The 57,671-nt window shown below is 33.5% G+C and carries 54 protein-coding genes and 2 tRNA genes (1 of these 56 running past the window's edge); 13 read left to right on the top strand and 43 right to left on the bottom strand.

Annotation, left to right across the window (positions count from 1 at the left end; genetic code table 11):
- On the top strand, positions 1-1,657 hold a 1,657-nt coding region (locus ACQ0RB_RS04220), incomplete at its 5' end, for a glycoside hydrolase family 9 protein (protein ID WP_430496694.1).
- Between the two features lies 1 nt (position 1,658).
- On the opposite strand, the gene bglX is transcribed toward ACQ0RB_RS04220, so the two are convergent.
- The 18 genes from bglX to mraZ all read right to left on the bottom strand — a co-directional run bounded on the left by bglX (position 1,659) and on the right by mraZ (position 22,710).
- Positions 1,659-3,944, bottom strand: coding sequence for a beta-glucosidase BglX (bglX, locus tag ACQ0RB_RS04225; RefSeq protein ID WP_430496696.1), 2,286 nt, complete (start codon positions 3,942-3,944; stop codon positions 1,659-1,661).
- 5 nt (positions 3,945-3,949) lie between these two features.
- Entirely contained in the window at positions 3,950-5,335 is a 1,386-nt protein-coding gene (locus ACQ0RB_RS04230) for a sialate O-acetylesterase (protein ID WP_430496697.1), read from the bottom strand.
- Positions 5,336-5,347: 12 nt separating this feature from the next.
- Positions 5,348-6,409: a GDSL-type esterase/lipase family protein gene (locus ACQ0RB_RS04235; protein WP_430496699.1), complete on the bottom strand. Its 1,062-nt coding sequence runs from the start codon at positions 6,407-6,409 to the stop codon at positions 5,348-5,350.
- Positions 6,410-6,611: 202 nt separating this feature from the next.
- Positions 6,612-6,685: transfer RNA gene (locus ACQ0RB_RS04240), tRNA-Arg, on the bottom strand.
- 7 nt (positions 6,686-6,692) lie between these two features.
- Positions 6,693-7,142, bottom strand: coding sequence for a GatB/YqeY domain-containing protein (locus ACQ0RB_RS04245; protein ID WP_134198606.1), 450 nt, complete (start codon positions 7,140-7,142; stop codon positions 6,693-6,695).
- Positions 7,143-7,262: 120 nt separating this feature from the next.
- Positions 7,263-9,191, bottom strand: a complete 1,929-nt coding sequence (gene ftsZ / locus ACQ0RB_RS04250) for a cell division protein FtsZ (protein WP_430496701.1) — start codon at positions 9,189-9,191, stop codon at positions 7,263-7,265.
- Between the two features lie 29 nt (positions 9,192-9,220).
- On the bottom strand, positions 9,221-10,552 hold the full coding sequence (ftsA, locus tag ACQ0RB_RS04255; RefSeq protein WP_129759321.1) for a cell division protein FtsA: 1,332 nt from the start codon (positions 10,550-10,552) through the stop codon (positions 9,221-9,223).
- A gap of 3 nt (positions 10,553-10,555) precedes the next feature.
- Positions 10,556-11,245, bottom strand: a complete 690-nt coding sequence (locus ACQ0RB_RS04260; RefSeq protein WP_430497007.1) for a cell division protein FtsQ/DivIB — start codon at positions 11,243-11,245, stop codon at positions 10,556-10,558.
- A gap of 22 nt (positions 11,246-11,267) precedes the next feature.
- Entirely contained in the window at positions 11,268-12,620 is a 1,353-nt protein-coding gene (gene murC / locus ACQ0RB_RS04265; protein WP_430496703.1) for a UDP-N-acetylmuramate--L-alanine ligase, read from the bottom strand.
- Entirely contained in the window at positions 12,617-13,714 is a 1,098-nt protein-coding gene (gene murG, locus ACQ0RB_RS04270) for an undecaprenyldiphospho-muramoylpentapeptide beta-N-acetylglucosaminyltransferase (protein ID WP_430496705.1), read from the bottom strand. The genes murC and murG overlap by 4 nt, the downstream gene beginning before the upstream one ends.
- Entirely contained in the window at positions 13,714-14,907 is a 1,194-nt protein-coding gene (locus ACQ0RB_RS04275; RefSeq protein ID WP_430496707.1) for an FtsW/RodA/SpoVE family cell cycle protein, read from the bottom strand. Before ACQ0RB_RS04275 ends, murG begins: the two co-directional genes overlap by 1 nt.
- Positions 14,908-14,919: 12 nt before the next feature.
- Positions 14,920-16,302: a UDP-N-acetylmuramoyl-L-alanine--D-glutamate ligase gene (murD, locus tag ACQ0RB_RS04280; RefSeq protein ID WP_335973722.1), complete on the bottom strand. Its 1,383-nt coding sequence runs from the start codon at positions 16,300-16,302 to the stop codon at positions 14,920-14,922.
- A 21-nt stretch (positions 16,303-16,323) separates the two neighbouring features.
- On the bottom strand, positions 16,324-17,565 hold the full coding sequence (gene mraY / locus ACQ0RB_RS04285) for a phospho-N-acetylmuramoyl-pentapeptide-transferase (RefSeq protein WP_430496709.1): 1,242 nt from the start codon (positions 17,563-17,565) through the stop codon (positions 16,324-16,326).
- Position 17,566: 1 nt separating this feature from the next.
- Positions 17,567-19,030, bottom strand: a complete 1,464-nt coding sequence (locus ACQ0RB_RS04290; protein WP_335973720.1) for a UDP-N-acetylmuramoyl-L-alanyl-D-glutamate--2,6-diaminopimelate ligase — start codon at positions 19,028-19,030, stop codon at positions 17,567-17,569.
- Positions 19,027-20,985, bottom strand: coding sequence for a penicillin-binding protein (locus ACQ0RB_RS04295; protein WP_430497009.1), 1,959 nt, complete (start codon positions 20,983-20,985; stop codon positions 19,027-19,029). The genes ACQ0RB_RS04290 and ACQ0RB_RS04295 overlap by 4 nt, the downstream gene beginning before the upstream one ends.
- Before the next feature lie 57 nt (positions 20,986-21,042).
- The gene (locus ACQ0RB_RS04300; RefSeq protein WP_129759329.1) at positions 21,043-21,360 is read right to left on the bottom strand and encodes an FtsL-like putative cell division protein; all 318 of its coding nucleotides are present in this window, start codon (positions 21,358-21,360) and stop codon (positions 21,043-21,045) included.
- On the bottom strand, positions 21,357-22,262 hold the full coding sequence (gene rsmH, locus ACQ0RB_RS04305) for a 16S rRNA (cytosine(1402)-N(4))-methyltransferase RsmH (RefSeq protein WP_430496711.1): 906 nt from the start codon (positions 22,260-22,262) through the stop codon (positions 21,357-21,359). Before rsmH ends, ACQ0RB_RS04300 begins: the two co-directional genes overlap by 4 nt.
- Entirely contained in the window at positions 22,240-22,710 is a 471-nt protein-coding gene (mraZ, locus tag ACQ0RB_RS04310) for a division/cell wall cluster transcriptional repressor MraZ (RefSeq protein WP_131506023.1), read from the bottom strand. The genes rsmH and mraZ overlap by 23 nt, the downstream gene beginning before the upstream one ends.
- Positions 22,711-22,996: 286 nt before the next feature.
- On the opposite strand from mraZ, the gene ACQ0RB_RS04315 reads away from it, so the two are divergent.
- Together ACQ0RB_RS04315 and yihA are read left to right on the top strand one after the other, a co-directional pair.
- On the top strand, positions 22,997-23,761 hold the full coding sequence (locus ACQ0RB_RS04315; protein ID WP_129759332.1) for an alpha/beta fold hydrolase: 765 nt from the start codon (positions 22,997-22,999) through the stop codon (positions 23,759-23,761).
- Between the two features lie 3 nt (positions 23,762-23,764).
- Entirely contained in the window at positions 23,765-24,379 is a 615-nt protein-coding gene (gene yihA, locus ACQ0RB_RS04320) for a ribosome biogenesis GTP-binding protein YihA/YsxC (RefSeq protein WP_129759333.1), read from the top strand.
- A 2-nt stretch (positions 24,380-24,381) separates the two neighbouring features.
- Here the strand turns inward: yihA and ACQ0RB_RS04325 are convergent, their stop codons facing one another.
- Both ACQ0RB_RS04325 and ACQ0RB_RS04330 read right to left on the bottom strand, forming a co-directional pair.
- Complete coding sequence (locus tag ACQ0RB_RS04325) at positions 24,382-25,476, bottom strand: ABC transporter permease (RefSeq protein WP_430496714.1); 1,095 nt, start codon at positions 25,474-25,476, stop codon at positions 24,382-24,384.
- Positions 25,477-25,481: 5 nt separating this feature from the next.
- Positions 25,482-27,647: a carboxy terminal-processing peptidase gene (locus ACQ0RB_RS04330; protein WP_430497011.1), complete on the bottom strand. Its 2,166-nt coding sequence runs from the start codon at positions 27,645-27,647 to the stop codon at positions 25,482-25,484.
- 184 nt (positions 27,648-27,831) lie between these two features.
- Here ACQ0RB_RS04330 and surE point away from each other — a divergent pair, with 184 nt between their 5' ends.
- The 5 genes from surE to ACQ0RB_RS04355 all read left to right on the top strand — a co-directional run bounded on the left by surE (position 27,832) and on the right by ACQ0RB_RS04355 (position 32,695).
- The gene (gene surE, locus ACQ0RB_RS04335; RefSeq protein WP_129759336.1) at positions 27,832-28,608 is read left to right on the top strand and encodes a 5'/3'-nucleotidase SurE; all 777 of its coding nucleotides are present in this window, start codon (positions 27,832-27,834) and stop codon (positions 28,606-28,608) included.
- Entirely contained in the window at positions 28,601-28,885 is a 285-nt protein-coding gene (locus ACQ0RB_RS04340) for a hypothetical protein (protein ID WP_430496716.1), read from the top strand. The genes surE and ACQ0RB_RS04340 overlap by 8 nt, the downstream gene beginning before the upstream one ends.
- Entirely contained in the window at positions 28,886-30,001 is a 1,116-nt protein-coding gene (gene lpxB, locus ACQ0RB_RS04345) for a lipid-A-disaccharide synthase (RefSeq protein WP_430496718.1), read from the top strand.
- A 109-nt stretch (positions 30,002-30,110) separates the two neighbouring features.
- Entirely contained in the window at positions 30,111-30,632 is a 522-nt protein-coding gene (locus ACQ0RB_RS04350; RefSeq protein WP_430496720.1) for a C40 family peptidase, read from the top strand.
- Between the two features lie 26 nt (positions 30,633-30,658).
- Positions 30,659-32,695 (top strand): ComEC/Rec2 family competence protein, encoded by a 2,037-nt coding sequence (locus ACQ0RB_RS04355; protein ID WP_430496722.1) that lies wholly within the window; start codon positions 30,659-30,661, stop codon positions 32,693-32,695.
- Between the two features lie 5 nt (positions 32,696-32,700).
- On the opposite strand, the gene ACQ0RB_RS04360 is transcribed toward ACQ0RB_RS04355, so the two are convergent.
- The 3 genes from ACQ0RB_RS04360 to ACQ0RB_RS04370 all read right to left on the bottom strand — a co-directional run bounded on the left by ACQ0RB_RS04360 (position 32,701) and on the right by ACQ0RB_RS04370 (position 37,097).
- Positions 32,701-33,249 carry a thioredoxin family protein gene (locus ACQ0RB_RS04360; RefSeq protein WP_187347835.1) on the bottom strand — a complete coding sequence of 183 codons (549 nt, stop codon included), beginning with the start codon at positions 33,247-33,249 and terminating at the stop codon, positions 32,701-32,703.
- An 87-nt stretch (positions 33,250-33,336) separates the two neighbouring features.
- Positions 33,337-35,454 carry a peptide MFS transporter gene (locus ACQ0RB_RS04365; RefSeq protein WP_430496724.1) on the bottom strand — a complete coding sequence of 706 codons (2,118 nt, stop codon included), beginning with the start codon at positions 35,452-35,454 and terminating at the stop codon, positions 33,337-33,339.
- Positions 35,455-35,528: 74 nt separating this feature from the next.
- Positions 35,529-37,097, bottom strand: coding sequence for a peptide MFS transporter (locus ACQ0RB_RS04370; RefSeq protein WP_129759342.1), 1,569 nt, complete (start codon positions 37,095-37,097; stop codon positions 35,529-35,531).
- Between the two features lie 218 nt (positions 37,098-37,315).
- On the opposite strand from ACQ0RB_RS04370, the gene ACQ0RB_RS04375 reads away from it, so the two are divergent.
- Together ACQ0RB_RS04375 and ACQ0RB_RS04380 are read left to right on the top strand one after the other, a co-directional pair.
- Entirely contained in the window at positions 37,316-38,617 is a 1,302-nt protein-coding gene (locus tag ACQ0RB_RS04375; protein WP_430496727.1) for a hydroxymethylglutaryl-CoA reductase, degradative, read from the top strand.
- Positions 38,617-39,522: a GYDIA family GHMP kinase gene (locus tag ACQ0RB_RS04380; RefSeq protein WP_430496729.1), complete on the top strand. Its 906-nt coding sequence runs from the start codon at positions 38,617-38,619 to the stop codon at positions 39,520-39,522. Before ACQ0RB_RS04375 ends, ACQ0RB_RS04380 begins: the two co-directional genes overlap by 1 nt.
- A gap of 58 nt (positions 39,523-39,580) precedes the next feature.
- Here ACQ0RB_RS04380 and ACQ0RB_RS04385 read toward each other — a convergent pair whose 3' ends face one another.
- The 7 genes from ACQ0RB_RS04385 to ACQ0RB_RS04415 form a co-directional block, all read right to left on the bottom strand.
- The gene (locus ACQ0RB_RS04385; RefSeq protein WP_430496731.1) at positions 39,581-41,737 is read right to left on the bottom strand and encodes a SurA N-terminal domain-containing protein; all 2,157 of its coding nucleotides are present in this window, start codon (positions 41,735-41,737) and stop codon (positions 39,581-39,583) included.
- Between the two features lie 96 nt (positions 41,738-41,833).
- A complete protein-coding gene (locus ACQ0RB_RS04390; RefSeq protein WP_262732171.1) occupies positions 41,834-43,126 on the bottom strand; it encodes a hemolysin family protein in 1,293 nt (430 codons plus the stop codon).
- A gap of 3 nt (positions 43,127-43,129) precedes the next feature.
- Positions 43,130-43,321, bottom strand: a complete 192-nt coding sequence (locus tag ACQ0RB_RS04395) for a hypothetical protein (RefSeq protein ID WP_129759347.1) — start codon at positions 43,319-43,321, stop codon at positions 43,130-43,132.
- Positions 43,322-43,356: 35 nt separating this feature from the next.
- A complete protein-coding gene (lptC, locus tag ACQ0RB_RS04400; RefSeq protein WP_134198586.1) occupies positions 43,357-43,923 on the bottom strand; it encodes an LPS export ABC transporter periplasmic protein LptC in 567 nt (188 codons plus the stop codon).
- Positions 43,923-45,305 (bottom strand): tetratricopeptide repeat protein, encoded by a 1,383-nt coding sequence (locus ACQ0RB_RS04405; RefSeq protein ID WP_430496734.1) that lies wholly within the window; start codon positions 45,303-45,305, stop codon positions 43,923-43,925. The genes lptC and ACQ0RB_RS04405 overlap by 1 nt, the downstream gene beginning before the upstream one ends.
- A gap of 18 nt (positions 45,306-45,323) precedes the next feature.
- Entirely contained in the window at positions 45,324-46,598 is a 1,275-nt protein-coding gene (locus ACQ0RB_RS04410) for a hypothetical protein (protein WP_430496736.1), read from the bottom strand.
- The gene (locus ACQ0RB_RS04415; protein ID WP_131506037.1) at positions 46,598-47,326 is read right to left on the bottom strand and encodes a type III pantothenate kinase; all 729 of its coding nucleotides are present in this window, start codon (positions 47,324-47,326) and stop codon (positions 46,598-46,600) included. Before ACQ0RB_RS04415 ends, ACQ0RB_RS04410 begins: the two co-directional genes overlap by 1 nt.
- A 101-nt stretch (positions 47,327-47,427) precedes the next feature.
- Between ACQ0RB_RS04415 and ACQ0RB_RS04420 the strand changes: the two genes are divergently transcribed.
- The 3 genes from ACQ0RB_RS04420 to ACQ0RB_RS04430 all read left to right on the top strand — a co-directional run bounded on the left by ACQ0RB_RS04420 (position 47,428) and on the right by ACQ0RB_RS04430 (position 49,173).
- A tRNA-Phe gene (locus ACQ0RB_RS04420) sits at positions 47,428-47,503 on the top strand.
- A gap of 100 nt (positions 47,504-47,603) precedes the next feature.
- A complete protein-coding gene (locus ACQ0RB_RS04425; protein WP_430496739.1) occupies positions 47,604-48,803 on the top strand; it encodes a tyrosine-type recombinase/integrase in 1,200 nt (399 codons plus the stop codon).
- 82 nt (positions 48,804-48,885) lie between these two features.
- Positions 48,886-49,173 carry a hypothetical protein gene (locus tag ACQ0RB_RS04430; protein ID WP_430496741.1) on the top strand — a complete coding sequence of 96 codons (288 nt, stop codon included), beginning with the start codon at positions 48,886-48,888 and terminating at the stop codon, positions 49,171-49,173.
- On the opposite strand, the gene ACQ0RB_RS04435 is transcribed toward ACQ0RB_RS04430, so the two are convergent.
- From ACQ0RB_RS04435 to ACQ0RB_RS04495, 13 genes are all read right to left on the bottom strand, one after another.
- Positions 49,165-49,596 (bottom strand): hypothetical protein, encoded by a 432-nt coding sequence (locus tag ACQ0RB_RS04435; protein ID WP_430496743.1) that lies wholly within the window; start codon positions 49,594-49,596, stop codon positions 49,165-49,167. The two genes, ACQ0RB_RS04430 and ACQ0RB_RS04435, sit on opposite strands and share 9 nt — an antisense overlap.
- Positions 49,508-49,882, bottom strand: a complete 375-nt coding sequence (locus tag ACQ0RB_RS04440) for a hypothetical protein (protein ID WP_430496744.1) — start codon at positions 49,880-49,882, stop codon at positions 49,508-49,510. Before ACQ0RB_RS04440 ends, ACQ0RB_RS04435 begins: the two co-directional genes overlap by 89 nt.
- Before the next feature lie 2 nt (positions 49,883-49,884).
- On the bottom strand, positions 49,885-50,073 hold the full coding sequence (locus tag ACQ0RB_RS04445) for a DUF551 domain-containing protein (RefSeq protein ID WP_430496746.1): 189 nt from the start codon (positions 50,071-50,073) through the stop codon (positions 49,885-49,887).
- A gap of 182 nt (positions 50,074-50,255) precedes the next feature.
- Positions 50,256-50,540 carry a hypothetical protein gene (locus ACQ0RB_RS04450; protein ID WP_430496747.1) on the bottom strand — a complete coding sequence of 95 codons (285 nt, stop codon included), beginning with the start codon at positions 50,538-50,540 and terminating at the stop codon, positions 50,256-50,258.
- Between the two features lie 17 nt (positions 50,541-50,557).
- Entirely contained in the window at positions 50,558-51,112 is a 555-nt protein-coding gene (locus ACQ0RB_RS04455) for a glycoside hydrolase family 19 protein (protein ID WP_430496749.1), read from the bottom strand.
- Positions 51,113-51,114: 2 nt separating this feature from the next.
- Entirely contained in the window at positions 51,115-51,618 is a 504-nt protein-coding gene (locus ACQ0RB_RS04460; protein ID WP_430496751.1) for a cupin domain-containing protein, read from the bottom strand.
- 2 nt (positions 51,619-51,620) lie between these two features.
- Positions 51,621-51,866, bottom strand: coding sequence for a hypothetical protein (locus ACQ0RB_RS04465; protein ID WP_430496753.1), 246 nt, complete (start codon positions 51,864-51,866; stop codon positions 51,621-51,623).
- 47 nt (positions 51,867-51,913) lie between these two features.
- Complete coding sequence (locus tag ACQ0RB_RS04470; protein WP_430496754.1) at positions 51,914-52,390, bottom strand: RNA polymerase sigma factor; 477 nt, start codon at positions 52,388-52,390, stop codon at positions 51,914-51,916.
- A gap of 40 nt (positions 52,391-52,430) precedes the next feature.
- The gene (locus ACQ0RB_RS04475; RefSeq protein ID WP_430496756.1) at positions 52,431-52,784 is read right to left on the bottom strand and encodes a hypothetical protein; all 354 of its coding nucleotides are present in this window, start codon (positions 52,782-52,784) and stop codon (positions 52,431-52,433) included.
- The gene (locus ACQ0RB_RS04480) at positions 52,781-53,482 is read right to left on the bottom strand and encodes a hypothetical protein (protein WP_430496758.1); all 702 of its coding nucleotides are present in this window, start codon (positions 53,480-53,482) and stop codon (positions 52,781-52,783) included. Before ACQ0RB_RS04480 ends, ACQ0RB_RS04475 begins: the two co-directional genes overlap by 4 nt.
- The gene (locus ACQ0RB_RS04485) at positions 53,479-55,881 is read right to left on the bottom strand and encodes a hypothetical protein (RefSeq protein ID WP_430496760.1); all 2,403 of its coding nucleotides are present in this window, start codon (positions 55,879-55,881) and stop codon (positions 53,479-53,481) included. Before ACQ0RB_RS04485 ends, ACQ0RB_RS04480 begins: the two co-directional genes overlap by 4 nt.
- 21 nt (positions 55,882-55,902) lie before the next feature.
- Positions 55,903-56,505: a hypothetical protein gene (locus ACQ0RB_RS04490; RefSeq protein ID WP_430496762.1), complete on the bottom strand. Its 603-nt coding sequence runs from the start codon at positions 56,503-56,505 to the stop codon at positions 55,903-55,905.
- A 162-nt stretch (positions 56,506-56,667) separates the two neighbouring features.
- On the bottom strand, positions 56,668-57,671 hold the 3' portion of the coding sequence (locus ACQ0RB_RS04495) for a hypothetical protein (protein ID WP_430496764.1). Its footprint extends 121 nt past the window's final position; the window shows 1,004 of its 1,125 coding nt (coding positions 122-1,125); its start codon lies beyond the right edge, outside the window — the gene reads right to left on this strand; the stop codon is at positions 56,668-56,670.

Raw genomic sequence — 57,671 nt, forward strand, 5'->3', positions numbered from 1 at the left:
TTTGCAAGATACTGAGTGTAGAAAATGGGATTCACCAAATGATGCTTCAACTGAAAAAGATTTGAGTGGTGGATGGTATGATGCAGGCGATTACAACAAATACACACATTGGACTGCAAACTATGTGTTTGATTTGCTAAAAGCCTATATCGAAAATCCAAATGCTTGGAGCGATGATTATGATTTACCATATTCCAACAACGGAACTCCTGATATTATCGATGAAATTATTTGGGGAATGGATCACTTGCTAAGACTACAAGAAACCAATGGTTCCATGATTAGTATAGTGGATTTGGACCATGCGTCTCCACCTTCATCAGCAACAGGACAAAGTCTTTATGGAGGCGTCAACACAACTGCTACACTATCTTCTGCAGGAGCATTTGCATTAGGATCTAAAGTTTTTGAAGGATTAGGAATGTCGGCTTATGCAAATACGTTAAGACAAAGTGCTTTAAGTGCATGGAATTGGGCAGATGCCAACCCAAATGTTATTTGGGAAAACAACAGTTCTTCTTATAGTTCAGTTGGTATCGGAGCAGGACAGCAAGAAACGGATGATTATGGCAGGTTTGCCTTAAAAATGAGAGCAGCTATTCATCTTTATGACTTAACTAATACAAGTTTGCCTGAAGACGCTAGCATCAATTCTACAATGAAAACTTTTGTAGAAAACAACTATCAAGATATTCATCTCATTCTTTGGAATTATGCTTTCCCTTTTGAACAAGGCAATCAGGATAACTTGTTATACTATTCCAGTCTTGAAAATGTAGACGCTACAGTAGCAAATGAAATAAAAACAGTGTATCAAAACAGCATGAATTCTGCTAGTAATTTTGAAGGATTAACTAATGAAACCGATCCATATTTAGCACATCTTGAAGATTATGTTTGGGGAAGTAATGGTATCAAATCCAGAAAAGGATTAATGTTTACTAACTATGCATTACACGACGTTAACAGCTCTAATAGTGCAGATGCTATGCGAGCTGCTGAACGTTACATTCATTATTTACACGGTGTAAATCCATTAAACTTTTGTTACTTATCTAACATGTACGATTATGGTGCTGACCATGGCGTTAATGAATTTTATCATACCTGGTTTGGAGATGGAACTGATTGGGATAACGTACTAAACGACCCTTACGGACCTGCTCCTGGTTTTTTAACAGGTGGACCAAACCCTTCCTATAATTGGGATGGATGCTGTCCTTCTGGTTGTTCTGGTTTAACATGTGATGCACCTCAAGTTGCAAGAATTCAAGGTCAGCCAAAACAAAAAGCCTATGACGATTTTAATACAAGTTGGCCCATGAACTCTTGGGAAGTCACCGAAAACAGTAATGGTTATCAAGTGGCTTACATTAGATTGTTATCACACTTTGTGAGTGGCTCAAGTTCACTTTCTGTAAAGGATAATGTTTTTAACGACGTTGCGTTTTCACCAAACCCTTTTACAGATAGTTTGACTGTTCAAGCTTCAAAACCATTCAACTATATCATTTATGATTTAAAAGGTGTAGCAATTGAAAAAGGGCATTGCAACCAAAATTGTAGTATTGGTAAAACGATCAAAACATCAGGTGTTTATTTGGCTAAACTATTTAACAATCAAAGCAGTAAAACCATCAAACTGATTAAAAAGTAGTTTACTCCAAAGTAAAGTCTTGTTCTAATTCAGCATTAGAATCACCACCAACAAACACCTTAAAATCACCTGATTCTACCACAAATTCTCCTTGGTTCGTATAGAAACCAAGTTCCTTTTTAGTAAGCACAAATTCAACCGTTTTAGATGCACCTGCTTCTAACTCAATTAACTCAAAACCTTTTAGTTCTTTAAGCGGTCGTATAACACTTCCAACCAAATCTCTTATATATAATTGCGCTACTTCCTTGCCTTTTAAAGTTCCAGTATTTTTAAGCGTAAAAGACACTTTTACTTCCTGATTTTCTTTGTAAGTATTGGTTACTTTTAAATTTGAATATTCAAAAGTGGTGTAACTTAAACCATAACCAAAAGGATACAAAGGCGTTTTTTCAACATCAGTATAATGCGACCAAAATACGTTTCCATCTTTATCGGTTGGTCTTCCTGTTGGGTAATTATTGTAATAAATTGGTGCTTGACCTACATTTCTAGGAAAAGACATGGGCAGTTTACCACTTGGGTTATAGTCTCCATATAATACGTTAGCAATCGCATTTCCAGATTCAGTTCCTAAATGCCACGCTTCAACAATAGCAGGAATATGTTCGCTTGCCCATTCAATGGCTAGTGGTCTTCCGTTGTTTAAAACTAACACCACATTAGGGTTTACTTTATAAACTTCCTCTAAAAGTTCTTGCTGAAGACCTGGTAAATCTAAATTGGTACGACTTCTACCTTCACCACTTTGAAAACCATGTTCGCCTAACACCATAACCACAACATCAGCTGTCTTCGCTGTTGCAATAGCTTCATCAAAACCTGAGGTATCAGTAGTGTTAATCTTTACTTCTTGTAAAAAGGTTGAAGTGCCTTCAAAAACTTCAGGACCTCTAGAGAAGTTTAATGTGTTGCCTTTGTAAGACGACATACCTTCCAATACAGAAATCGCAGTATCATCATCTGAAGCGATTCTCCAGCTACCTAGAGGACTTGACTTATCATCAGCCAAATCACCAATTAAAGCGATGGTTTGACCATTCTTTTTAAGCGGTAGCAAATTGTTATCGTTCTTTAAAAGCACGATAGACTTTTTTGCCATATCCAAAACAGCTTCTCTATAACTTTCATGGTAGGTCCATTCTTTTTCCCTATCGTCATCACAATATCTGTAAGGGTCTTCAAAAAGCCCTAACTCAAACTTCACCTTTAAAATACGTCTAACAGCATCATCTAAAATCGATTCTTTTACCACACCATCTTTAACCAATTGTGCTAATTCCTGAATATAAACATAGCCTTCCATATCCATATCAGAACCAGCATTTGCAGCAATTTGAGCCGCTTGACGTTTATCTTTTGCGTGTCCCCAAGGAATCATTTCATTTATAGAAGCCCAATCTGAAACCACGAAACCATCAAAATTCCAATCTCTTTTAAGAATGTCTCTTTGCAAAAACGAACTTCCTGTAACAGGAACACCATTTAAGGTGTTAAAGGAGTTCATAAATGTTTTTACACCAGCCTCTGAAGCTGCTTTAAAAGGAGGCAGTACTGTGTTGTAAAGTGTACCATTTCCTATATCAGCAACGTTATAATCCCTTCCTGCTTCAGCAAAACCATAAGCGGCAAAATGTTTAGCACAAGCAGCAATAGTATTATGAGCAGAAAGATCATCACCTTGAAATCCGTTTACTCGTGCTTTGGCTATTAAACTTCCCAAATAAGGATCTTCACCAGCACCTTCCATAACACGTCCCCAACGTGCATCTCTTGAGATATCAACCATTGGAGCAAAAGTCCAGTTAATTCCAGAAGCAGAAGCCTCAGTAGCTGCAACTCGTGCGGATTTTTCAATAGCTTGCAAATCCCAACTAGCCGATTCAGCCAACGGAATTGGACTTAAAGTTTTATAACCATGAATCACATCAAACCCAATTAGTAACGGAATACCTAGTCTAGATTCTTCAACTGCAATTCTTTGAACATTTCTTACCTCTTCAGCTCCTCTCACGGTTAACATCGCTCCAACCCATCCTTTCTTAAGGTGATCATATTTTAAGGCAGCATTTCCCTCTTCAGGCGCTGGTCCTGTAACGTCCCAAAACCCATTATAAAGATTCATTTGTCCTACTTTCTCTTCAATGGTCATTTGTGATAATAACGACTCTACTTTCTGATTTATATCAACCTTTGTTTCTTCCATTTGAGCATGTGTTTTTGTGTTCACAAGACAAAGCAAAATAACTGCTACTGCACAAACTCTTGTGATTTTTATTGTTTTCATGATTGTTATTTAATTAGTTGTGTGGTAAAGCTAGACATTGGCAATCCTACTTTATTGAATATATTGGCTTCTATAGTATTTCCCCAAGCATACCTTACATACATAGGTTCCTTTACTTGTTTTGAAAACACTTCTATTTGATTTCCTTTTATTTTGAATTTCGCCGAATGAAATACCTCATCAGTTCCTGCTACTTCAAACTGACTGGTCCTTGATGTAGCATATAATCCGTCAGCATGATTAAATGTTAATAGAAGATTGTTATTTATTACCTCAGAAGATGCATACAACGGACTTTCAACAACAGCATCTATTGTATTATAATGCTTCTTAAGTGCTAATTGAGCAAACCTGAGTCCTACATCCTTTTTATTACGTGGATGAATGTCTTTAAGGTCTCCTATATCTGAAGTGACAACCATTGCAGTTTTTGGCAATTCTAATGTGCGTCTTTGCGCATCCCTAACTTCTACACCTGCAAACTCATGGTAAGAAAAAGGCGCTATTTGAGCAAAGTAAAAAGGAATTTCTTTATTAAATGCTTGTCTCCAAGATTTAATCAATTCAGAAAAAATTAAATGATAAGACTTTGAATTTGCTGTATTATTTTCACCTTGATACCAAATCACTCCTGAAACATTAAGTTTAGTTAGTGGATGAATCATAGCATTATATATACGACCAGGTTCATAAGGAGCCCATTCAACAGGGTTAATTTTTTCAGATGCTTTTTTTAATTCATCATTCGTTTTAAAAACTGATTCTGGCATCCAAGTTTCGGCATAGCTTCCTCCCCAACTAGAATTAATCAATCCTATTGGAATGTCGAGTTCTTGATATAGTTTTTTTCCGAAGAAATAAGCAACTGCACTAAAATACTGCATGGTTTCTGGTGAACACGTTTGCCACTGACCATCCAGATTATCTTGAGGTGTTTCGGAAGAATGTTTTGACACTGTAAACAATCTAATATTAGGGAAATTTGCAGCAGCTATTGCTGTTTCAGCATCATCAATTCCTGCTGAGGCAGTCCACTCCATATTGGACTGACCAGAACACACCCAAACCTCGCCAATTAAAACATTATTCAGTTTAATTTCATTATATCCTTTGATTGTTATTGTATATGGACCACCTGCTTTTGGAGTTTTTAAAACTGCTTCCCATTTTGCATAATTAGTGCCTTTGGTTGTAATAGTATCATTACTCCAACTTGTTGTAATGGTTATGGGTTCGTGAGGATTACTCCATCCCCAAATTTTAACATTATCTTGCTGTTGCAACACCATATGATCACTAAAAAAAGATGGGATAGTGACATTAGCAAAGGAGCTCATTATAAAAGACAAGCTACCTATACAACACAAAATATATTTATTGTAAATCTTCATTAAATTAAATGTTTAGTTAGCCAATGCCTTTTTGAAGAACGGAATTAGTTTTTCGGCCATTACTTTATTATCTGCTATACTTGGATGGTAACTGCAACCATTAGCATACACATCATTGAATTGAAATATAGGAATTATTCTATTAGAGTCCTTTTCAAAATGTGCTTTTACTTGCGTTAAGCAATCTATAAGCACGTCGTTTTTGTCTCCCTGAATCATTGGACTATTTAAAAGCACCACTTGAGTATTTGGGTAGTGTTTATATACTTTACCAACTAATTCTATATAACGTGTTATATAAGCTTCAGGATTGAAAGGCAAACGGTCTTTGATGCCATCGCCTTCGGACATATCATTGGTTCCTAAACAGATGCTCACTAGATTTGGCTTAACCTTAAAATCGTATAGTACATCATCATTAGTGTTTAGGAATAAATTTTCATAAACCTCAGGCATAATAGGCTCGTCTTTATGCTCGTCGTTCCAATTACGATAGATTCCCATACCAGAAACCGAACTCAAAATATAATCAGCGTTTAAAGCTCTTGCTACTATTGATCCATATGCTAAATAGGCATTATGCTGGTCTATGTATTCACCTTTGGCATCACAAGGAACATCAGTAGGATCCATTAAAGCACCACAGGTTATAGAATCGCCAATAAACTCTATAGTAAATGCAGTATCTCTTTCAACTTTAGAAATAGCTTCAGCTTCTACACCATGAAAAAGCACCATACCACTTGCCGCTTCAGTTGCCTTAAAAATTCCAACCTTATTTTGCGTTTCTGTTTTAGGTAAAGCTATTTTAATGGAATTGATGGTGTCTCCAGAAATTGTATATCGTTTTTGATACTCATCATTTATTGTAAGTACAAAGTAATTTCTTGGTTTGTATTCTGACTGGATATTGATTGTTAATGAATCTCCTGTCACATTGAATTCAACCGATGAAGCAGAACTTATCAACCCAACTGAATGCTCTTTTGTTATAGTTCTTCCTGAATATTTAAAAACCTCATTATTAGACTGAAAAACATCTAATTGTTTACTTTCTGGATTCTTACAACACATAAAAGCAAGCGTTAATAAGAGGTATGTAGTTTTAATGCGCACGCTAAAGTTTATTACAGAATAAAACTAGCAAAAAGTGTTTGATTTTAATTATTAAAAAATTTCAAAAACTTGTACTATTTTTAAAGTGCTCCTCTAAAAAAACAAGCCCTAAATCGAATCCATTTTATATGAACTCACTTTAGGACTTTGCATCTATTTGTGACCTCGAGAGGATTCGAACCTCCAACCCTCAGAGCCGAAATCTGATATTCTATCCAGTTGAACTACGAGGCCAAAAGCCTTACGCCAATTGTTGTCTTACAATTGTAGAAATGGTTTTACCATCAGCTTTTCCTGCCAATTGTTGTGTTACTACTCCCATTACTTTTCCCATGTCTTTCATCCCTTCTGCACCAACTTTAGCAATTACCTCTTTTACAACATTGGTTATTTCTTCTTCAGTTAACTGTTCAGGTAAAAATTGACTTATAACTTTTGCTTGTGCCAATTCAGGTTCTGCTAAATCAGCTCTATTTTGTTCAGCAAAAATTGCTGCACTATCTTTACGTTGCTTAACTAGTTTTGAAAGAATTTTTATCTCTTCTTCACTTGTTAATTCCTCTTTTGTACCTGTTTGGGTTTGTGCTAATAATATTTCAGATTTTACTGCTCTTAATGCTGCTAAAGCCAATTGATCTTTTTCTTTCATTGCTGTTTTCATAGCAGCCATTACGTCTTGTTGTAAGCTCATACTAGTTTGAATTAATTAGAATTGCGAAGATACTAAGAAAAAACACAAAAAGTAAACCCGGAAACTACCATAAAGCTTCCGGGTTTGACACAAGTGTGAAACACTAAACTAAATTTGCTATTAATCTACGTTGTCGTGTAAAAATGAATTGTTACTTCTTAATTGAATATCGTCATTGTCGTCAGTGCCAACAGACATTCTTGAAGCATTCGTATCAGAAGAATGTTGCGATTCTTCTAAATTCACCCCTTGTCTTTTATATGCAGGTTCTTTTTCAATTTCATCTATTTTAGCATTGTTGAATTTGTAATTGAAGTCTTTCATTTTACGTCTTCTTTCATCTGCTCTTTCTTTGATTAAAGCAGAAATTGGACTGTTCATTGGGTCGACTTCTTCGTTTTCAACTTCTTCAACCTCTTCAGATGTAATTACTTTTTTCTCAAAAACAATTTCCTCTTCTACTTCAGGTTCTTTTGCCTTTGTAGTATTTATTGAAGATTCAAACGTTGAATATTCATCTAACGCATATCTAACTTCTCCTGTTTCATTAGCTTCTGTAACAGGAATAATCTCAACATGGTCGTTAACGTTAAGATCTTTAACTTCATCATCTAAATCGAAAAGAATCTTTTCTTCTTTTTCTTGAATTTCTTCTTCTTCAATTTTTTGATTAGGAAGTGGTAAATCAAACGTTAATGTAAACTGCTCCTCTTCTTCTACTTGAATTTCTTCTTCTTTTACTTCTTGAACAGGAGTAATAATGAAATCTTCTTCACTAGGCACTTTATGGTCTAAAACCTCGTCGTAAACAACGTTTATTCCTTTAAGAAAATCTGTAGTTGGAATTAAATCCATCTTTTCATCCTGAGCCTGAACTTCATTATCATCTTCTTCATCTAATAATGTATGACGAACTACTTCAGGTGCTTTCTTTTCTTCCTTTTCTAATACAATATCTGGAGTTATGATAGCAGGATCTTGCTCTTTTACATTCATATCATCAGCATCATCTTCAAGAGCGTGTACTACTTTTTTAACTTCAGTATTAGAAATTTCATGCTGTTGATCAATATCGAAACCCGTTGCAATAATTGTAACTGAGATTGATTCTTCTAAAGATTCGTCTTCACCAACACCCATAATAATGTTTGCTCCATGACCTGCTTCATTTTGAATATGGTCGTTGATTTCACCAATTTCATCAATTGTGATTTCATGTGAACCAGACACGATAAGCAATAACACATTTTTAGCTCCAGTAATTTTGTTATCGTTTAATAGCGGAGAATCTAACGCTTTCATGATCGCTTCTTGCGCTCTGGTTTTTCCTGAAGCAGTAGCAGAACCCATTATTGCAGTTCCACTATTACTTAATACAGTTTTAGCATCACGTAAATCGATGTTTTGTGTATAGTGATGTGTGATAACTTCAGCAATTCCTCTTGAGGCTGTTGATAAAACCTCATCAGCTTTGGAGAATCCAGCTTTAAACCCAAGGTTTCCATAAACTTCACGAAGTTTATTATTATTGATTACCACTAAAGAGTCTACATGACCACGAAGGTTTTCAATTCCTTTTTGCGCTTGTTCGTTTCTTGTTTTTCCTTCAAACTGAAATGGCATTGTTACAATACCTACAGTAAGGATATCCATTTCTTTTGCCATTTTAGCAATTATAGGAGCAGCTCCAGTACCTGTTCCTCCACCCATTCCAGCGGTAATGAATATCATTTTAGTGTTGGTATCCAACATTCTACGAATGTCTTCTAAACTTTCAAGTGCTGCTTGCTCACCAACATCTGGATTTGCTCCTGCACCTAAACCTTCGGTTAAGTTAACTCCTAATTGAATCTTGTTTGGGACACCACTGTTTTGTAGTGCTTGGGAATCTGTATTGCATATTACAAAGTCAACACCTTTAATACCTTGCTGGAACATGTGGTTAATGGCGTTGCTACCTCCTCCTCCAACTCCAATCACTTTAATGACGTTAGATTGGTTTTTTGGCAAATCGAAAGCAATGTTTCCTAATTCACTATTATTACTCATATAATTAGTTTTACTGGATTTATAATTAATTATTCTGCGTTATCTAAAAAATCTTTTACTCTTTCTGTTAATTTATCTAAGAACGATTTACGCTCTTTTTTAGGTTGACTTACAACCTCTTCATCAGCACTTTGTGCTTCCTCACTTACTTCATTTAAGCTTTCCTCTACTTCTGGTTCTTTTTCTATTCGTTTTCTTTCTTGACGTTTTAGTCCGTCCATCACTAAACCTACAGCTGTAGCAAATAAAGGACTTGCAATATCATCATCACTATCTCCTGCAAGATGCTCATTAGGATAACCAATTCTGGTATCCATTCCTGTGATATATTCAACCAACTGCTTTAAGTGTTTTAACTGAGCTCCACCTCCTGTTAAAACAATACCTGCAATTAGTTTTTTCTTTTGCTCTTCGTGTCCATAGTTTTTTATCTCAACATAAACTTGCTCAATAATTTCTACTACACGAGCATGTATAATTTTTGAGAGGTTTTTAAGCGTAATCTCTTTTGGCTCTCTTCCTCTCAGTCCAGGAATTGATACAATTTCGTTATCCTTATTTTCCCCAGGCCATGCAGAACCAAATTTTATTTTTAAAAGTTCAGCTTGCTTTTCAATGATTGAACAACCTTCTTTTATGTCTTCGGTAATAACATTTCCACCAAATGGTATTACTGCTGTATGACGAATAATACCATCTTTAAAGACTGCTAAATCTGTTGTACCACCACCTATATCAATAAGCGCAACTCCTGCTTCTTTCTCTTCTTGACTCAAAACAGCATTTGCTGAAGCTAATGGCTCCAAAGTGATACCTTCAAGTCCTAAACCAGAACTTTTTACGCATCTTCCTATATTTCGTATTGATGACACTTGGCCAACTACAACATGGAAATTAGCCTCTAAGCGTCCTCCATACATCCCAATTGGTTCTTTTATTTCTCCTTGTCCATCAACTTTATATTCTTGTGGTAATACATGAATAATTTCTTCACCTGGTAACATTACCAATTTGTGAACTTGATTGATAAGTTTATCTATATCTTCTTCATCGATTACCAATTCAGAATTTGGTCTTGTAATGTAATCGCTGTGTTGTAAACTTCTAATGTGTTGTCCAGCGATACCTACAGTTACTTCTTCAATTTTTAAACCTGCTTCTGCTTCTGCTTCTTGAACAGCTTGCTGAATAGACTGAATAGTTTGCGTAATATTATTTACAACACCTCTATGCACACCTAAACTCTTGGATTTACCAATACCAAGAATTTCAGCTTTCCCATATTCATTTTTACGACCAATCATAGCCACAATTTTTGTGGTACCTATATCTAATCCTACAGAAATTTTATTATTCTCCATTACTTACTTTTTGGTGCAAATGACTTGATTATCAAATTTTAAGTTCACTATGCTATAGCTATCCAATGTTTTATCTTTAAACGCTTTTTGGTAAAACGCTTTAAGATTATTTATTTTCTTGTCTAACATTTTTAAAGCGCCTAATTGTATTTTGAAATCGTTCAATCTAAATTTTAAATCAATTGATTTATTTTCATTTTGATGAATCTCAATGACGTGTTGCTTTAAGAATTTATCTTCGCTGACTTTTTTTGCAATTTTGTATACATTTTCCAAGTCATTTTTTAAAACAGTTCCTGTAACCAGTGGTACTCTTGCTGTATAATTGTCGGACAAAGGCATAAACAACCCTTGACTATCAATATAATAAGATGCATTTGTACTAACTCTTGCTATAGGTTGCTTTTGCTCTATCTCAGCTGTAATTGAGCCATCAATACTCATATACACCTGAGCCTCTTTGATCATGGCATTAGAATTTAGGGCAGTTTCTAAAACATTCAAATCTATAATTTCTTTAGGCTTGTTCGTAACTCCCTCTTGATTTTGTATTAACAATTTACTAACAGTCTCTTGGGTTATAAACAAATCTTGACTACCAATAAATTTCACATCAGGAGCTGCAACTTTTCGACCTGAATTTCTTGCTGACGAAAACGCATAAAGAAACACTACTAACACTAGCAACAACACGATTTTTATGTAATTTATTTTACTAACTCGCGACACTTAACGCTTCTTTTACATGTTTAACTTCTTCTCCTATATCTCCTGCTCCAATCATTAAAATAACTTGAGCATTACTTTTCTTTATTTCTGAAATAATTTCAGGCTTTTCAACCAGCTTTTTGTGGTTATGTTTCATCTTATCCAATAACCAATTAGAAGTTATACCTTCAATTGGCAATTCTCTAGCTGGATAAATATCAAGCAATAAGACCTCATCAAATTGCGACAAGGCTTCAGCAAATTCATCAGCAAAATCTCTTGTTCTACTGAATAAATGTGGCTGAAAAACTGCCATAACTTTTTGATTTGGATACATTTCTCGCACTGCTTGATGCACTGCATTTATTTCTTGCGGATGATGTGCATAATCATCAATTAGCACTAAATTTTCGGTTTTAATAGGATAACTAAACCTGCGTTTAACACCTTTGTAAGATGCTAAAGCTTTGGCGAGCTGTTTGGGAGGGCAACCATACTCCACAGCCATCGCCAAGGCTATTAATGCATTCGACAGGTTATGTCTACCAGGTAGGTTAAATTTGAAATTGTCAAGGGTAGTACTTGGTGTTTTTACATCAAACACATAAGTACCATCTATAATTTTTATATTTTTTACTGAATAGTCTGAATCATCTTCTATTCCGTAGGTAATTCCTTTTAATGGCAGTCCGTTTTTTACGAAGAGTTTTCCGTTTGGTTTTAGTTTTTTAGAAAAATCGGCAAACGAGTCTTTAAGCGCTTCGGCTTCTCCATAAATATCTAAATGATCAGCATCCATTGAAGTAATACATGCCAAATCTGGAGACAGGGTTAAAAACGAACGATCAAACTCATCAGCTTCAACAACTGTTACCTTTGTTCCGTTAAGGATTAAATTAGAATTATAATTCTCACTAATTCCTCCCAAGAAAGCAGTGACTTCCACTCCACACTCATTAAGTAAATGACCTAAAATACTGGTCGTAGTAGTTTTTCCGTGAGTACCTGCAACAGCAAGACAAAACGTGTGCTTTGTAATCTCACCCAAAACCACTGAACGCTTTAACACCTTATAACCATTATCAATAAAATAATTAAGTTCTTGATGTGCTTTTGGTATTGCTGGCGTATAAACTACCAACGTAGATTCAATATCTAAAAAGCGAGTAGGAATATTATCAATAGAATCATTGAAATGCACTTTAACACCAAGATTTTCCAAACCGTCAGTAATCTCAGTCTTGGTTTTATCATAACCCATAACTTGCTTATTGTTGGCTTTAAAATATCGTGCTAAAGCACTCATACCAATACCACCAATTCCTATAAAATAGACGTTATGTATGTTGTTATAATTCATTTATGATTCAATAATTTTTCAACCTCATCGGCTATATCTTTAGTTGCATTCACTAAAGCTAGCTTTTTTATATTAGTTCCGAGTTCATTTTGTCTTTCAACTGAATTCACTAGTTGCGAAAACCTGTTTTCAAAATCAACATCCAAATCGGATTCCTTAATTAAAATTGCAGCATCTTTTTCAACAACTGCCATTGCATTTTTTGTTTGATGGTCCTCAGCTACATTAGGCGATGGAATAAAAATTACAGGTTTACCCACAACACACAGCTCAGAAACCGAACTTGCTCCAGCTCTCGAAATAATAACATCTGAAGCCGCATAAGCCATATCCATATTGTTTAAAAAGGGATACACTTGTACATCTTCCATGTTGTTGTATCTTTTATAAGCATCGTAGTACAGTTTACCACATTGCCATATCACTTGAACGTTTTGAGTTTGTATAAACTCCAATTCTTTTTCAATAAGTTCATTAATGCGTTTTGAACCTAAACTTCCTCCTAAAACCAATAAGGTATGTTTTCCATGACGTAACTTAAAAGTATCTTTAGCTTCAATAGCTTTTCCATCAATACTTAAAAGATCTTGACGTATTGGATTTCCTGTTTTTATAAGTTTTGATTTTGGAAAAAATCGCTCCAAACCATCATACGCTACACAAATTTTATCAACACTTTTAGCCAGCAACTTATTAGTAATTCCTGGATAAGAGTTTTGCTCCTGAATTAAACTAGGAATTCGTTTTAAAGTCGCTACCTTAAGTAACGGTCCACTTGCAAAACCTCCTGTTCCAATTACAACATCTGGCTTAAAGGTTTTAACTATTTTTCTAGACCTCAACAAGCTTGTAATCAGCTTAAATGGAAACGTTAAATTTTTAAGCGTAAGCTTACGCTGAATACCAGAAATCCAAAGTCCTTCTATTTCATAACCTGCTTGTGGTACTTTTTCCATCTCCATTCTATCCATAGCACCTACAAACAAAAATTCAGCATCAGGAAAACGAGATTTTAACTCGTTTGCAATAGCAATAGCAGGATAGATATGACCTCCTGTTCCACCACCTGACAATATGATTTTATAGTTACTCATTATATCGCTTCGCTCAAAATTTCGAGCGGATTATCTTCTATATTTTCTTGTTCTTTAATTTCTTCTCTCTTTGCACTTACGCTAAGTATAATTCCTATAGCTAAACAAGTCATCCAAATTGATGTTCCTCCACTACTTATTAATGGCAATGTTTGACCTGTAACTGGAAACAACTCTACAGCAACTGCCATATTTATTAATGCTTGAAAAACAATAGGCAACCCTACTCCTAAAACCAAGAGTTTACCAAAAACCGTATCGGCTTTTTGTGCTGCAATTACAATTCTAAAAAGCAGCCACATGTAAGCCACCAACACAACCATACCACCAATCAATCCATACTCTTCAATTATTATCGCGAAAATGAAATCTGATGACGATTGCGGCAAAAAGTTTTTCTGCACACTTTTTCCTGGACCAACTCCTTTTATTCCACCTGACGCGATAGCTATTTTAGCCTGCTCTATTTGATAGTCTTCTTCAGTATCAACTCCATTAGAAAAATTTTCAATCCTACTCATCCAAGTATCAACCCTATTTGGCATCGCACCTGGAAATGCCTTTGCAACCAATACAAACATGGTTAAACCTACAATTCCTGCACCTATAATTAGCGCTAAATATTTTACTGGATAACCACCTATAAACGCCAACATCATTACCATACTAAATATGATAGCAGTAGTTGAAAAATTAGCAGGAAGTATGAGCATTAATACTAAGAAAACAGGAACCCATAATGGCAGAATGGACTCTTTAAATGTTATTGTTTTATCTTTAATTTTTGAAAGATATCTCGCCACATAAACCATAAGCACCACTGAGGCTAAAGTGGACGTTTGAAACGACATCCCAACAATTGGTATTTGAATCCATCTACTAGCATTTGCTCCCTCAATAGTTGTACCTTGAAGCATCGTTACCACAAGCAATACCAATACAATTGGCAACATAATCATTGATATACCTCTAAAATACCTATAGGGCACTCTATGCACAGCATACATGATTGAAAACCCTAAAAACAAGTGCATAAAATGCTTAACAAAAAATGTAAAGGTGTTACCATTACCTCCTATGTATGCCAAATTACTCGCAGCACTATACACAGGCAGAAATGAGAATATAGCCAACAATGCAGCTATTGCCCAAATTAAACGGTCTCCTTTTATGTTATCAAACAGTTTTTGCACAAGTATTAAGTTTTATAAACTTCTTACAGCTTCTTTAAATTGACGACCTCTGTCTTCATAGTTTTCAAACAAATCAAAGCTTGCACAAGCTGGTGACAACAACACATTATCTCCTGCTTTAGCTATCTTGTATGCAATTTTCACAGCTTCGCTCATGTATTGAGTTTCTACGATAACATCAACCATTGAACTAAAGTTTTTAAGTAGCTTTTCATTATCAACACCAAGACAAATGATTGCTTTTACTTTTTCGTTTACAAATGGATATAACTCCTCATAGTTATTGCCTTTGTCTTCTCCTCCAACTATCCAAATGGTTGGTGCATCCATACTTTCTAAAGCAAAATAAGTAGCATTTACATTTGTTGCTTTGGAGTCGTTGATGTACTGTACTTTATTAATTTTAAGTACACTTTCCAATCGATGCTCTACACCTTGAAAGTTCTCTAAACTCTCTCTTATTGTCTGTTTTCTAATTTTTAGCAAATGTGCTACTGTTGAAGCAGCCATTGCATTTTTTACGTTATGTTTTCCTTCTAATGCTAAATTTGCTGTCGGCATAATTATTTGGTCGTTATCAATTGTTATTTTTATTGTCTCGTTTTCTAAATAGGCTCCATTTTCAATAGGTTTAGTTAAAGAAAATGGTAACATTTTGGATTGAACAGGATGCTTTGCTAGCCAGTTTGTGATGACTTCATCATCCGCATCATAAATCAAATAATCGTCTTTAGTTTGATTCATTGCAATGCGAAATTTTGAAGCGATATAATTTTCAAACTGATACTCATATCTATCTAAATGATCTGGTGTGATGTTAGTAATAACTGCAATGTTTGGTTTAAAACTCACAATATCATCCAACTGAAAGCTGCTTATCTCTAACACATAGTTTTTATAGTCCTTTTCTAATATTTGCTTCGCAAAACTGTCTCCTATATTTCCAGCTAATCCAACATCCAACTCTTGTTTTAAAATATGATGCGTTAAACTAGCTGTTGTAGTTTTACCGTTGCTACCAGTTATTCCTACAATAGTTGCATTGGTGAATTTTGAAGCAAATTCAATTTCAGAAACCACCTGAATTCCTTGAGCTCTAATTTGTTTTACTAAAGCTACTTTTTCAGGAATCCCAGGACTTTTCATTACTACATCAGCATTCAGAATTTTACTTTCTGTGTGCTTTTCATCTTCCCATTCAATCTCATTATGTATAAGAACCTCTTTATATTTTTCTTTTATTTTTCCCTTATCGGAAACAAAAACTTCATATCCTTTTTCTTTCCCTAAAAGTGCAGTTCCAACTCCACTTTCTCCTCCTCCAAGAATCACAAGCCTCCCAAACCCTCCAAAGGAGGACTTTTCATTTTTTTCTCTTTTACTATCTCCTTCCATAAACCTTTTCAATCACAATCCTTATCTAATTTTCAATGTCACTATTGATATGATTGCTAGCAAAATGCCAACAATCCAAAATCTTGTAACTATTTTACTTTCGTGATATCCTGATTTTTGATAATGATGATGCAATGGCGACATCTTAAAAATGCGTCGTCCTTCACCATATTTTTTCTTTGTATACTTGAAATAGCTGACTTGCATAACTACCGAAAGGTTTTCAGCTAAAAAGATTCCGCACAACACAGGAATCAACCATTCTTTCCTAACAGCAATAGCAATTACAGCTATAATTCCACCAATAGTTAAACTTCCAGTATCTCCCATAAATACTTGAGCTGGATAGGTATTATACCATAAGAAACCAATTAATGCTCCTACAAAAGCAGCGATGTAAATGGTGATTTCTTCAACTCTTGGGATATACATAATATTGAGGTAATCGGAAAAAATGATATTACCCGAAACCCAAGCAAAAATTCCCAGAGTAAGCACAATTATTGCAGATGTCCCAGCTGCTAAACCATCAATACCGTCGGTTAGGTTTGCTCCATTGGAAACTGCTGTAATAATAAAAATGCTCACCAATATGAAAATGACCCAAGCATACTTATTTAGGCTTGGATTAATCCATGTAATCAAATCGGAATAATCAAACTCATTTCCTTTCACAAAAGGAATGGTGGTTTTTGTAGACTTTTCTTCAACATCAAATAACTTTGCTGGAGGTAAATTTGGGTTTTCAGCAAGCATTACTTTTTGCTGTTCTTCTGGTAATTTTTCTTTTATAGTTACATCATCACTAAAGAAAAGTGTTGCTCCAACTATAATTCCTAAACCTACTTGACCTAGAACTTTAAACTTTCCTTTTAATCCTTCTTTATCATTTTTGAATTTTTTGATATAATCATCAATAAACCCAATAGTTCCCATCCAAAGTGTGGTAATAACAAGCAAAATGATGTAAATGTTTTCCAATTTTGCCAATAACAATACAGGAATTAATGTTGCTAGAATAATGATGATTCCACCCATTGTTGGTGTACCAGCTTTTTCTACTTGACCTTCTAAACCTAAATCTCTAATAGTTTCTCCAACTTGCTTTTTTTGAAGGAATCTTATAATACGTTTACCATAAATAGTAGAAATTAACAGCGACAGAATAATAGCAATGGCAGCTCTAAAGGTTAAGTACCCAAAAAGCGATGCACCAGGAAACTGGAACTGTCTTTCTAAATATTCAAATAGGTAATACAACATCTTATTTTTGTAATTGCTTTAAAAATTCCTGTACTATTTTATAATCGTCAAAATCAAAGCGTTCGCCTTTAATTTCTTGATAGGTTTCATGACCTTTTCCTGCTATAAGAATAATGTCATTTGGTTGCGCCATTTGACACGCTGTTTTTATGGCTTGTTTTCTATCAACTATGGATAGTGTTTTTTTATAATTTTGAGGTTCAACCCCTTTTTCTATATCTTCAATAATCGCATCAGGAACTTCACTTCGTGGATTATCACTAGTAAAAATTACTTTAGTGCTCAATGCAGACGCTATATGTCCCATTTTTGGTCGCTTAGTCTTATCTCTGTCACCACCACAACCAACAACTGTAATGAGTTCTTCATTTTTTGTTCTGATATTATTAATGGTTTCCAACACGTTTTTTAATGCATCAGGTGTATGAGCATAATCTACAATGGCTGTGATTTTTTCATCAGACACCAAATACTGAAAACGACCACTCACACTTTCTAATTCGCTAATGAGTTTTAAATTCTCAACTTTTTCAAGTCCTAATAATTCAGCTGTAGCATAAATTGCTAAAATGTTATAAGCATTAAAACTTCCAATCAATCGTGTCCAAACCTCATTATCATTAAGTTTTAAAAGCAATCCGCTAAATTGATTTTCTAAAATTTGAGCTTTATAATCAGCATACGACTTTAATGCATAGGTGATTTTTCTTGCTTTTGTATTTTGAAGCATCACCAAACCATTTTTATCATCGACATTTACCAATGCAAAAGACTTAGCTGGCAACTGATCAAAAAACTGTTTTTTCACATCTCTATATTCAGCAAATGTGTTATGATAATCTAGATGATCGTGAGAAAGATTTGTAAAAATACCACCTTCAAAAACCAATCCTTCTGTTCTATTTTGATGAATACCATGCGAACTCACTTCCATAAAGCAAAACTCCACACCTTCATCATTCATTTCACTTAAATACTTGTTTATTGTAAGAGAATCTGGTGTTGTATGTGTAGCTTTAAACTCTTTATCACCAACCATTATCTTTACTGTTGACAATAAACCAACTTTAAAACCAGCTTTTTTAAACAACTGATACAGCAATGTAGAAACCGTTGTTTTTCCATTAGTTCCTGTCACTCCAACAAGCTTTAAATTTCCTGATGGATTACCGTAATAGTTAGCAGCCATAAATGCCAATGCTTTACTAGCACTATCAACTTCTATGTAAGTGATTCCGTTTTGCAATTGCTCCGGAAGTGCTTCACACACTACAGCTGAAGCTCCTAGTTCTATTGCCTTTTCAATAAAGTTATGACCATCAACAACCGAACCTCTAATTGCCACAAACACGTCGTTGGTTTTGATTTGGCGTGAATCAAACTCAATAGCATTTACCTGTACACCTGTACTACCTACAACTGCATTGATGGTTACTTTATACAATATGTCTTTTAACACTATCACGATGCTTCTAAAACAATTACTTGGTTCTTTTTAAGTTTTATACTCTTGTCTACTGACTGTTTTTTTATAATTCCACTTCCATTAAGTTTCACTTTCACTTCTACATCCATATTCTCTAATAATGCCAACGCGTCCATAGCAGACATCCCAACAACATCAGGCATTATGGTTTTATATTTTTGAGCTAACTCAAAGTAAGTATCAAAATCACTTTTAGTTTTAGCATCCACTAATTCTAAAGTTTCCACTTCATCAACTAAAGGCGTATCTGTATAGATTTTTTGAGCTATTTTTTTAAACACTGGACCTGACACATCTGCTCCATAATATCCAACACTTTTATCAGGCTCATGAATAACAACTATACACGAATACTTTGGATTTTCAGCAGGAAAAAAACCTGCAAAAGAGGATATATAATTGAGTTTATCTTTATTTGCATAGTCTTTTTGACACGTACCAGTTTTACCAGCCATTGAGAAATTAGGCGAGTACAACTTATGACCTGTACCGTGTTCTTTATCGACTACATTTTTAAGCAATTGCTTTACTTTAGAAACCGTTTCCTGAGAGCAAATTCTTGGGTTTATGATTTCTTTTTTAAATGGAACTATAGTTTCATCAAACTCTTTTACCTCTTTTAAAAACTGAGGTTTCACCATTTCACCATTATTGGCTATAGCATTATAAAATGTTAGCGTTTGAAGAGGCGTAAATGATACTCCATAACCATAAGCCATCCACTGTAATGCAATACCACTCCATCTTTTCTTATTATCGGGATGTGGAATAATTGGCTCTCCTTCACCTAAAATTGGCAAATCTAACTTTTGATTTAAACTCATTTGGTACAAACGCTCAACAAACTTTTTTGGGTTGCTTCTATAATGCTGATCAATTGCAGAAACTATTCCTGTGTTTGAAGACACTTCAAAAGCTTTTCCTATAGAGATTTTACCATAACCTCCACGTTTAGAATCACGAACTTTTTTACCATAAAAACTTAAGATTCCGTTTTTAGTATCCACAACATCACTTGTATCTATTACTTTATCTTCTAAAGCAGCAGTAAGCGCCATTAGTTTGAATGTTGAACCTGGTTCATGCGACTCCCAAACTGCGTAATTTCTTCTTTCGTAATAATTCCCTTCAGAGTTTCTTCCTAAATTAGCAATAGCCTTTACCTCTCCTGTTTGGGTTTCCATCACCACAACACAACCATGGTCAGCTTTATATTTTTCTAGTTGTTCCAACAACGCATGATGAGCAATATCTTGAATATTAACATCAATAGTTGTATACACATCATACCCATCTTTAGGCTCTGTTTGGTTGTAATCAGTTATTGGTTTCCATTGACCATTACCTATCTTTTGCTTTAACCTATGACCATTAGTACCTTTTAAGTACTCCTCACCATAAGCACCATCAATTCCTGCTCTTGTAACATTTCCATCTTCATCTACGCGCTCATAACCAATAGAACGATGCGCAATTCCACCCATTGGGTGCTCTCGCTTTGTATTTTGCTCAACTATTAAACCGCCTTTTATAGCACCAAGTTCTAACAAAGGAAAATTTCTAACTCTTAAATAATCAGAATACCCGATATCTCTCGCTATCAAATAATATCTGTTTTTATTCGCTCTTGCTTTTCTAATTCTTTGTTGATGATATGATGCTGGTTTTCCTGTGAATTTTGCCAGCGAATCGCAAAGCGGTTTTATATATTCTTGAAAGGTTTTGTTTTGAGGCTGTACAGCATCTAAACGAATATCATACTTAGGAATAGATGTCGCCAAAAGACTTCCGTCAGCCGAATACACATTACCTCTGTTAGCAGGAATCTCAACATTTTCAACAGCACGTTTTACTCCAAGATCTCTGTATTTATCACCTTGAATAAACTGAATATCCACTAACTTGTAAACCACAAGAAAGATGAACACAAACATGCATCCTGCAACAAAGTACAACTTATTTAATATGTCTTTTTCTGTTACTGCCACTAGTTATTCTTGAGCTTTTACTTTTATTTTTTTTGGCGGAATTAATGAAGGCACAATACCTTTTTCTGCCATTTTTGTTACAATTGACGATTCCATTTTAAGCCTCATCAATCTTGAGCGTCCATCAACAAATGCTGAACGCAATTCTTTCACTTCATTATTAAGTTTCGCTATTTCATGTACTTTTTTATCTGCACTATGTGAACTCGCTATCATTATTATAGCCAAGGCAGAAATAAAAATGATAACTCTCCAGTTTTTAAAAGAGTCATCACTTATTAAAAATTTACCTTTCAGAATACCATAAATACCTTTCTTCATAGTTTTTCTGCAATTCTTAATTTTGCGCTTCTTGCTCTATTATTAATTTTTATTTCTTCTTGTGTTGGCACAATAAGATTTCCTACTTTTTTTAAAGGCACTTCAAAATTTCCAAATACATCTCGTTCTGGCTCACCTTCAAACAAGCCATTTCTTATAAATCGTTTTACCAACCTATCTTCTAACGAGTGATAAGAAATAAAACTTAAACGACCTCCTTTTTTTAGGAGCTCAGGTGTTTGCAACAACAGTTCTTTTAACACCTCAATTTCTTGATTCACCTCAATTCGAATTGCCTGATAAATTTGAGCTAGTATTTTATTTTCTCTTTTAGGTTGCAAAAATCGTTTTAACACTAACTTTAATTGTTCACTAGTTTTTATCTCAGCTTTTGAACGCTCTTCAACAATTACTCTTGCCATTGCTGGAGCTTGACGCAATTCTCCATACTGATAAAAAACTTGACGCAATTGCTCCTCTTCATAATCATTGATCACATTGTAAGCCGACAAATGACTATTTTGATTCATGCGCATATCTAATTCCGACTCAAAACGAGTTGAAAACCCTCTTTCAGCAACATCAAATTGATGTGAAGACACACCAAAATCTGCCAAAATCCCATCTACTTGCTTTACACCATAAAATCTCAAAAAACGTTTTATGAATCTGAAATTTTCATTTATTAGTGTAAAACGCTCATCCTCTAAAGCATTAGACAATGCATCCTGATCTTGATCAAAAGCAAACAATTTTCCATCAGGACCCAATTGCTTTAAAATTGCCTTACTGTGACCACCACCACCAAAAGTGACATCCACATAAACACCATCAGGTTTAATATTTAAACCTTCAACTGTCTCATTAAGTAAAACCGGATTATGATATTCCATTGTCATCATCGTCTTGTCCCATTACTTCTTCAGCTAAGTCAGCAAAATCTAAAGCAGCATCATCAATAGCTTGCTCATACTTGTCTTTATCCCAAATCTCAATGATGTGTATTGCCGAAGACACCACAATCTCCTTGCTAATTCCAGAGAAAGCAATCAAATCTTTCGGGATTAAAAGTCGACCAGTAGCATCTACCTCAACCATTTTAACTCCTGCCGTAAAGCGTCGTATAAAATCATTATTCTTTTTCTTGAACCTATTGAGTTTATTCACTTTTTGCATCAACAACTCCCACTCACTCATTGGATACAACTCCAAACAAGGCTGAAAAACCGCTCGCTTTAACACGAAACCATTTTGTAACACAGGAGACAACTGCTTTTTTAGGGCAGCAGGAAGCATTAGCCTTCCTTTGGCGTCTACTTTGCACTCGTATGATCCTATTAAAGTGTTCAAAATGATTATTTTATACTTCTAACGAATTCAATTCAAATATATTGAAAATATTACCACATTTTACCACTTTATACCACTTTTGTTAATAATTTTTTTATTTTAACAACAATTACGCGCTAAAACAGATTGTAGTTATTTAAAAATCAGAGGTTTATTTTTTTATGAAGACACATTGATTAGATTGTGAAAAACTCTATGAAAAACAATTTTTCACTAAGGGGTAAAAAAGGGAGTATTTATCAATGAAATAACTATATTTGTTTAAAATGACATCACTAACTAATACATGAAACACCTTTTAAAAACAGAAAAAAATTACAGTTATATTGAAGTAGGAGAAGGCACGCCAATAATTGTTTTACACGGTTTAATGGGAGGGTTGAGTAATTTTGATGCTGTTACAAATTACTACAGTACAAAAGGTTACAAAGTCATTATTCCTGAGTTACCAATCTACACCATGTCATTACTAAAAACCAATGTAAAAAGTTTTGCAAACTACCTGCATGATTTTATTGAGTTTAAAGAGCTAGATAACGTTATCTTGCTAGGAAATTCTCTTGGTGGTCATATTGGTTTATACCATACCAAAATGTATCCTGAAAAGGTTAAAGCATTAGTAATTACAGGAAGTTCTGGACTCTACGAAAGCGCAATGGGAAGTGGCTACACCAAGCGAAGTGACTATGAAGTTATCAAGAAAAAAGCCCAAGATGTATTTTACGACCCAGCAGTTGCTACCAAAGAAATAGTTGATGAAGTTTACGAAACTGTAAACGACAGAAACAAGCTTATAAAAACATTGGCAATTGCTAAAAGTGCAATACGACACAATATGGCAAAAGACCTTCCTAAAATGCAAACACCAACTTGTATTATTTGGGGAAAAAACGACACTGTTACTCCACCTGAAGTTGCTGATGAATTCCATAGTTTATTACCTGATTCTGATTTATTTTGGATTGATAAATGTGGACACGCAGCTATGATGGAACACCCTGAAGAGTTCAATTTGATTTTAGAAAAATGGCTTTCTGCCAGAAACTTTTAAAACATGTTAATTAAAACAGCAGAGTTTGTAATAAGCAATTCTGAAGTTACAAAATGCCCAAAAGACATATTGCCTGAATATGCTTTTATTGGTAGAAGTAACGTTGGAAAATCCTCGCTAATTAACATGCTCACCAACCATAAGAATTTAGCAAAAACTTCTGGAAAGCCTGGAAAAACTCAACTAATCAATCATTTTTTGATTAATAAAAACTGGTTTTTGGTGGATTTACCAGGATATGGTTATGCAAGAGTCTCTAAGACTGCTAAAAAGAAATTTCAAAAGTTCATTACCAATTATTTTGAACAACGTCAACAACTCGTATCTGCATTTGTATTAGTTGATATTAGACATAATCCTCAAAACATAGATTTAGAATTTATGGAGTGGTTGGGAGAACACGGAATCCCCTTTTCTATTATTTTCACAAAAGCTGACAAGCTGAAACCTAAAGCCATTGAACGAAATATTTCAGAATACGAAATGGAAATGCTTAAAACTTGGGAAGAAATGCCTAATTACTTTGTAACCTCTTCAAGCAAAGCCATAGGTAGAGAGGACGTTTTACAGTTTATTGACGACACGAATAAAGAAATTAACGCTTTAAGAAACGAATAGGTTTAATTTTTCACATCCAATGCATCCCTAAGCGCATTACCTATAAGCATAAAAGCCATTACCAAAATCATAATACACAAACCAGGAATTATTGCCAAATAAGGTTTTCCTAGTATAATATAATTATAATGATCTTTTATCATAGCTCCCCAACTTGCCATTGGTGGTTGCGCTCCAATACCTAAAAAGCTCAATCCACTTTCAATTAAAATTGCAGCTGCAAAATTTGCTGCTGATATGACAATAATTGGAGCCATAATATTGGGTAATATATGTCTGGTAACAATTCTAAAATCGGTATAACCTAAAGCTTTAGCTGCAGTAACATACTGCATTTCCTTTACACTTATAACTTGTCCTCTCACTACTCTAGCAACTTCAACCCACATAGTAAGTCCTACCGCTATAAACACTTGCCAAAACCCTTTATCTAAAGCCAATATAATAGCAATAACCAAAAGCAATGTTGGAATAGACCAGGTTACATTAATAATAAACATAACTATTGTATCAACTACTCCTCCAAAGTATCCAGCTAAACTTCCCATAAAGATTCCAACTACTAAAGAAATAAATACAGCTATAAAACCAATAAAAAACGAAATTCGAGAACCTATTAATACTCTACTTAATAAATCCCTTCCGTATTTATCAGTACCAAACAAAAATGTACGTTCTTTTATAAAAGGCTTAAAATCTTGGTTTGGAAAAGCACTTAGGGCAATTTCTTTTTCTACACCTATTAATCCATCAGAGGCATATTCAGTATATACTAATTTATCATTATCAGCTTTAAATTCTGAAATTGGGATTTCGGTATCAGTATTTCTTTCACCATAAAACACTTTAGACAGAAAAGATTGTTCATTTTTTATTTCGGATGGAATAGTAAGAATATTCGCTTTAAAACCAGGTTTTTTAGAGTGAATTGTTAAATGCATTTGATTTGCATTTTGAGAATTATCTGGTGCTAAAACATATGCAAAAACAGACACTAACCCAATGGCAACAATGAGCCAAAAACTTAAAACGCCCCAAAAGTTCTTTTTAAACTTTTGGAGCGCTAATTGTGTTAATGAGTTACTGTTTTTACTCATTTATTTTAATCTTTTACTGCAGCTACTTTTGTTTTAACACCATAGGTCATTTTAAGATCGTTTAAAACATTTAAAGCCTCTTCAATATACACATCCTTACTTAAATTTTGGTGCCAACGCTCACGCTTTTGTTTTAAAACAGAGTCTTGCTCCATTAATTTAATTTCATAAGGCAATGAATTAAATGTAAGATTAGTTTTGTAATCTGCTATTTTTTCAAAACGTTTCGCCTCTTCTTCATTAGTATTTAAACGCTCTTTGTATTTTTTATAGTTAAGAGAAAAGTTTTCTGTTTCTCTAATAGTATTAATCCATTTAGCATTTTCATCAATTAACTTTAACTGATCGCTATTAGCCATACGCTCTCTACTTTTTGAAATTGTAGTTTCATAATCGTAATAGTTTTCCCAAAGGTCATAATCTGCAGCATCAATTTTATCCCATTCTAAAGGACTGTCATACGTTCTTTCACCAATACCAATATACTTATAACGGTCTGGAACTACAATATCACTCTTTACTCCTTCCAACTGCGTTGAACCACCATTAATTCTATAGAATTTTTGAGTCGTGAACTTTAATGCTCCCATATCTCCATTGGAATTATTTCTCACCATTCTATTAAGGTCTAGTACATTTTGCACTGTTCCTTTACCATAGGTTTGTTTACTTCCAATAACTATTGCTCTTTTATAATCTTGCATTGCAGCAGCTAAAATCTCTGATGCTGAAGCAGAAAGTTCGTTAACTAATATCACTAACGGTCCATCCCAAACAATAGACATATCTCTATCCTTTAAAACTTCTTTTGGCTCTCCTGTAGTTTTAACTTGAACTATTGGACCATCTTTAATAAACAATCCTGCCATATCTACAACCGTTTGAAGCGATCCTCCTCCATTATCTCTAAGATCTAACACAAGACCTTCCATACCTTGTTGCTTTAATCTTATGATTTCTTGTTTTACATCTGAAGCCGCATTTCTTTTATTGTAATCGTCAAAATCAACGTAAAACTTAGGTAAATTGATAACTCCAAATGTTTTGTTGTCTTTAATTACTGTTGAAGATTTTGCATAAGTTTCTTCCAGTTCAACAATATCTCTAGTAATTGTAATGTCTTCTATTGTACCATCAACTTTTTTCAAAGTTAAGGTTACATCAGTACCTTTTGGTCCTTTTATGAATTTGATAGCATCGTCTAAACGCATACCAACAACACTTACAGCCTCTTCTTCATCTTCTTGCTTTACTTTCATTATTTGGTCTCCTACCTGAAGTTCGTTTTGTCTCCAAGCTGGACCACCACTGATAATTTCGTTAACCAAAATAGCATCCATTTTCTTTTGAAGTCTTGCTCCAATACCTTCAAAATTACCAGACATATCTACATCAAAACGATCTTTATCTTCTGGCGCAAAATAAAACGTATGTGGATCATACTCCTCAACAATTGCATTGATATACACTGAAAACCAATCTTTACGTTGTCTTTCACCTATAAAAGCGTACAGTTCATTTAAAGAGTTTAACGTTGCTTCTCTAGCTTCTTCTTCTAGCTGTTTTTCAGTTTTTACTGTATTTGCAGCATCGCTATTTTCATCAAATGCCATTTCAGGATCTTTATTTTTAGCTCCGCGTTCTTGCTGCACTAATAAATCATCATAATTAGCTATGGTTGAAAACTTAAGCTGTTGTCTCCAACGCTCTTTCATTTCTTTTTTAGATGTTACATAAGGCATTGAATCATAATCGGTAGAAAAATCTTCGTCCACATTGAAGTCAAAAGGTTTTGACAGCACTTCTTTGTAGATTTCTTTAGACTCCTCCATACGCTTTAATAGTCTCTCATGAGTTAAATTAAAGAACGTTAAATCGTATTCTTTAATCTGATCATCAATACTATTTCTGTAAGCGCTGAATTCCTCAATATCAGACTCATAAAAATAACGCTTTAGTGGATCTAATTGCTTTATATAATCATCAAACACTAATCCTGAAAAATCATCATCTACGTCAACTGGACTGAAATGACCTTCATTTAAAACATAACTAATAAGTTGAATGAGTAATTTATCTTTGTTAGGGTCTTCAAAGGTTTTTGAGGTAAAACTACAAGAAGCAAATGCAAGTAGTAAAACCAAAAGCAAAATTTTATAGTTCCTTTTCATAATATCTTTCATATTTATACTTTAACTGTATATAACTACAAAAATTAAGTTATATTTTTCACTAAAGTAAAAGAAAAAACCGTGCCAATAAAATATAGCCCTACTAATTTTTTGTTAAACCTAACATAACAGGTAATTGAAGGGTTTTATTTATTTTAGCAACTCACAAACAACAATATATTTTATGGCAAAAAGACCTCTTATTTTAGTTACAAACGACGATGGTATAACTGCTCCAGGAATTAGAACTTTAATTGAAGTTATGAATAGCATTGGAGACGTTATTGTTGTAGCTCCTGATAGCCCTCAAAGCGGAATGGGACACGCAATTACTATTAATTCAACACTGTTTGTAGAAGAGATAAAAATCGACGAAGGTAAACAAAGAGAGTACAGTTGTTCTGGAACACCTGCCGACTGTGTAAAACTTGCTATAAATGAAATCTTTGACCGCAAACCCGACCTTTGTGTTTCAGGTATAAACCATGGTTCAAACTCATCTATAAATGTTATCTATTCAGGAACAATGAGTGCAGCTATTGAAGCTGGTATTGAAGGCATTCCTGCTATAGGGTTTTCACTTTTAGATTACAATTGGAACGCTAATTTTAAAGCCACAAAATCCTTTGTGAAAACTATTGCTGAAAATGTTTTAAAAGAAGGTTTGCCAAAAGGAGTGGTTTTAAATGTAAATCTTCCTAATCTCCCTAAAAAAGATATAAAAGGTATAAAAGTATGCCGACAAGCTAAAGCGAATTGGGAAGAAGAATTTGACAAACGTAAAAACCCACAAGGTCGAGAATATTACTGGTTAACAGGTAAATTTGTTAACTTAGACAAAGGAGAAGATACTGATGAATGGGCTTTAAAAAACGGTTATGTTTCAGTAGTACCAATACAATTTGATTTGACAGCTCATCATTGCATACAAAATTTAAACACTTGGAAATTGAATGGTTAAAAAGGAAGTTTTTATTGGATTTATTGTTGGATTAATTGCTAATTTTATGGGTTTAATATTAGCAGTTTATCTTTTTGGAAATGGCGATGATATTGAAACCACTATTAGGCAATCCTTATCGGAAGGTTTTTTTAGTAAATTAGTAAGTATAGGAGCTATTTTAAATTTAGGTGCGTTTTTTATTTTCATAAAAAAGAAACAAGATTATAGAGCTAGAGGTGTACTTTTAGTTACGGTTTTAATAGCTGTATTTACATTTTTGGTAAAGTATTTATAGATGAAGTATTACATAATTGCAGGAGAAGCGTCAGGTGATTTACATGGCTCAAACCTAATGAAAGCATTACAAAAAATTGATGTAAATGCTGAATTTAGGTTTTGGGGAGGCGACCTCATGCAAGCTGTAAGCAACTCATTGGTAAAACACTACAAGGATTTAGCCTTTATGGGTTTTATTGAAGTGGTTATGAATTTAAGAACCATAACCAAAAACTTAGCATTTTGCAAAAAGGATATTGAACAATACAATCCTGATACTATCATTTTTATTGATTATCCTGGTTTTAATTTACGTATTGCTAAATGGGCAAAACAAAAAGGCTACAAAACACATTACTATATTTCTCCACAAATTTGGGCTTGGAAAGAAAATCGTATTAAGGATATAAAACAAGATATCGACCACATGCATGTTATTCTTCCTTTTGAAAAAGGATTTTATGAAGACAAGCATAATTATCCTGTAAACTTTGTTGGTCATCCATTAATTGACGCTATTGGAGCACGACAACAAGTTGATGAATATAGTTTTAGAGCTGAACATGAGCTCAACAAAAAACCTATTATTGCTTTACTACCAGGAAGCCGAAAACAGGAAATTAAAAAAATGTTATCGGTTATGCTTAGTATTGTTGACGATTTTCCTGGTTATCAGTTTGTAATTGCTGGAGCGCCAAGTCAAGATTATAGTTTTTATGAGCCTTTTATTACAAATAATAACGTAAGTTTTATTAGCAACCGAACTTATGATTTACTCAGTGTATCCTACGCTGCATTAGTAACTTCTGGCACTGCAACTTTAGAAACTGCATTGTTTAAAGTTCCTGAAGTAGTATGCTACAAAGGAAGTTGGTTATCTTACCAAATAGGAAAACGATTGGTAAAACATATTAAATACATCTCATTGGTAAATCTTATTATGGATAAAGAAGTGGTTACCGAATTGATTCAGGATGATTTTAACACCAAACGTTTAAAGCAAGAATTAAAAATTATTCTAGACGATTATCAACGTGTGAAATTTTTCTTGAACTACTATGATTTAGAGAAAAAATTAGGAGGTAAAGGCGCAAGCAATAAAACTGCTGAATTGATTTTTAAAAGCTTAAATTAAAACAGGTTTGTTGATAAGAGTTTTCATAACTATTCAAAAGCCTTCCCAAACTAATAATTTATTGTTTTTATTTTGTTTCAATTCTTAATTTTAGTCACAAATTCAATACATGAAAAACTTTACTATACTGCTACTAGCACTTATCTGTTTGAATAGTTGTAAATCCTCAAAAAAAGCCAAAAGCTCACATAAAACCACTACAAAAACCGAAAAAAGGGCAACTAACACAACTAATACAACATCAAATGCACTTGCTGAAAGTATTGTAGACTATGCTAAACAATTTGATGGTGTTCGCTACAAATATGGTGGAACTACCAAAAAAGGAATGGATTGCTCTGGACTGGTAATGACAGCTTTTAAGAGTGAAAATATTATGCTACCTAGGACAACCTCAGACCTTTCAGTTACAGGAAATTGGATAGACCTTAAAGAAGTTCAAAAAGGAGATTTAATGTTTTTCGCAACAAGAAAAAATAGCCGAAAAGTTAATCATGTTGGCATAGTTACTTTTGCTAGCGAAGGCAATGTAGAGTTTATTCATGCTTCAACAAGTGCAGGAGTGATTATATCGTCGTTAGCTGAACGGTATTGGTATTTTGCATTCGTACAAGCTCGAAGAGTACTGTAAACCATTATTTTTTAGTAACTTAGATTATGAAGTTACTAAATTTTACTCTTATAAAATTAACGCTTTGTTTAGTTATCGGGATTTATATAGGTTATTATATTACAATTCCGTTACAACTATCATTATATACTAGTCTTAGTTTAATCTGTCTTTTATTTTTATGTTTTCTCTATCTTAAAAACAAGTTTAAGAACTCCATTTGGTTTGGACTAATTACTTTTATTACTACGATAAGTATAGGTGTGTTAACTCATAACCTTCATGATGAAAAACAATTTTATAATCACTACACCAAAGTAGTGGAAATGGATGAATCGGCTTCAAAAGAAATTACATTTAGAATACGAAAACAACTAAAACCAGGGAACTACTACAATAAATACATCATTGACATTTTAAAGATTGACTCAACTGTTGTTAATGGAAAATCTTTATTAAACATTGAAAAAGATTCTACTTTAAAACGCTTAAAAACCGATGATATTTATATCACATACTCCCCCATAAAAGATTTGATTAACCCTCTAAATCCAAATCAATTCAATTATAAAAACTATTTAGAGAAGCAATATATCTATCATCAAATTTTCACGAATCAACAGTCTATTTACAAAACAAAGTCCAAGAGCAATACTATTTTTGGTTATGCAGCAGCACTTAGAAATACCATAAATGCTAAATTAAAAACATACAACTTCGCTCCAGATGAACTCGCAATTATAAATGCTTTACTTTTAGGGCAACGACAAGACATAAGCGAAGACGTTTACAACAATTACACCAATGCTGGAGCAATACACATTCTTGCAGTTTCAGGGCTTCATGTTGGGATTATATTACTCCTACTAAATATTTTATTAAAACCTTTAGAACGTCTTAAACATGGTAAACCCATTAAAATACTGTGCATACTCCTTCTGCTTTGGAGCTTTGCCATTATAGCAGGATTATCAGCATCGGTTACTAGAGCTGTAACCATGTTTAGCATTGTTGCCATTGCTATAAATTGGAAACGACCAACAAACATTTACAACACACTAGCCATATCTATTTTTATATTGCTGCTCATCAAACCTATGTTTTTATTTGATGTTGGGTTTCAACTTAGTTATCTAGCAGTTATTGCTATTGTAACGTTTCAGCCTATACTTTACAAACTATGGTCAACTAAAATAAAGCCGCTGGACTATTTTTGGCAAATTTTCACAGTTACAGTAAGTGCGCAATTTGGAATCATACCTGTGAGTCTTTATTACTTTCATCAGTTTCCTAGTTTATTTTTTATTTCAAACCTTGCTATAATTCCGTTTTTAGGATTGATTTTAGGTCTAGGTATTCTAGTCATTGTTTTAGCTGTTTTAAATAGCCTTCCTGAATTTCTTGCTAATTTTTTTGGAAGTACAATTAATGCAATGAATTTAATTGTTGCTTGGGTATCCAAACAAGAAACATTTTTATTTAGAGATATCCCTTTTAGTTTAGCTCATGTTTTAAGTAGCTACTTAATTGTTGCTTCACTTTTTGTGCTGAATAAGAAAAGGAACTTTAAGAGTTTAACTTTCATGCTTATCGCTATTATGGTATTTCAAGGTGTTTTGATTTATACAAAATATGAGACATCTAATAAACAATTTATCGTATTTCATAAAAGCAGACACAGTTTGATTACTGTAAAATCTAATAGAAATATGATAGTTTATCATAACCTAGACAGTACAGGTTTTAAAAATGATAAAGTCATTAAAAACTACAGAGTTGGTAATTTTATTGAAAGTTTTAAAACAGACTCACTGAAATCTATCTATAAAGTTCAAAACAAAATGGTATTAGTGGTAGATAGTTTGAGTGTTTACAATGTTACAGCGTTTAAGCCTAATTATGTATTACTTCGTAACTCTCCTAAGATTAATTTGCAACGTTTGATAGACTCTATTCAACCAGAGGTCATTATTGCTGATGGTAGCAATTACAAATCTTACATTAAACGATGGAAAGCAACGTGCTTAAAACAAAAACTCCCTTTCCATCAAACTAGTGAAAAGGGAGCGTTTATTATTGAATAGTATTTTTAACCTTGAAACTTTGGTTCAAATGCAGTGTAATACGCATTGAAATCCTCTTGAGAGGTCATGTTCTTGTGTTCATCGTTTTTGAAGAGTTTTAAATACAACTCTATTTGTTGAGGCTTTTGATAACCTCTTAAAGGCGTAAGCACTTTTCCTTCTTCATCAAAAAACACGATAGTAGGATATGCACTTACTTTTAAATGCCTTGTTAACTCATGAACTCCATTTCTACGATTTGCCAATTCTGGCTTGTAGCTTTTATTAGTAAATGTTTTACCTTCATAAGTAACCTTATCATTTCCTTCGGCATTAAACTTAACAGCATAGTAATGCTCGTTTACATAATCTGCCACATCTTTATTTTGAAATGTGTTTCGGTCTAACATTTTACATGGACCACACCAATTTGTATACACGTCCATCATAATTTTTTTAGGTTTTTCTTTTTGAAGTTTTAGAGCTTCTTCAAAAGTTACCCAATTAATCTCCTGAGCTACACTACTAACTGTAGTTAATAATGCAAATACTAATAAATATCTAAGTTTTTTCATAATATCATTTGTTGCAAAAGTTATTCCGAACTTACAAAAAATGCTCCAAAAGAGGAGCATTTTACGTTTATTTTAACGAATTACTCGTTATTTAACACCATGCATTAATTTTTTCAATACAGGGTTTAGAGCAAAAACAAGTAATCCTGCAACAGTAGGCACTATTGTAAAAATTACAAAAAACGTAGACAAACTATATTCTTCTGTTATATTCTCAATTTGCCCTCCAAGCACAGCAGCAAGTTTATTACCAATAGCAATTGCTAGATACCACATCCCAAACATCAAGGCAATCATTCGTGCGGGAACAAGCTTACTAACATAAGACAACCCAACGGGAGAAAGACATAACTCTCCCAAAGTATGAAACAAATATGCTAATATTAACCAAACCATACTTACTTTAACTCCTTCTACCAGTCCATAAGATCCAAAAGCAAGTAAACCAAAGCCAACTCCCATTATAATTAATCCTAATGCATATTTAGTAGCTGCACTTGGATTATATTTGCTTTCCCACCATCTTGAGAAAAATGAAGCAAATACAATTATAAAAAAGGAATTTAGAATACTAAACCAGGATACGGTTATTTCTACCTCATTATCTCTTACTTGAGTAACTTGAGCCTCAACCACACCATTATCTCTATTTAATTGTATTCCTTGATTAACGGCAAAATCTAGTCGTTCAGAATTTAAATACCCGAATTCTGTACCTTCATTATTTTTTGTAATAATGTTAAGTTTATCCCCAACTTTAAAGTCTAATGGCTCAGCAATTGATGTAGTTCTCGTTACAATTTTATCTGAAGGACTTATGGAATAACCCTGTGTAACTGGAAGATAAACAAACTTTAACTCACCTGTTTCAGTCTTTTTTTGGACTCCGTTTTCATCCAAATCTGCTTTTTCAATCGCGTTGTAAGAAACATCATAAGCAATGGTTTTAAAATCTCTATTTAACATCCAACCAACAATTCCCCACATTAATAAGAAACAAATTACAAGAACAATATTAGAACCTGGAATCTTTTTAAATGTTTTCTTCCAAAGCAGGTACAATACCCAAGAAATAATTACCAGTGGAATAACTGTTAGTAATGTATTTATAATATTAAAAGCAATTGCAGAATTACCACTTAACATTCTATCCACACTATCTCTAGCAAAAATAACTAATGACGATGCACCTTGCTCAAATGACAACCAAAAGAATACTGTGAAAAAAGCAAATATGATAAATGCAATCATTCTATCTCTAACAACTGCTGTATATCTTAGAATTCTTCCTATAACTAGTATTAAGAACAGAACTAAACCAAATAAAACTGCTATATATTGCCCTTCAATATCTCCAATTTGAAACGCGGAAAACATATCTATATTAGCAATCTTAGACATTGGGTCATTTATAGCATAACCAAGACCAATTATTGATGAAATAACTATTAAAACTTTATCTAAAGTGGTAAACGGATTAGGTTTTTCATCATCTTGCTGTTTATTTTCTGTTTTGGCACTTTTCTCGTTTACATTTTGAGGCAATTCTATCTCATGAACTTTAGTAGGTTTGGCTCCAATTTTTCCAAACAAGGGTCCTGCTAACCAAAATTGAAGGGTACCTAAAAGCATAAACACACCTGCTAATCCAAATCCATAAGCCCAACCTATTTTTTCAGCTAAATAGCCACATAACATCATCCCAAAGAAAGCTCCTGCATTTACTCCCATGTAATAAATTGTATAAGCTCCATCTTTCTTTTCTGGGTTTTTCTTATACATCTCAGAAATAATGGATGTCATTGTTGGTTTAAAAAAACCTGTACCTACAACTAAAAGCACTAATCCGAGATATAATGAAAACTCTGTTTCTAAAGCCATAGACGCATGTCCTAAAGTCATAATTAATGACCCAATAATAACAGCCCAACGATATCCAGTATATTTATCAGCAATATAACCTCCAATAATTGGTGTTACATATAACAACATAGCATAGGTTCCAAATAAGGCACCAGCATTTTCAACAGACCATTCCCAACCAGGATTGTAACCTATTGCAGCCATGGTTAGAAAATTTACTAGTAGAACTCGCATGCCATAAAAAGAAAATCGCTCCCACATTTCAGTGAAAAATAGCACAAAAAGACCTGCAGGATGACTTAAAACCTTGTCTTTAAACAGATTTTCAATATCAGTATTCATAGTGTTAGTTTTAGTTAAGAAAAGAGAAACCCTTGCCTGTATAAATTAGCAAGGGCTTTATATTTAATATTAAGTTAGTTTGCTTCAGAATCAGCTAATTCAAAACCTTCAGTTTCGTCACTTGAGATTTCACGCTCGTTATCTTCAGCTCCATGTGTAAGACGTTTTAGAGGTTTAAGTAATAAAATTACAAGTAAACCAAATAGAACAGTAAAAATTGTAATTCCTGAGAAGATTGCATATTCACCAAATTCTGATGCAGATTCTCCAATAACTCCAGCTACTTTATTACCTAATCCTGTTGCTGCAAAATAAACTCCCATCATTAATGAGGCATATTTTACAGGTGCTAATTTTGTAATAAACGATAAGGCTACAGGCGAAGAACATAACTCTCCAATAGTATGGAATAAATAAGCCAAAACAAGCCATTGCATTCCTGAGCTACCATTAGCATTGTACTCTGAAGCTGCAAAAATCATGAATACAAAACCTAATCCCATAATCATTGTACCAACAGCCATTTTAAATAATGACGAAGCCTCTTTACCTTTTAATTTTCTTTTTGCCCAATATCCTGCAACAATGGTTGCAAATATTATAATAAATCCTGCATTTAAACCTTGGAACCATGTTGCTGGAATATCCCATCCAAATAAAGTTCTATCGGTTTTGGTTTTGGTGTAAATACTCATTAATCCACCTGCTTGCTCAAACGCTCCCCAAAACACAATAACAATTAGGAATGATAATAATAAAACTAAATACCTATCTCTTGATACTTGCGTCTCTAAGTTTTTATATATCATCATCATTACACCTGCTACTAAAGCAATAAATATGTATAAGGCTGTATAACCCCAACTATCAATACCATCATAGCTAAACCCTGCATAAAACGCATAACCTATTATAAGCAAAACAATTACAAGGTTCAATGGAGACTTCATTAAATCACCAAATAACTTACCTAATGAAACATCAGTTTTCTTATCTTCTTCGGTTGGCTTATTTCCAACGTTAATCAAAAACTTTTGACCATACATGTAAACCATTAACCCAAACAACATTGCAATTCCTGCTAATCCAAAACCGTAATGCCATCCTATTTTTTCACCTACATATCCAACTATAAATGTTGCTAAAAGTGATCCTAAATTAATACCAATATAAAAAATACTAAATCCTTTATCTCTTCTAATGTCTCCTTGTTTATACAGGCCTCCTACCATTGTAGAAATATTAGGTTTTAAGAGTCCGACTCCTAAGACAATTAAGGCTAAACCTGTATAAAAAGCCCACATAGGCTCAAAAGCAAGAATACCATGACCAGCTACTAAAATTAGTGCTCCATAAAGAACCGCCTTCTTTTGTCCTAAAAACTTATCTGCAATCATACCACCAGGTATGGACATTACATAAACCAACATGGTGTACCAACCATAAAGCATTATAGATTCAGAATCTAACCATCCAAGACCAGGATTATCTGCTGTTGTTTTTTCTACCAAGTATAGTGTTAATAACGCTCGCATTCCGTAATAAGAAAAACGTTCCCACATTTCAGTAAAAAACAAAATGTATAATCCTACTGGATGTCCCCAAAGTTCTCTTTGGTGTGGCTTTAGTGTTGTAGCTGACATAAAATTTATTATTAGTTAGTAATCTATTGATTTTTAAAAGGTAACACACCTTTATTTTTGCTTTTAAGAAACCGCCTTAAATTTTTAGCAAAATGATGTCAAGTTTACTAAAAATTATGCAAAAAACCGTAACTATTAACAGTTAAATGTGCAATATTACGCTTGGCAAAGTATTTTAAACACAAGAATAGTATCTTTGTAGACATAAATAAAAATTAATGAGCAAAACTATTTCTGGGTTTTCAAAACTATCCAAATCCAAAAAAATCGACTGGATTGTAGACACTTATTTTTCTAATAAAGAAGCTGCTAAAACTGTATTAAAACAATATTGGAATTCTAACGAGAAGCTACAACAGCTTCATGATGAATTCATTGAAAACACAATCACCAACTACTATTTGCCTTTAGGAGTTGCTCCCAATTTTTTAATTAACGACAAAACTTACACTATTCCAATGGCTATTGAAGAGAGTTCAGTAGTTGCAGCTGCTAGTAAAGCTGCTAAGTTTTGGTCAGATCGTGGTGGGTTTAAAGCTGAAGTTATTTCAACCACTAAAATTGGACAAGTTCATTTTATTTTTAATGGTGAAACCGAAAAACTCAAGTCTTTTTTCAATTCTACAAAGTCAAAACTTATTGAAGACACTCATGTAATTACCAAAAATATGGAAGCGCGTGGTGGAGGTATTCTAGATATTGAATTACGTGACAAAACCACTGCTATTGAAGGCTACTATCAACTGCATGCAACCTTTGAAACGCTTGATGCTATGGGAGCAAACTTTATTAACTCTTGTTTAGAGCAGTTTGCTAAAACTTTAAAAACTGAAGCTGAAAGCAAACTTGACAATTCCATAGAAATTGTAATGAGCATTTTATCTAATTATGTTCCAGATTGCTTGGTAAAAGCCGAAGTCAGTTGTCCTGTTAATGCCTTAAGTGATGACAACTCTATTACAGGCGAGGACTTTGCTAATAAGTTTTTACAAGCTGTAAATATAGCTGAAGTTGAACCTTACAGAGCTGTAACTCACAACAAAGGCATTATGAATGGTATTGATGCTGTTGTTTTGGCTACTGGTAATGATTTTAGAGCTGTTGAAGCGGGAGTTCATGCGTATGCCTCTAGAAACGGAGTATATAGTAGTCTTACACATGCTGAAGTAAAAGATGGCATCTTCAAGTTTTGGATTGAAATTCCTCTAGCGCTTGGAACTGTTGGAGGACTTACAAGTTTACATCCATTAGTAAAACTTTCTTTAGAAATGCTAAACAAACCATCAGCTAAAGAGCTAATGCAAATAGTTGCTGTTGCTGGATTAGCGCAAAACTTTGCCGCAATTCGCTCACTGGTAACTACTGGAATTCAACAAGGTCACATGAAAATGCACTTGATGAATATTTTAAATCAGTTTGAAGCAACTTTAGAAGAAAAAGAACAACTTGTTGAGCATTTTAAGTCCAATACCATAACACATAGTGCAGTAATTGAAGCTATTGAAAACTTAAGACGTTAATGCAAACTTTTTTTAGTAACGGAAAATTATTACTAACTGCAGAATATGTAGTATTGGATGGAGCTTTGTCCTTAGCAATTCCAACCGAATTTGGGCAGTCAATGGTTGTTGAACCTATTAATGAGCCTAAAATTATTTGGAAAAGTTTTGATGAAACTGGAGCTATTTGGTTTGAAGAAGTGGTTCTTTTAAATCACCTTTCTAGTAGCGATTACGACAACCCATTTTCAAAGCGACTAATTGAAATATTTAATGCTGTAAAACAACTTAACCCAAACTTTTTTGAAAATTCTAACGGCTTTGAAATTGCAACGCTATTGGATTTCCCTAGACATTGGGGACTTGGAACCTCTTCAACTTTAATTAACAATATTGCTAATTGGGTAAATGTAGATGCTTACAGACTATTAGGGCTTACTTTTGGCGGAAGTGGTTACGATATTGCTTGTGCGCAACATAGTTCTCCATTAACCTATCAACTTCAACCTAACAAGAGTAGAACAATTAACACAGTTGAATTTAACCCTAGTTTTAAAGAGCAACTCTATTTCGTTTACCTTAACAAAAAACAAAACAGTAGAGATGGTATTGCGCAATACAAGTCTAACTCAACAGATATTAGTGCTTCTATTTCTGAAATAAATGCTATTACTTTAGCTTGCATTTCTTGCGAAACGTTAACAGAATTCAACAAGCTCATTACAACTCACGAAAGTATTATAAGCAAACTCACAAAACAAGAACCTGTAAAACACACTCTTTTTAGCGACTTTAACGGAAGTGTAAAAAGTCTTGGTGCTTGGGGAGGTGATTTTGTTTTAGCAACATCAGAGACTAACCCAAGCTCTTATTTTAAAAACAAAGGTTTTGATGTAATACTTCCTTATTCTGAAATGGTTATTTAAACACATAAAAAAACTCCACTTTTCAGTGGAGTTTTTATTTTATTATGTGACTTTCTTATTAGTAGAAATTCGCTCTATTATCTTCGATATCACTAGCTTCTTTAAGTGCATTGTATGCTTTTGTTAACACACTGCTTCCTCTTGTAGCACTTAATCTGTTAGCTATTGGTTGGTAATTATCTAGTTTAGATGCAGGAGTTGCTTTAGTAACTTCAACTACATATACACCTTTAACACCATCAATTGGCTTTGAAATTTCGCCTTCTTTCATTCCGAAAGCTACACCTACTACCTTAGGCTCACGTCCAGCACCTGAAATTGTTGGGCTTTTCATTGTTACTGCTGTTGCAGTTAAAGTTGCTACTTTATGAGCTTTTGCGATTTCATCTATAGTAGAACCTGAAATTTTATCTTTAATCATTTTAGCTTTCTTCTCATTTCTGATTTTGCTAATTGCTGTAGCAGAAGCGTTTTCAGGGGACATTAATCCTGCTTCGTTTTTCTTAACCACTTGCACAACTGCATAACCTCCTCCAGGAACTGTAAATCTTTTATAGTCACCTACTTTAGTTTCTCCTTCAAAAGCCCAACGAACAATAGCTCTTTGACTTCCTAATCCTGGTATGTTTTCATCTAAAACTTTAAAACTTACAGGTTTTACTTGGTAGTTGTTTTCTTTAGCTACTTCTTGGAAATCTCCATCTTGAAGTGCTATTTCAAATTTAGATGCTGTATTAAATACTTCGTCAATTGTTTTTTCAGAAGGCTCTATAGTTCTTGAAACTGTAGCTACTTTAACAGCTTTACTTTTGTTCTTTTGGTCTAAAATTTCAATAACGTGGTATCCAAAAGATGTTTTAACCACATCGATATCACCTACTTTATTATCAAAAGAAAATGCTTTAAACTCAGGAGCAAAAGAATCATTGTATCCAAACTCTATTTCTCCTTGTTTTTCATTACTAACTGTATCAGAAGATAAATCTAACAGGTCAACAAACTTACTTTGTTTAGACTTGATAACAGATAAAATACTATCCGCTTTTGCTTTTGCTTGAGCATCAGTAGTCGTGATTGTAGGGTCAACTCTTGTAGCTCCCATGTAAGGAATTAAGATATGACGTACTTTTACTGAGTCTGCCATTTGAGTTTCAGCTACCAACTTGCTTAAGCTGTAGTATCCATTTTCTTTATAAGGACCATAAAACTCTCCTACTTCTAATTTAAAGATACTATCAGCAATTGATGCAGGTAACGCAGACTTGAATAAAAACTTATCGTTATATTTTACATCTGAATTTGAGTTTACAAACTCTGCTACATCTTTAGTGTTTTTAAACCCTAAAATAGTTTCGTTTAACTTACTTACTTTATTAAACTCTACTCTATCTTCTAATAGATTAGTTAAACTGTTTTTGATTTCATTTTCATCTTCCGCAGTAGCAACTTCATCAAATTGAACATAAACAATATCTCTACTTGCTTCTACTTCATACTCACTTTTATGCTCGTTGATGTATTTTGAAATGTCAGATTTTGTTACTTCTACTAAAGAATCGGCAATTGAAGTGTAAGGAATATTTACAAACTTTAAATCTACTGTTTCATTCTCCATTAAGTATTCAGTCTCAGCTTCAGCTAAAGTAGTTACAACTCCAGCTCTAATCATATTAAAGTATGTTTGCTCTTTAGCTCTATTAGCTATAGAAGCTTCGTTAGTTACCCACTCGTTATAATTGAGTTGGAAGTTTCCTAATGGAGCTCTGTTTTGCTCATTATTTTGAATTGCTTTTAAGTTTGCTATAAACTCGTTAAGCTTATTTTCGTCAAAAATACCAGCTTCGTTGTTAAACTCAGGATAGCTAGAAAAACTAGTTTTTAACAACTCTCTCATTTGGTCTTTCTCAACAGATAAACCTAATTCTTCAAACTGTGAACTTAAAACTGCTTTTCTTACTTCTTGCTCATAAATTCTGTTCATTGTTTGTGTAGAAGATGCACCAGGTCCTTGAGCTCTTTGAGCGTTCTCAACTTGGTTCATAAAATCTTCTCTAAAGATATCAGTACCGTTTACAGTAGCCACAACATCTTGTGAAGCTCCTGAAAGCGCGCTGCTATTTCGGAATAAATCTGAAAGTACAAATGAAAATAATGCTAATGCAATTATTAGTATTAAAAACAGTGAACGTTGTCTAATTTTATTTAAAACTGCCATTTTGTTGTATTCTTTTATAAAATATAAGTCCGCGAAAATACCATTTTATATCAAATAATAAAAGTAGTAGAACAGATTTTTATGGTAATATAACGTTTATTCTTCTTCAAGGATTTTAAGAGAAACCACATCAATTTTTGTAGAAGACACTTCTAAGATTGTAAACAGGAAATTTTCTATAACAACTTGGGTATCAACCTGAGGTATTTCTTCGGTTTCATCCACTATTAGGCCTCCTAAAGTTTCGTAGTTTTCGCCTTCTGGTAGATTAAGTTTATAGGCTTCGTTGAGATAATCCACTTCTAAACGCGCCGAAAATTTATAGTTTTTATCGTCAATTTTTTCTTCGATTAAAGCTACTGTATCGTGCTCGTCTTCAATTTCACCAAATAATTCTTCTATAATATCTTCAACCGTCATAATACCAGATGTACCACCATACTCATCTATAACAACTGCAATACTTTTTCGCTTTTTAGTAAGGATATTAAGCACATCTTTAGCAAGCATAGTTTCTGGAACAAACTCTACAGGGAGTGTGATGGATTTAATAGACTTTGGTTTTTTAAACAACTCAAAAGAATGCACATAGCCCAAAACATCATCAATAGTGTCTTTGTATACCAAGATTTTTGACAAACCAGAAGTAGTAAATAAGTTATTGATGTTTTTGATAGAATCGTTAACCTCAACAGCAACTATTTCGGTTCTTGGTATCATAACCTCTCTAGTTTTGACTTCAGAAAACTCTAAGGCATTTTGAAAAATCTGAATCTCGCTATCTACTTCTTCATGCTCCTCTACAGCTTCCATTTGCTCACTTATGTAATTACCCAGCTCGACTTTGGTCATAGCCAACTGTACATCGTCACCATCGGTTTTAAAAAAGTATTTTAAAATAAGGTCTGAAATCCAAATGACAAAAGAGGAAATAAACCAAAACAATAGGTAAAAAATATACGCTGGTAATGCAAAAATCTTAAGAAAAGAATTAGCATAAATTTGAAAAAATACCTTTGGTAAAAATTCGGCAGTTATTAAAATGATTATTGTTGAGATAATCGTTTGGGAAAGTAAGCTTAAGTCATATAATAAATAACGAACAAACCCAGACCCTGAATCGGCCAAAATAGATTGAAACCAATTAACAAGAACATCTCCCATTACAAAACCGTAAATTACCAATGCTATATTATTACCAATAAGCATTGTGGCAATATATTTAGAAGGTCTTTCGGTAAGTCGTCTTAATATTTTTGCAAGAAAATCGTCCTGCTTTTTTTCAATTTCAATGTGTATCTTGTTTGAAGACACATAAGCGATTTCCATACCAGAAAAAAAGGCAGATAAAAGCAGTGATAAAACAATAATCAAGATACTGAAATCCATATATTATTTTTGATTTCGGTCTTCAATTTTTTTTCTAAATCGCTTTCTGAAGAAAAACATAAATACTGCAAGTGCTGCTAAAAACAAAAGCATGTAAGAACGGTTTCGATCAACGTTCCATTGGGTAATAGCATCATAAGTAAAAACAATTGCTACAAATGCATATACATATTGAAAAAAGCTAAGAATTTTCATTTTTTATAAAAGTTAGTTGGAACAAAGATAACTAATTATTCATCCAAATAAACAATACCACTCATCTCAGTAACTTCAAAATTTTTAAAGTTAGAGTCAGAGTCAAAACCTTTTCCGTGGCTTATCTCAGAGCCAGAACGCAAGGTTACGGGTTTGTTTGTAAATAACCATTCTCTTTTTTGGTCGTAGTAAAGTTGTTCGGCAAATAGCGTATCTCTACTGTGAGTAGAAATTACTACGTTACCTTGAAGATCTATAAGATCGGTTTCGCTATAAAAAATAGCATAGTCAGAAACAATAACGCTTTTGTTATTTTCCTCGTCAAAAACGGTAAGATGTATGCCTTGAGGAAATTCAGAAAACGCAAAACTCCTGTTGGAGTAATCAAACATTTTAGGACTTTTTAAGTTTGCCTTTAGTTTACCTGAATCTTCAAGTTTTTCGGTGTATTTTAAATCGATATGTTCTGCTTCTCCAATAGGCTCGTTTTGCAGAATACCAACTTTTTGAACTTCTTTAAAATTGTTTTTACATGAAAAAAACATAGTCACAGCAATAACTGTGACTATGTTTTTTATACTATGTAAAATATGTGCTTTCATTAAAGACTTGGTACAGTTACACTACCTCCTGTCCAGCAGTTAAACTTAATAACTTGACCTGAACAGCTACAAGAGAAAATCTCACTTCTTGAAGGTGCTTTTGCCATATAGCTCTCGTAAGTTTGGTTTGCAGCCGACTTAAGGTTAGCATCAACTTTACCAGCTTTAAGTGCTTCTTGTGCAGCATACCAGAACATTGCTCTTTTGTTAAAGTTTGTATCACCACAGTTGTTTGCACTAGCAGCATACATAGCAGCAATAGACAAGTGTGGTCTTCCGTTTGATGGGTTTAACTTTAAAGATTCTCTATAGTAACCTCTAGCTTCTCCATATCTTCCTTTTTTCTTTAAGATAGAACCAATTTTTTCAGCAAGTTTACCTTTTTTGTAAGTATCTGTTTGAAGGTCGAAAGCTTGTTTTAAATAATCCATAGCTTCGTTATCCTTACCTTGGTTAAATAATATTGTAGCTACAAAGTATTTAGTATCTGCAGATGGATCAGTAGCATCATAAGCTTTTACTAGCTCAATGTACAATGGATCGTCTGTACATTCTTTGTTATACATTCTGTTTACAGCACGCTTTAACCAAACTGCATCGTTTTTATACGTTTCGAAATCTTTCTTGTATAAAGGAATTAGGTTTTCACAGTTAGCTAACTGACCTAAATATGTATCAATACTACCAGAAATCTTATCGTAAGCTTCTAATGAGTCTTCATAGTACTTTTTATACTTTTCTTCTTTTGAAGATAATTTTTGACCAGACTCTTCTTTAGTAACTAGCTTATTTAACTTCTCAGTAAAGTTCCCTACTTCTGTTTCGATTTTATCAGAGATATCATCATACTTATTAAATACATCTTGAATTGGCGCTTGTCCAGCTTTGTACATATCAACTATAGAAGTAAAGTATACGTATAAACCTTTTGCACTTGTGAAATTCTCTAAATCTTGCTTGTAAGCTTTATCAAATGCATCAAACAATTGTTTATCTGTAACTCCAAGAGCTTCTCTATTGTCATACATTAACAAACCTTTATCTGATAATACTTCACCTAAGTCATATTTACTTGGGAAATATTCTAGAGCTTGATCCCATAACAACATTAAATCATCAATATAGGCTTTTTGTTCAGCTCCAGTAGAGTTATCAATTTTGTGCTTTAATATTTTTTCTCCGTAAGCATAGATAGCTCTATTAAACTTTGGACATTTATTTCTAACTTTCATCCATGGCTCATAAGCCTCATCATACTTTTTGCTTTTGTAATAGTCGTCAAAGATTGTTAAGTTGGTCATGCACTCTTCATCTTGCTGAGCAAAACCAAGGTTAACACTCATAAACAAGGCAACTAGTATTAAAGTAATTTTAGTCTTCATCGTTTTATTATTTTACCGTTAGTTATATTTAATTTTTTGGAACCATCTATCGTTTAAAGATAAACTTAGTTGGAAATTAATGAAATTCTCTTGTATTAAATTTGCGTTAGTTGTTCCACGCTTACCAAACTCTAATCCAAGGTTTGCATTAGAAAACATACCTCCAACTGGTAATCCAACTCCAAAAGACATGCCAAACTCTCTAATATCCTCATTATTTATTTTTAAACCTGTGTGTTCAAAGCGCATACCTGCTCTATAAGTAGCTCTTTTCCAATATCCTGAAAAAGAATCGTAATTAGGAATATAAAACCCTCCTAATGAAAACGAAGAAGCATTTACAAAGTTGGTGTTATCTATAGAAAAAATTGGGTTTGAAAATTCGCTTGTATTTTGAGACGAATATTCAGCTCCTAAAAACCATTTTCTTGGTTGACCTATACCAACACCAAAAGAAAAGCTTGAAGGTAACGTTAAATCGGTTTGATCTAAGCCTTCAGCAGCTAAATCGGCTTCAATAGTATTTGTTCCTGTTGTAAAGGTTCTTGAGTTGTTTGAACCAATTTTACTTTTAGGTGAATAGGTTAATCCAGAAATAAGTTCTAGCTTATCGCTAATCATTGTTTTATATGACACACCAATATTGAAGTTCAGTCCACTTAAGTCAGACCTATTAGCTTCAACAGTTGCATATTGAATTAATACTCCATCGTCATCATATCTATACTCTGCTACATTGTTTTGAATATTACCAAAATTGTAGCTAGCATCAACTCCTAAACTTAATTCTTCAGTAATTTGATATCCCAATCCTAAAAAGGCTTTATTAAGACCTCCTTCACCAGTATATCTATTATTAATATTTCCGTCGTCGTTGGTAGATTCAATTTTATACCCTACTGATGTGTATGGCAATAAACCCATTCCTAATCCAAACTTTCCCATTGGAACAGAAAGCGCAAAGTAATCAAAGGTTGTAGTACTAGTATTGTCGCTTTGCGATTCACTCTTTAAATTAGTGCTTGAGTAGCTTCCTCCTACTGTAAATTTAACTGGTCTGCTTTCTTCGTTCCAAATTTTCAGATTATTACCAGCGTATCCTGCTGGGTTTCTTAAGTTAATATGGATACTATCAGTATAAATGCTCAATCCACCCATACTTCTATTCTCAACTGTACCTTTAAATTTTAAACTTCCTATTCCGTAAAATGAATATGGCGAAGCTGTACCTTCTTGAGCATGTGACTGTAATGCAAAAAAAGTTATTAAAACTACTACAAGTCTTTTTATCATTAGTTTGAATTAAATTCTAAAATAAAGTTTAAACCTTCTAAAAGAAAATTAGAGTTGGCAAATATGCTATTTTTTAATTGTTTTGACAAGAAATTAGCGTCTCCGCCTGTTAAAATAACTGTTAAATGTGGGTATTTTTCTTCATATTGGTCTATAACACCATCAATTTCTTTTAAAATTCCATTTACAACTCCAGAGTGTATTGAACTGTCTGTAGCAGTTCCAATAAAGTCTTTTGGAAGTTCAGTATCTAATAACGGAAGATTTGCAGTTAAATTATTTAATGCTTTATATCGCATTCTAATTCCTGGTGAAATAGCACCTCCAAGATATTCATTTTCAGTATTAATAAAATCATAAGTTATACAAGTACCTGCATCAATAATTAAAGCATTATTATCAGGAAACTGTTTTACAGAAGCACTTACTAAAGCAATTCTATCTACACCAAGTGTTTTAGGAGTGTCATACAAGTTTTTAAACGGAAGTTTAGTATTAGAGTCCAAAACAAGAACATCTAGCTTTTTTTGGATTGCTTTTAGATGAGATGTATTGAGTTTTCCTACTGAAGAAACAATACATCTATTAATTTTTTCGTGATTTTTTAAAATTATTTTAAACTCTTTCTCAAAGTCCTCTAATTTAAAAAACACTTTATCTATTAACTCATATGACTGAAATACAGCGAATTTCACATAAGAATTACCAACATCTACTATTAAATTCATGATATTAATTAAAGCTATAAATTTACAAAAGCAATTTTTATATCTTTTCTTTTTGTGTTTAATAAAAATGAATTTATATTTGCATCCGCAATTAAGCAACTGGTGCCTTAGCTCAGTTGGTAGAGCAAAGGACTGAAAATCCTTGTGTCCCTGGTTCGATTCCTGGAGGCACCACCACCATCGGAAACCCCTGTTTTTACAGGGGTTTATCCGAAAAAAATAAAACTCTTTTAGTGTCGTAGTTTTTATAAAACGGTAATAAAAACGGTAATAGACTATGATACTTCTTCCACACGGCTGTTCTTGCAGCAATCCCACAGTAAATCCTAAGAATTGGAAATCAGGAGGCAAATCGCTTTTAAAATCTAATTGGCGAATAACATATTACTTTAGAGATCCTGAATTCAGTGATAAATATAAGTACGGTAAGCTTATACCTATTAAAGGAATGAACAGGTTTAAAACTCTTGAAGAGCGAAGAGCTGCTACACAATTATTAATTGATGAAGAACTTTACATGCTTAAGGTTAAAGGTTATAATCCGATAACAAAAACCATTAACGGTCCTGATATTGAATTAACTCCAGAGATACATCCTGAAACAACAGTTTGTGAAGCCATAGAGCTTGCAAGGAAAAAAATTGAAGGTGAACCCTCTACATTAAGCGACATAAAAACCATAACCAAGTATTTCAATAAAAGCTGTAGGCAGTTAAGGTATCACTTACTTCGTATTAAAGACCTTAAAAGAATTCACGTTAATAACATTCTTGAAAATCAAAAAAAACAAAATAATTATACCAATGAACGCTTTAACAAAGCTAGAGCGTACATGTTAATGGTATTTAAGCAACTTGTGTTATCAGATGCTATAGAACATAATGTGGTTACCGATATACCAAAGAAAAAAGAAACTAAACGTTTAAAAGAAGTACCATCTGAAAATGAGCTAGAAAAAATTAAAGAATACCTAAGAATAAACCACTATGGTTTTTTTAGATATATGCAGGTGTTTTTTCATTCTGGGTGTAGATCCACAGAGCTGTTTAACGTAAAGAGAAAAGATATAGATATCAAAAATGAAAGATTTAAAGTTCTAGTTAAAAAAGGTAGACAGTTTGAAGAGCAATGGAGAGCTATAAATATAAATTCTTTTAAGTATTGGAATGAATTGTATTTGGCAGCTGACGAAAAAGATTATATTTTTTCATATAACTTTTGTCCAGGCAAAACCAAAATAGCAGCTAGACAGGTTTCAAACAAATGGAGAAAGTATGTAAAAAACAAATTAAATGTAACCGCAGACTTTTATAGCCTTAAGCATTTGCATACTACCAAAGTTATCGATTTGTATGATAAAAATTTAGCAGCTGGAATTAATGGCCATAAATCGACCAGAATGAATGATGAACACTATGATACTAGAAAAAAAATAAGAATGCTTGAAGAAGCCAAAAGAGTAAATGTAAATTTATGATTGATATAGTAATACTTTTTTTATGTTGGTTTGCTAGTCTATGTATTTTAGGATATAGCGCAAATGATTTATTCAATTAAATATGGATATTGAAATATTAGAATCTACTTGTAAAGCAGCTACAAAAAATGCATACGATGAGTTTAAACACTTTATAAATTCATCATTGTGGAAGCTTGACGATGATATTATTGATGTTGAGATAGATAAAATGACAGAGAGTATAGGCCAAGGAGTTTATAAAAGAATTATGAAAACTTATACTCCTACAAATGCTCAACTTAAAATAATAGATGATAGGATAAGCTATTATAAAACCATTTCAAAAGCCTATGGGAAAAAATATGCTTTAAAGAGGAGGTCAAAGTAAATGCAAAATAACTACTATTATTCCTCCTATTGCAGTTCCAAATATAAAGCTCCTAAACTTTCCCTTTGCTTTTTCCTTCCATAACATTAGATCGGTTTCATAGAGTTGTTGCTTAATACTTATCTGGTCATTTAGTGTTTGTTTTTGCAGCTCTAATCTATTGTTGTCTTTTTGCAAAAAATCAACCTGCAGGTTTAGTTTTTCAAGTTTTTTTGTAAGGAGGCTTATTTCAACCAACAGTTTACTGTTTTCATTCAACTGTGATTTAAAAGCAATATACATAGAAGCAATGCTATCCATAGCAGCTTCATTTCCTATAAAAGCATTCTCACCTTTATATACTGTCTTTTCTAACAAGATTTGAGAACTTGCGGAAACGCTCATCAAAATTACCAGAACGGTAATCATTAAGTTCTTTTTCATACTGTTGGGTTTTGGTTTTGTAATACTTTAATTGTTGATAAATAGCTTCAATCTCCTGGTCCTTATAGTTTATCTCGTCTACATATTTTAAGTAATCAGTTTGCCTAATAGCTTCTATACTATCATATTTTTTTTTACTAACCTGCTCTTGAAGTTCTAGGTCATTTTTAAAACGCTGAAAGAACTTTTTAGCAATGTCTGGACGCATTAAATTAGCAACATATAATCCTATAAGAATTACTACTATTCCTAAAATAATTTTTGTTGATGTTGACCAGTTTTTCATTTTTAAGGTAATTCTGGAAGTGTCATCCAATGGGTAACTCTTTGGTTGTGGTTTTCAACAAAAATCGCCATGTGCTGAGTCATTACTTTGATTCTATTGTATTCTGCTCCACATTCTTCAATTTCATGAACAACACATAAATACTGTCCATCATATTCTGGCATTTTATTGTTTACATTTATCCATTCCATAAGAACTACATTTTTGACAATCAAAAAATAAGAGCAAAAAGTTTAATGCTATTAATATTGATATTATGATGACTACTTTTAACATTGATAATAAAAACCCCTAGGACTTTGGAATTAACTAACTAACTAAAATCATGTTTATGAAAAAACTGCCTAGGGGCTTTTTGAAATTTGAGGTTCTTTTATTCTCTAAAATGTTCCTTCCATTGCTTAAACTTAACTGAAGCATCAGCTGAGTGTTTTGCAGATGGATTGTTTTCAGAAATATAATTCCCAAAAGAAATGACTTCATCTTCAGTAAACATTTTTAGTTTTTCAACAAATTGCTGAATTGCAAAAATGATTGAAGAAACAATTGCTATTGTGTTTGCAGGAATGTTCCATAATTCGGCATTGTCTACTACAATATCGAATGCAAATGAGGCAATAGCTACAATTGCTAAAATGATTGATAATACTCTTTTCATAATTAAAAAAATTTAGGTTAAACAATAAAAATCGATTTATAATATTCTAGAAGCTCTCTACGATGTGCTAAACCATTATAGCCTCCATTTATTCTTTTAGTAATAGTCATTAAATCATCACGGTCAGCATAATGATTAAGATTGTGATTGTTCCAATACCATAAAGCAGATATCATTGCATCAGCTTCTTTTAAAAGCAATTCTGGATTATTCAAATAATCAATACCAGTATCTTTGGTAATAGCTTTATAATTATTCTTACCTGTAAGTTGTATAAAGCCTCTTCCTCTATATTTCCATCCATCTCCAGACATTTCGTTACCATTACCCATTCTATTAGCATAAACTCTATTAGCAATAGCTTCAGGCTTACGCGCATATTCAAGAGATTGAGAGTAAGTAAAATACTTTTTAAACACTCTCAATAAAGCAGTAGAAGAGTAGTTTAAATTCTCCTCAACTGGTTTTAAGTTGCTTTCATGGTGTATCTGTGCAAAAAAGTGAGCTAATCGCAAAGGTGTGGTTATTCCATTTTGCTTCAATAACGTTTTGTATTTTTTGTGTAAATTCATAGCTATACTTTATAAAAATTAACCTTCATATCGCAGCTTTCCAATGCTGTTACTTGGTGTTTTATGTTTGCTCCAAAACGTAGTTTATCACCTTCTTTAAGTGTGAATTTTTCTGGTTCTTCATTTCCATTTATAATAATTGCAAGAGCGCTTCCTTTGTTTACAATTATCTCCTCTTCACAATCACTATGTCTATGCATCACAAGTGTGGCTCCGACGGTCCATATTGTTTCAAAAGACAGTGTATTTCTCTGGTTATCTTCAGTTTTATTGGTAGTCATAATTGCACCACCTTTTACGGTTGGCAATGGTATGCGTTCTCCTTTTGGTATTTGCTCCAGTTCTTGGAATACTATATCTGAATCCTCTTGTTTAAACTTCCTGAAGAAGTAATCTGCTAATGCAATGTTTTTAAGCAAGTCAGCTGCTTTTATATCTTTTACCCTACTTGTAAGCTCTTGCTTCAGGTGGGTAATCTTCTCGGTTTTACTTTTAGAAAACATCATAATTATTGTCGTTTTGCTAGTTCGGTAACTTGGTTAATTGCTGTAATGGTTTTTTCGGTCATTTCCATAGTGACCTTTCTAAAATCCTCAGCATCTTTAACTCTTTGCTCCTGTACTGCGTTTAGTTTTTTCCATAACAACCCTAAGGCTGTAATTAAAATAACACACAATGCCAATAACACTCCTACTGTTGTGGCATCAGTATTATTAAGTAGTTCTTTGGCTGTATCAATTTGGTTTAAACTCATTAGGGTAATTAGGTTTTTTATCACAACCCCTCAATTGCGATATGTTATTAACTATATATTTCTCTCAGGGCTTTTAGGCCTTGACTTATATTGTGTTTCACTTCAGATAATGTCATGCAGAACTTATCCGCTATTTGTTGCTTCGTAAATCCTACAATGTAATACTGGTACAAAGTGAATCGATACTTTATCCTTATCTTGTTAAGGTTCATCTCTAAATCCAAAGTGTCAATATTATGGCATGGACATGTAAAATTTGACCATATTGGTGAGTTAACATCTCTAATAAAACTGAAGTCTTTTGTGCGACGGTAATTATCAATAATGGTATTTTTAACAATCTTGTTTATCCAAGTAAAAAGCGTCCCTTTACTTTTGTTATAATCTCCTAGATTAAGCCAAACTTTGATCATGGTTTCCTGAGCGATGTCTTTTGACAGCTCCTCATCATTGGTTTTAGCAAATGCCAAAGACACACAGGTGTCAAAATAATTTTTATTAATATCAGCTATATCTAGTGTCATTCTTGGCAATCTTGATTTTGATAGGTTACATGTATGTTGTCTAAAATTTCGATGTTATAATTTGCTTGACATCGCCACGCTTAAGTGTTCCTAAACCTTGTACGTTTTTGATATAAGTGATGCTGTTATCTTGTAGGAGTATTGTTTTAGCGCAACCAAAGCTTAGGGTTTCAATCATTCTTCGCTCATTTCGACGAAATATATTGTCGGCTCCACACTCTACATTATATGTGTCTATTTCAATAACTTGAGAAAATGCGTAACTTGTTGCTATGAAAAAAGCAAAAACCATTATAAAAGACTTTGCTACTTTATTACTAATTAGTTGTGTTGCTAAAGTGCTTGTCTTTGCTTTTTTGAAGCTGTTGAGTATGTAGGTTAGGTGTTTCATCATGGATTATAAACTTCCCATTGTCCTGCTACTATTCCAGGAGGATAAACATTTCCATTTACAGTGCTTATATATAATGTAGAACCTTCAGTTGGATACCAAATTACATCATCAACTCCATATGCATCATGTGCACCAGTTGGTTGTACCCATACTAAATACTCATTAGGTAGCGCAACACGCTTCCATAATGCAGGAGTATCTTTTGGTCTCCAATCTTCTTGAGTTGTATGTGGTTGTAAACACTCCCATAACACAAGTTCATTGTCAGTATTAAAGTCTAATCTTCTAGTTGGTAAAATGTTATTTAACTCATCTTCAGGAACTACATCTTCGCCACTTTTCCAATGTGGAAACAAATCTTGATTGGCTAATAACTGTTCTATATTATTGGTATTTGTGAGTTCTGTGATTGCATTTTCTTCGAGCTTAGCTTTAATTATAGCTGATTTGTTTGCTTCGCTTATTGCTGTAGCTTCTAACTGAAGCTCTTGAGTTGTTTTATTTCTAAAAGCACAAACAACTCTATTGTTTGCCAAATCCAATCTTGGATTAATAAGCTTATGATTGTTGCTATCATATTCATCTTGAGTGTAAACACTCAACCATTCATTTAAAGCAGATAGGTTTGGAAATTTTCGCCTATCCCTAATATCGAAACCTCGCTTAATCTTACGTGCTATATAGTTGGTCTTTATCATGGTAATTCTATGTATTTAATACTGACAACATCAAAACGGTTCACATTTATTTTGAGTTGTAAATTTTGAGAAACTGTATCATTTAAATCACATTGTAAAACATTGTCCATATAAATCTTTATGTTTTGGCTTATTATCCTAAATTCAAATTGTTTTTCTGTGTAATTAATAAATTTATTTAATTGTGATGGCCCAACTGGAGGTGTGTAAACAATTCCTTGACCACTATTTGGTCCAGACCATCCGTCATTTATGTTCCATTGGTAAATATTTGCCTGGTAGCTTGTATCTCGTACATAGAAATTCATTCTAAATTGAGGGCTGCCGCCTGTCGTCACCAGTTCAATGTGTGGGTCTTGATATTGGTCAGAATTAATTGGAGTACCAAGCGGGGAAATCGCAACCTTAAACCTTACTATATAATCTTTAGTATAGTCAAATTCTTTATTCCAAACACCTGTAGCGCTGGATAAGTATGTTGTTATTTTAAATTCGCCATCATCTTCAATATATGGACTATTTGATAATTCGCTCCAATCAGATTCTGACGGTATAAACACCTCTCCTAGATTAACGGTCAAAGCATCTACATACACCGCTTCTGTACCATTATTCAATGTTACATCGAAATCATCTTCGGTAGCACCTGTTGTTACTGAGCAGTTTAAATAAGGCACGTCATTATTGTCGAAATCCAAGGCAACACTATTTACTGTTTGGCTCTCAATAGTTACTGTGGTATTTTCGTCGATATTACTCACATAAATCTTTAAGTTCTGTGTTTGACTCGGCAAAAGTGAAATTGGTTCTAATCTATTTAACTGAGGAGCAATACCACCACTAGACGCATGCTCATCTATCATAGCTTTGACATCAGCAGGAGAAAATCGTCTAACTGTAGTTTCTGTTCCTGCAGCTATTTCGCCAGAGTCAATTTGTGGCACTTGGTTATTGTAAGCTGTTTCAAATGTTGTGTCAGGTATTACCACTTCACCATCAGTTCCTGCACTTTGTCCATTAACTTTATTAGCTAGTGTTCCAGTACTGTTTGGTAATCTTGATGTTCTGTTTGAGTTAGGGGTATTAGCTAACAACGTAGTTTTAAAGCCATCTTCGTAAATCTCAATTAAAGATTTGTAACCCTCATCCGACCATATTTTAATATAGTTATCTGCATCGGTGTCATCGCTTGCCATTAAAGCGGCTTCAGCGTGTACAACTATATCACTATGCGAAGTGTTACCTGTTGTAGTTACTTCATCAAGTGTTGGAGCTCCAGGATTAGATATCTCTACATAGATACTTCCTGTCCATCTATACGTTTTATTAGTGTCCTTTGCTACGTATATTTTTCCAGTCTCTCCTGTTGCTGGGAAACTAGCTAAATCATCAAACTCTAATACATCGTCAACATAACTTGGTAATTGAGAAGATGGCACCTTACCACCACTATCTAATGACGCATATCCATTTGCAACACCCTTTTCAGACACTTCTTGGTAAGCTGATAAATCAACATCTTCGCCTACATCATCATTCCACACTATTACTTCTACTTCATCTCCTATTGAATAACCTGTTGATTGTTCAGTATTTGAAACTTCAACTTTATAATGAAGGTTAGAAACATTAGAATAGGATATAGCTGAAACTTTAAAAAGGCTTCTTTGTGGGTTGGTTTTATTGTCTAGTTCGATATAAACATTATGTCCTGCATCTAAATCTTGCTTATTTCGTTCTAGGTATTTTGTGTAATTAGAATCAAATAACAAAGCTTCTATTTCATCGTCATTGTTTTTTTGAACTAATATTTGACCAATGGAGCAACTATCGTCCATGGTCGTTGAAATTTGTTTAACCTTAAAAGATCTATGGTTAGACTGAAGTTGTTGAACTTCTTCGTTTGATAGTTTTATATAATCGGAAAGATCACCGTTTGTAGTTCCTAAATAATAATAGACTGCAGGTTCTCCACTTTCAACAGTTGGATCCTCTCCTGCATCAGCGACATATTGATTAAAACCCTGTGTTTGATTGTCTTGGTCATCCAATAACTGGTCAACACCTGAGATTGTATCATATTGATTTTCGCTAGGGTTGAATTGTGCTCCAGGGCCTGAAACAATAAGATAGCTAGACAATAAATTGATATTGCCACCAATATAGATAGCCCAATCTAAAAAAGTATTTTCAACAATACCTGTTACCCTATCACCAATTTCTAAATCAATAGAAGTATTAGGAGGGTACTTAACAATTTTAAGCCTACCAGTTTCTTGAACATCAATTCTTTTAGTAATGTTAGTAAGTAAAGTCCTCACGTTAGAGGACTTTACATTTAAAGGTATTCCTGTTTGTACCCAGTTAACAATTGCACTATAAATCTCTTGAATTGTCATAGTAAAAGTTTCAAAAGATTATTAGAAGTTAACTTCACCTGCCAATGGGAAGTTGGCTCTTGGTGGGTCTATCTTGTCAGACCAGGTAACAGTACCAATGTACTTTTCAATTTCACCTTCTCCTCTGTTTTGTACAAGATTAAGTACCATTTGTGCTTTAATTCCACAAATACCACCATATACTAAACCTGCTCTAGTGATATACCAAAGCTTGTAAGTTGCGTTACATGCAGTAGTTCTAGCAAATTCGTAGTTGATAGCGTTGGTTTCGTCAATCTCCACATTAAGAGTGTGGTTTTTGCCTGTTTGTAAAGTACGACCTCCAGATACAACACGCGTTTGTACTTCAGGAGCTGGCTTATCACCAATAACCCTAATCATACGAATTGTGTCATCTGGATCTGGTGGTGTTTCGGCTGCCTCTTGTGCAATTCTGGTTGTCCATTCGGTACCATCCTCTACATCTGTAAAGTCGGCTGCATCAGATCTAGCAACTGCAATCCATTCAATTTCTGATAAGTTATTCTCAGGGGAACAATCGTCAAAATCAACTGAAGGTAGTTGTTGGTCATCGCAGTTCTCAGGACAGAGCGTATCTGTATCGTTACACTGTGTATTTGGCATAATAAACGATTTTTAAAAAATTAAACTTTGATTATTATGACTTTTGTTGAGGCGTCAAATCCTCCTTAAGAATCCTTTAGAGTGGATGATTCTCCTGTGTGAAGTTAGGATGACTTCGGTATCATACGTGTAGCAAATATATGAAAAAGAAAACAATGTTTTCTAAGTCACTTCATAATTTAAAATATTGCTAATTATTTGAGCTCCAAATTGAGTTACAATAAATAGCCTAATAGAATAAATACCAGGTTCATAAAATGTATGCTCTATATCTCCTAAACCATAACCAATGGTTTGCCATGTATTGCCACCATCATCACTTATTTGTCTAACAACAATAGTAAAAACTTCTATATTACCAGTTGATGTAGCTTCTAGAGTGCATGGTATGTTATCACAACTTCTATCTTCAGTACCTTCTGTATCTGTCCAAAACAGATTTAAATCAAACAATTCAATATTTGCAATTGGACTGTCACAAGCTGTTGACACAATGGTTTCTTCTATATATGATATCTCAACAAAGGAATAACAACCATCTTGTTCTGGAGTAATTACACAAGTAACGTACTTGTTTTTTTCCTGAAGTTCAGTAGGCGTTTCTCCTAAATATCTATTCACAAAATTAACCTTGTCATGTAGTGGGATTGCCGAAATAGCTTGAGCAATAAAATTAGGCACGATAAAAGAAAGCTGATGACCTTGTCTTAGTTTTTGGAGTGTAGGATACTCATTACCCTGTCCATCTTCTTCAGTTTCCTCTTCAAGCTCTGGCTCTAACGGAACAATAACCGCTTCAACATTAATGGAGTGTTTGAATGTATTATCGTATAACAATTTACCAACTAATCCTTTAGTACTAGCCCATTCAATAGTTACGAACTTATTATCAATGGTGCTTACACAAAATATTTCTGAATAATAATTGCCAAAGTCTGTTTCAACTGAAATATAGTATTCGTCTCCCATTAATGAAGCATCAACTAATAATGCTATCAATAAATGTTTTGTACTTGTCGAATCCAAATACACCAATAAATCTATTATAGTGTCGTTAATTATCGTGTTATCAGAAACGCGCCTTAAATTAACGGTAATTTGATTAACTGCAACAATTTGACTATCTATAATTAATTGAAAAAATTGAGTGCCTAGTCCAATTTTAT

The organism is Gaetbulibacter sp. PBL-D1 (assembly GCF_050509525.1).
GTDB lineage: Bacteria > Bacteroidota > Bacteroidia > Flavobacteriales > Flavobacteriaceae > Gaetbulibacter_B > Gaetbulibacter_B jejuensis.

Coding starts and splice junctions, on each gene's coding strand:
- bglX (WP_430496696.1), bottom strand. CDS start 3,944: ATGAAAACAATAAAAATCACAAGAGTTTGTGCAGTAGCAGTTATTTTG.
- ACQ0RB_RS04230 (WP_430496697.1), bottom strand. CDS start 5,335: ATGAAGATTTACAATAAATATATTTTGTGTTGTATAGGTAGCTTGTCT.
- ACQ0RB_RS04235 (WP_430496699.1), bottom strand. CDS start 6,409: ATGTGTTGTAAGAATCCAGAAAGTAAACAATTAGATGTTTTTCAGTCT.
- ACQ0RB_RS04245 (WP_134198606.1), bottom strand. CDS start 7,142: ATGAGCTTACAACAAGACGTAATGGCTGCTATGAAAACAGCAATGAAA.
- ftsZ (WP_430496701.1), bottom strand. CDS start 9,191: ATGAGTAATAATAGTGAATTAGGAAACATTGCTTTCGATTTGCCAAAA.
- ftsA (WP_129759321.1), bottom strand. CDS start 10,552: ATGGAGAATAATAAAATTTCTGTAGGATTAGATATAGGTACCACAAAA.
- murC (WP_430496703.1), bottom strand. CDS start 12,620: ATGAATTATAACAACATACATAACGTCTATTTTATAGGAATTGGTGGT.
- murG (WP_430496705.1), bottom strand. CDS start 13,714: ATGAGTAACTATAAAATCATATTGTCAGGTGGTGGAACAGGAGGTCAT.
- murD (WP_335973722.1), bottom strand. CDS start 16,302: ATGGAAGGAGATAGTAAAAGAGAAAAAAATGAAAAGTCCTCCTTTGGA.
- mraY (WP_430496709.1), bottom strand. CDS start 17,565: ATGTTGTATTACCTATTTGAATATTTAGAAAGACAGTTCCAGTTTCCT.
- ACQ0RB_RS04295 (WP_430497009.1), bottom strand. CDS start 20,985: ATGTTTGTGTTCATCTTTCTTGTGGTTTACAAGTTAGTGGATATTCAG.
- ACQ0RB_RS04300 (WP_129759329.1), bottom strand. CDS start 21,360: ATGAAGAAAGGTATTTATGGTATTCTGAAAGGTAAATTTTTAATAAGT.
- rsmH (WP_430496711.1), bottom strand. CDS start 22,262: ATGATGACAATGGAATATCATAATCCGGTTTTACTTAATGAGACAGTT.
- ACQ0RB_RS04315 (WP_129759332.1), top strand. CDS start 22,997: ATGAAACACCTTTTAAAAACAGAAAAAAATTACAGTTATATTGAAGTA.
- yihA (WP_129759333.1), top strand. CDS start 23,765: ATGTTAATTAAAACAGCAGAGTTTGTAATAAGCAATTCTGAAGTTACA.
- ACQ0RB_RS04325 (WP_430496714.1), bottom strand. CDS start 25,476: ATGAGTAAAAACAGTAACTCATTAACACAATTAGCGCTCCAAAAGTTT.
- ACQ0RB_RS04330 (WP_430497011.1), bottom strand. CDS start 27,647: ATGAAAAGGAACTATAAAATTTTGCTTTTGGTTTTACTACTTGCATTT.
- surE (WP_129759336.1), top strand. CDS start 27,832: ATGGCAAAAAGACCTCTTATTTTAGTTACAAACGACGATGGTATAACT.
- ACQ0RB_RS04340 (WP_430496716.1), top strand. CDS start 28,601: ATGGTTAAAAAGGAAGTTTTTATTGGATTTATTGTTGGATTAATTGCT.
- lpxB (WP_430496718.1), top strand. CDS start 28,886: ATGAAGTATTACATAATTGCAGGAGAAGCGTCAGGTGATTTACATGGC.
- ACQ0RB_RS04350 (WP_430496720.1), top strand. CDS start 30,111: ATGAAAAACTTTACTATACTGCTACTAGCACTTATCTGTTTGAATAGT.
- ACQ0RB_RS04355 (WP_430496722.1), top strand. CDS start 30,659: ATGAAGTTACTAAATTTTACTCTTATAAAATTAACGCTTTGTTTAGTT.
- ACQ0RB_RS04360 (WP_187347835.1), bottom strand. CDS start 33,249: ATGAAAAAACTTAGATATTTATTAGTATTTGCATTATTAACTACAGTT.
- ACQ0RB_RS04365 (WP_430496724.1), bottom strand. CDS start 35,454: ATGAATACTGATATTGAAAATCTGTTTAAAGACAAGGTTTTAAGTCAT.
- ACQ0RB_RS04370 (WP_129759342.1), bottom strand. CDS start 37,097: ATGTCAGCTACAACACTAAAGCCACACCAAAGAGAACTTTGGGGACAT.
- ACQ0RB_RS04375 (WP_430496727.1), top strand. CDS start 37,316: ATGAGCAAAACTATTTCTGGGTTTTCAAAACTATCCAAATCCAAAAAA.
- ACQ0RB_RS04380 (WP_430496729.1), top strand. CDS start 38,617: ATGCAAACTTTTTTTAGTAACGGAAAATTATTACTAACTGCAGAATAT.
- ACQ0RB_RS04385 (WP_430496731.1), bottom strand. CDS start 41,737: ATGGCAGTTTTAAATAAAATTAGACAACGTTCACTGTTTTTAATACTA.
- ACQ0RB_RS04390 (WP_262732171.1), bottom strand. CDS start 43,126: ATGGATTTCAGTATCTTGATTATTGTTTTATCACTGCTTTTATCTGCC.
- ACQ0RB_RS04395 (WP_129759347.1), bottom strand. CDS start 43,321: ATGAAAATTCTTAGCTTTTTTCAATATGTATATGCATTTGTAGCAATT.
- lptC (WP_134198586.1), bottom strand. CDS start 43,923: ATGAAAGCACATATTTTACATAGTATAAAAAACATAGTCACAGTTATT.
- ACQ0RB_RS04405 (WP_430496734.1), bottom strand. CDS start 45,305: ATGAAGACTAAAATTACTTTAATACTAGTTGCCTTGTTTATGAGTGTT.
- ACQ0RB_RS04410 (WP_430496736.1), bottom strand. CDS start 46,598: ATGATAAAAAGACTTGTAGTAGTTTTAATAACTTTTTTTGCATTACAG.
- ACQ0RB_RS04415 (WP_131506037.1), bottom strand. CDS start 47,326: ATGAATTTAATAGTAGATGTTGGTAATTCTTATGTGAAATTCGCTGTA.
- ACQ0RB_RS04425 (WP_430496739.1), top strand. CDS start 47,604: ATGATACTTCTTCCACACGGCTGTTCTTGCAGCAATCCCACAGTAAAT.
- ACQ0RB_RS04430 (WP_430496741.1), top strand. CDS start 48,886: ATGGATATTGAAATATTAGAATCTACTTGTAAAGCAGCTACAAAAAAT.
- ACQ0RB_RS04435 (WP_430496743.1), bottom strand. CDS start 49,596: ATGAAAAAGAACTTAATGATTACCGTTCTGGTAATTTTGATGAGCGTT.
- ACQ0RB_RS04440 (WP_430496744.1), bottom strand. CDS start 49,882: ATGAAAAACTGGTCAACATCAACAAAAATTATTTTAGGAATAGTAGTA.
- ACQ0RB_RS04445 (WP_430496746.1), bottom strand. CDS start 50,073: ATGGAATGGATAAATGTAAACAATAAAATGCCAGAATATGATGGACAG.
- ACQ0RB_RS04450 (WP_430496747.1), bottom strand. CDS start 50,540: ATGAAAAGAGTATTATCAATCATTTTAGCAATTGTAGCTATTGCCTCA.
- ACQ0RB_RS04455 (WP_430496749.1), bottom strand. CDS start 51,112: ATGAATTTACACAAAAAATACAAAACGTTATTGAAGCAAAATGGAATA.
- ACQ0RB_RS04460 (WP_430496751.1), bottom strand. CDS start 51,618: ATGATGTTTTCTAAAAGTAAAACCGAGAAGATTACCCACCTGAAGCAA.
- ACQ0RB_RS04465 (WP_430496753.1), bottom strand. CDS start 51,866: ATGAGTTTAAACCAAATTGATACAGCCAAAGAACTACTTAATAATACT.
- ACQ0RB_RS04470 (WP_430496754.1), bottom strand. CDS start 52,390: ATGACACTAGATATAGCTGATATTAATAAAAATTATTTTGACACCTGT.
- ACQ0RB_RS04475 (WP_430496756.1), bottom strand. CDS start 52,784: ATGATGAAACACCTAACCTACATACTCAACAGCTTCAAAAAAGCAAAG.
- ACQ0RB_RS04480 (WP_430496758.1), bottom strand. CDS start 53,482: ATGATAAAGACCAACTATATAGCACGTAAGATTAAGCGAGGTTTCGAT.
- ACQ0RB_RS04485 (WP_430496760.1), bottom strand. CDS start 55,881: ATGACAATTCAAGAGATTTATAGTGCAATTGTTAACTGGGTACAAACA.
- ACQ0RB_RS04490 (WP_430496762.1), bottom strand. CDS start 56,505: ATGCCAAATACACAGTGTAACGATACAGATACGCTCTGTCCTGAGAAC.